Here is a 55,762-nt window from a genome sequence, read left to right on the forward strand (position 1 = left end):
TGCCAGGCCACATCCGGTAACGCGTGCTGAAGCACCTCGGCAAAATCGCTAAGGGCAGCCGCAGCAGGGGAGGTGGGGCCAATATGGGTGATGCCTGCTGCAACATGCACGATAACCGTGCCATCACGTTTGGCGGCATGGGTGGTGATGCCCCTGAGAAAAGGTTGAGGAAGCGATTTTAGCTCATCCAGGGTGCCCATTCCGTTGTGCAGCAGCAGGACCGGACACTCATCGCGCATCATACCCTGCAAGTTTCTGACGGCTTCTGACACCTGCCAGGCTTTCAGCGTCACAAGCAGCAGATCGCTTTCGGCGAGAAATTTCGGATCGTTGGCAATGCAGGTCTTATTAATAACGGTGCCACTCAGGTCGATGACGTTTACCGAGCAATAGGGCTGGGGGACACGCAACCACCCCTGGACCTCGTGTCCCTGAGCCTCGAGAGCGGCTAACCAGATTTGCCCTAATGCTCCGCATCCCAATACGGTAATTTTCATTCATCCTCCCCGCTTACGGGTTGCGTGAGTTCAACCAGGCTGCCGACTTTTATTGGAAACCCGCAGTCCAATATTCTTATTATAGCTTTCATCAACGATGGTTTTTTTACCGGGCCTAAGTGGGTATTATGCATGTCACTTTACGATCAGGAGAATACATCATGCCATCTTTCGATATCGTTTCAGAAATTGACATGCAGGAAGTTCGAAATGCGGTAGAAAATGCCAACCGTGAACTGGCCACGCGCTTCGATTTCCGTAACGTAACGGCCAGCTACGAGCTGATTGAAAACAATGAGTCGATCAAAGTGCTCAGCGAATCTGATTTTCAGGTCAAGCAGCTGGTAGATATTCTGCGTGAAAAACTGCTTAAGCGTGGCATTGAAGGCGCAGCGCTGGAGATCCCGGAAGAGATTGAGCACAGCGGCAAGACCTGGAGCGTGGAAGCCAAAATGAAAAAAGGCATTCCCGCTGACGTAGCGAAGAAGCTGATTAAGCTTATCAAAGAGAGCAAAATGAAAGTGCAGACGCAGATCCAGGGCGATGAGATCCGGGTAACGGGTAAATCACGCGATGATTTGCAGGGCGCAATGGCGCTGGTGCGCGGCGGTGATTTGGGCCAGCCTTTCCAGTTTAAAAACTTCCGCGACTGACTGAAGGCTGGGGTTGACTGCGGGCTGGTTGTGCGATCAGCAGCAGCGCATCTTGCCTGAGGAGTTGATGCCGGGGAGAGCAAGCAGAAGGGGAGAGTGCTTGCAGATTCGCTGCCCAATTCACGCATCAGGAAGGGCGCATCGTTTGCAGAATTATTTATCTGGTCTGGAAGAAGGGCTGAACAGAAAAATGCCGTGAACTCTTCCCTGAGGGCTGCAAAGCGGCTTCCATGCCGCTTAGCTTTTGCTTATCAGCCCTCTCTCCCCCTTAAATTTAGTTTTGCCCGTGTGGAGAGGAAAACCGCCAAATCTAAAACCATTGCCAAAGCCAACACGCTATTTGCTTCTGAACTCCGCCGGCACCGGCATGGGTTTTGGCGTGATCAAATCGGATACAGCTCAGCATGCGGTGAGCATTGGAAATTTAATTACAACATCCTCTGTCGGGGACTTCATGATGCCTTTTCTGGCTGAGTCCTGCGATATCAGGTTTTTCGTTATTGCGCAGAAACTGGCTTTTATTAAATTCCGCAGGCTTTTATTTTAATGAGATGGCAACGGCAGAAACTGGCCTGACGAAGCTCCCTGATGGGGTCAGAGCATCAGTGTTCGATCGGCTGGCAAGGATAATCAACAATCATCATGCATGCGAATAAAACGAAATATTTCATTTTCCTGACGGTATTTCTCGCAGAATTCTCCTTCTTTTTTGCTCTCCCATTGCTGGGGAAAACGCCAGCCCTCAGTGCCTCCAGTGTTTCGGCCTGCCTGGCCGGTGCTGTTATCCTGGAAAGCCTGCTGATGCTGACCTCCACCGGCTATCTTGAACGTTTTTCCAGAAGAACGCTTATTTGCGCTTCCCTTCTGCTGCGAAGCGCCGCGTTTATGACAGTTTTCCTGACTTTGTCATTACCTGCCTGGTTATTCTTCTTCTTCCTTATTGCTGTATCAAAGTCGATTTCCAAACCTTTTTTACGAGAGGTACTGGCCGAAACCCTGAGTGGGCCTGAACTGAAAAAAGCACTCTATACGTTCTCGTTGTGCCAGAACTCAGCCGTATTCGTGGCCCCGATGCTGGCTGTTGCAGCGATGAGGTTTTTGTTTATTGAGACAGTGCTTCTTACGCTGGTCCTCTTGGGGGTAGCGATGGCCGTGGCTGCGGTGCCGCTCATCTACGCCTTCCCATCCAATAAAGCTTCAGCCGGCTCGCCGCTGGCAGGTATGCGCGCGGCATTTCGGGGCGTTATGGCCAGTACCAGCATTCAACGGATCCTGCTTTCGTCGTTCTTCTGCTTTCTCATTATGGGGGTGTTCATCACGGCAACGATGCTCCTGGATAAAATCAATCCCGACATGGGCACGTACTCCGGCTTATTTTTCTCTGTTGTCGGCGTTACCATTTGTCTTTGGCAAGGTGTCGTGGCGAAATTAACCTTCCTGAGCGACAGATACAGCTCACAGATTATTATGATCGGCGGGACGCTATCGTCAGCCTATTTGCTGGGTTCAGTGTCTGTAGCTATCGCGGCGCTGGTTGCCTACAGCATTTATGAATCCGTAATTATTCCTGAGCTTTACTTTAAAGCCACGCTTATACCTTCCGGCATCCCGGCCAGTGTGCTGTTCAGCTACATTCTGATTGTCTCGAATGCTGGTGAGGCATTTGGTTCCTGGATCACTGGATTTGCGATTACGCATATGGCTGACCATATTCCGTTGTTTATATTCATCACGGTGTTTTGCTCCGCGATGATTTCATCCTTATGCCTGATAACAGCCTACAGAAAGGAGGTACCGAGTCTGTGATAGTCTTTGCAACTGGTGGAACGACCAGTAATGCCAGAACAATCGAGCATCCTTAAGGAAATGATTAGTTTGTGACCTCAACAGCGGCGGAAACACTGGCCCCTGTTCAGAAACAGGGCAAAGTTAACATTCGCATTATAGCTTCCCGGATAAGGCTCCTGGGCATGAAGCCTTACTTCCGCTCCGACTTTCCCCTTTAAAGAGAGCACCAGAGATGACACTTATCACCTCATAAATCATCAGACAGCGTCCGCCACCAGCTTCTCGATCTCCGCCCGGTTAGTCACCTTGCTGTCGATCTTCACATAGGCACTTTTCTCTTCCGGTACGATAAACACTGCGGCCACGCCCGGCTGCGCTTTAATGCGCTGCTCAAGCTCCGCTTTTTCCAGCGGACTGTTATTCAGCATGATTCGCAGGCTGCTGACATAAGGCGGCTCTTTCATCGTACAGCTAACAATCAGCCAGAGCGCCGCGACCAGGGTGCCCACCAGGAACACACTCTGGGCGTCAAAATGACCAAAGACCCAACCGCCCATGCTGCCGCCGATGGCCACACCAATAAACTGGCTGGTGGAATAAAGCCCCATCGCCGTGCCTTTATAACCCGGAGGAGATTCCTTACTCACCAGGGAAGGCAGAATAGCTTCCATCAGGTTGAAACCAATAAAGAAGAGCTGCACGCCAACCACCAGCGTCCAGAAGTGGTTACCTGCGCCCCACAGGACAATCTCCGCAACCAGCATCAGCGCCACGCAGCAGACAAATACCCGCTTCATACGACGCTTCACTTCGGCATAAATAATAAACGGGATAACGCCGCAGAAGGCGACAAGCATGGTGACCAGATAAACTTTCCAGTGCTGCTCTGCCGGGAAGCCAGCCCGCTCGAATTCACCCGGCAGGGCAACAAAGCTCGACATCAATAAAATATGCAGGCACATAATGCCAAAGTTGAGTTTTACCAGACGGCTGTTTGCCAGCACATCTTTGATAGAACCTTTAACCATGCCCGATTCACGGTTCAGAATATGCGTCGGCGCAGCAGGTACCACCAGAAGCGTTATAACAATCCCGCAGCTTGCCAGAATAGCAATCATCCAGAACAGCGCATGCAGGCCTAAAGCATGGGTGATGATCGGCCCCAGCACCATGGCGATGGCGAAGGTCACGCCGAAGCTGATGCCAATAAAGGCCATCGCTTTTGTGCGGTTCTGCTCTCTGGTCAGATCGGAGAGCAAAGCCATTACCGCCGCAGCGATAGCGCCCGATCCCTGCAAGGCTCTGCCCAGAATAACGCCCCAGATGGAGGTGGTGCAGGCGGCAATCACGCTGCCGAGAACGAAAATAAGTAATCCACCAACGATAAGCGGCTTACGGCCAATACGGTCCGATAACAGCCCAAAGGGGATCTGGAATACGGCCTGCGTTAAACCGTAGATGCCAATAGCGAGTCCAATTAATGCCTCTGTTGCTCCCTGTAATGCCATGCCATAAGTCGTCAGGACCGGCAGCACCATAAACATGCCCAGCATGCGCAGGGAAAAGACCGTCCCCAAACCCCATGTCGCACGCAGCTCGACTGGAGTCATTTTATTATCGTTCATTACTACCTCAGTTTATCTGGTCGACGTATTTTAGGCGGCGGGGCAGGGCGGGTAAAATAATACTTATCGCGAAGTGGTAACAAAAAGAAAGGGCGCGATAATCGCGCCCTTTGTGATGAGGTCTGTGCTACCTGACCATCGTCAGCAGGTCTTTCGAGGCCGGAGCCATAAAGTCTACTGACATCATGACGCTGAGCGCCGTGATGGCCACAATGGAGAAGACAAACAGCTTACGGGCCCAAACGCGGTCATTCTGCGTTTTATAGCCTGAAAGCGCCATGCCCAACCACCACACGCTAACCGCTGCTGCAACAATCAGATATTTGTAGCCGGCATATCCCCCCAGCGTCAGCATCAGGGTGGCAATCATAAACGCCAGGATATAGAGCGTAATATGATTTTTTGCTACCGAAATGCCTTTTACCACCGGCAGAACCGGGATATTCGCGGCCTGGTAATCTTTAAAGCGGAAGATAGCAATCGCATAGGAATGCGGCATCTGCCACAGGCTAAAGATAGCCAGCAGGATTAACGCGCCAGCATCAAACTGGTTGGTGACAGCACAGTAGCCAATCACCGGCGGCGCAGCGCCGGAAAGGCTACCAATCAGCGTGCCATACACAGACTTGCGCTTCATATAGAGGCTGTAAACGCCCACATAAACCACAAAGCCCATCACCGCCAGCCACATGGCCAGCGGATTTGCTCCGAAATACAGCAACGCGAATCCAGCAATACCCAGAACGGTTGCATAAACCAGAGAGACTGTCGGAGAAATGAGGCCTTTTACCAGCACTCGATTTCTGGTCCTCTCCATTTTTACGTCGATGTCACGGTCGATAAAGTTGTTATAGACACAACCTGATGCGACCACCAACGAGACACCAACCAAGGTGGAGAGAAACAGGGCATAGTCGATGCTGCCTTTAGAGGCCAGCAGGAATCCCCCGATTACAGAAATTAAATTTCCGAAAATAATTCCTGGTTTCGTTACTTGCAGGTATTGCTTTATCATCACGGGCAGCTCTTTAGTGGACCATCATGTTGTAATTGAGGTTCCACATAATCCATATAGAGCCCACTACAACGATCAGAATAATGACGGCAGAGAAGATAATTGCCACCAGATTCCAACGCTGGTCGGTAGAGGTGCTGAGGTGCAGGAAGTAATAAAGATGCACCAGCACCTGAATGACTGCGGTCACGATGACAACGGCCAGGATAGTTCCCTTAGACGCGCCGCCGCTCATAACCATCCAGAAAGGAATAGCAGTCAGAATGATCGACAGAATAAAACCGATCATGTAGGTCTTCACGCTACCGTGCGAGGTACCATGATCGCTTAATGTCTTGCTCATTACATGGCCCCCAGCAGATATACGATGGTGAATACACAAATCCAGACAACGTCCAGGAAGTGCCAGAACATGCTCAGACACATCACACGCGTATGGTTGGTAGAGGTCAGACCTTTAGTGGCAACCTGATACATCAGTACCAGCATCCAGATTAAACCGCAGGTCACGTGCAGACCGTGCGTACCTACCAGCGTAAAGAATCCTGAAAGGAAGCCGCTACGCTGTGGGCCGAAGCCTTCGGCAATCAGATGATGGAACTCATAGATTTCCATTGAGATAAAGCCTGCACCCAGCAGGAACGTCACCGCCAGCCAACCCAGTACGGTTGATTTGGTGCCTTTTTCCATGCTGATCACGGCAAACCCGTAGGTGATGGAGCTGAACAGCAGCAGCGCTGTTTCGCCCAAAACAAACGGTAACTCAAAGATATCTTTACCTGCAGGGCCGCCAGCTGTGCTGTTGACCATTACTGCATAGGTCGCAAACAGCGTTGCGAAGATAATGCAGTCACTCATCAGGTAGATCCAGAAGCCAAAGAGTTTATTGGCTCCTGCATCGTGATGCCCATGCTCCGCATGGGCGTCGTGGTGTTTAGTCAGAGTTTCAGTCGACATTTTTCAGACCTGCTTTGCTAATTTCATCAAAGTGCTGATTCTCGATTTTTTCGATCTCGGCAACGGGAACGTAGTAGTCAACGTCTTCGTCAAAGCTCTTGATGATCCAGGTTAAGATCATACCGAGGAACGTCAGACCTACCAGCCACCAGATGTGCCAGATAGCCGCGAAACCAAACACCAGGCTGAAGGCTCCGATAACCACACCAGCGCCGCTGTTTTTCGGCATGTGGATCTCTTCGTAATGCTCAGGCTGTTTGTATGCTTCGCCTTTCTCTTTCATTTCCCAGAACGCATCGCGCTCGTGAATGACAGGAACTTTAGCAAAGTTATAGAACGGTGGTGGTGAAGAGGTTGCCCACTCCAGCGTACGACCGCCCCATGGGTCACCGGTCACATCACGCAGCTGCTCACGGTCACGTACAGAGACCCAGAACTGCGTAACCTGGCACAGCACACCACATGCAATCAGCGCGGCACCGCCCGCAGCAACCACCAGCAGAGCGTGGAACTGTGGATCGATATCCTGGCTCAGACGACGGGTCATCCCCATGAAGCCCAGTGCGTACAGCGGCATAAAGGCAACGAAGAAACCAATAATCCAGAACCAGAAGGCACGGATACCCCATTTTTCGTTCAGGCAGAAGCCGAACGCTTTCGGGAACCAGTAAGTCACACCAGCGAAGCAACCAAACACCACACCACCGATAATCACGTTATGGAAGTGTGCAATCAGGAACAGACTGTTGTGCAGCACGAAGTCCGCACCCGGCACCGCCAGCAGAACACCGGTCATACCACCTACAGAGAAGGTGACCAGGAAGCCTACGGTCCACAACATAGCAGAGTGCATCTGAATGCGGCCCTGGTACATGGTGAACAGCCAGTTGAAGATTTTAACACCGGTCGGAATGGCGATAATCATCGTCATGATACCGAAGAAGGCGTTAACGTTCGCACCGGCGCCCATGGTGAAGAAGTGGTGCAGCCAGACCACAAAGGAGAGAACGGTAATAACAACCGTCGCCCAGACCAATGAGGTATAACCAAACAGACGCTTTTTAGAGAAGGTCGCCACCACTTCGGAGAAGACACCGAAGACAGGCAGAACCAGGATGTACACTTCCGGATGTCCCCAAACCCAAATCAGGTTTACGTACATCATCATGTTGCCGCCCATTTCATTGGTGAAGAAATGGAAGCCCAGATAACGATCCAGAGTCAACAGTGCCAGCGTCACGGTCAGAACCGGGAAGGAGACAATGATCAGCACGTTAGTACAAAGTGAAGCCCAGGTGAACACCGGCATTTTGAACATGGTCATGCCAGGCGCACGCATTCTCAGGATAGTAACGAAGAAGTTAATACCTGTTAATGTCGTACCGATACCCGAAAGTTGCAGGCTCCATATCCAGTAGTCAACGCCGACCCCCGGACTGTATTCCGCGCCGGAAAGTGGCGGATAGGCCAGCCAGCCGGTCTGAGCAAATTCGCCCACGCCCAGTGACAGGTTAACCAGCACCACACCCACAGCCGTGAACCAGAAGCTCAGGTTGTTCAGGAACGGGAAGGCCACATCGCGTGCACCGATCTGTAGAGGAACAGCAATGTTCATCAGACCAATAACAAACGGCATCGCCACGAAGAAGATCATGATCACGCCGTGGGCGGTGAAGATCTGGTCGTAGTGATGGGGCGGTAAGAATCCGGCCTCGCCAGCCGAAGCCAGCACCTGCTGGCTACGCATCATCACCGCATCGGCAAAGCCGCGCAGCAACATGACGAAAGCCACAATGATATACATGATACCGAGTTTTTTGTGGTCAACAGACGTCAGCCATTCTGACCACAGATATTGCCACTTACCGAAGTAAGTTATTGCTCCGGCAACAGCCAGACCACCAAGAATGATGGCGGCAACCGTAACCACGATAATCGGTTCGTGATACGGTACTGCATCAAGGGTTAATTTTCCCAACATCGTATTATTCCTCGGCTCCCGCTTTAGCGGCTTCGCTCATGTCCATGCCTTCGTGCTCCGACATGTCCATTTTCCCGTGGTTCATCTTGAATTTACCAATCACCTGGGTGAACAATTCAGGATTCGCCGTGGAGAAGAACTGCACCGGATGGTTTTCGCTTGGCGCTGCCAGTTTCTCGAAATCATCCATAGTCGTCAGCGTGTTAGGTGATTGTTTCGCTTTTGCTACCCACTGCTCAAAAGCGGCATTGTCAGGGGTGGCAATCGCTTTGAACTTCATACCAGAGAAGCCGCGACCACTGAAGTTGGAGGAAATGCCGTCAAACGTACCTGGTTCATTCGCAATCAGGTGCAGTTTAGTCTGCATCCCCGCCATAGCGTAAATCTGGCTACCCAGGGTTGGAATGAAGAAGGAGTTCATTACGGAGTTAGACGTGATCTTGAAGCTCACCGGCGTATTGGCCGGGAAAGCGATCTGGTTCACGGTTGCAATACCCTGTTCCGGGTAAATGAACAACCACTTCCAGTCCAGTGCAACCACATCTATCTCAATTGGCTTCACATCAGAGGCCAGAGGCTTACCCGGTTCCAGCGCGTGGGTAGATTTCCACGTCAGGATAGCCAGGAAAAGAATAATTAAGATGGGAACAGTCCAGACAACGGCTTCCACTTTATTCGAGTGTGACCAGTTAGGGCTGTATTTTGCATTGGTATTGGATGCCCGATATTTCCAGGCGAACACCACGGCCATTAAGACTGCGGGAATAACGACGATCATCATCAAGCCGAAGGCTGTCAGGATCAGCGAACGTTGCTCCAGTGCAATCTGTCCTTTGGGATTCAATAACGCACTATCACAGCCACTTAACAATAAAGTGCCTGCAATTAATGACAAAATCCCCAAACTTTTATTGTATTTCATGAGTCTCATTTAACGACCTCAATGACAAGGGCTCTATTGTCGTTTAAGTGTGGCGGCATTTTACGGGAACGTTTCAGTACTGTAAACCAGCAACATCTTGTGTCAGCGCCGTGTTGACACCTTTTGCAAACACTGTCACAGATGTTGCTGGAGGTGACAAATTATCATTTATAGCAAGGGTTTGCTGCCAATATAACAAAAAACAATGGTAACCCCGTATTTGGCATGACCTCTGCTATAAACAGCGAATCTGTCATTCAAATATTTAACATCTCTGTATCATTTGTGAGATTTACTTTAAACAATACTAATAACGCACCGGTTTTTAATATAGACAGAGATTGTAATGTAAAGATGAAAAGGTGCAGGGAAATAATGAAAAAGGTGAAAATGTGCATCCACTGATTGTTAAAAAACGGCGGTATACTGTGCGCGACCGCCGTTTTTTCCGCGCTGATAACGGGTTGGATTGTTAAAAAATTGTATTCACGCAGCGGGATAATTTTAATGGGTGACAAAAAATAACGTTAATTTCCTGGCTCCCCGTTACGCTGCGCTAAAAAGTCCAGCAGGCTGCCGGTCACAATCCCTGTCAGTGCCAAAAAAGTACCTGATTCAAGCAGAACGCTAATGAGTGTACCAGCATCCAGCACATTTGTTGCACGTAAAGCCAGCAGAAGTAACCCGGCGATAAGCAGAACGGCCCCGGTTTTTAACGCCCTTAATGCCCAGCGATACCCTGCCTGGAAACGGGTGCGCGGCAGGAAGGATTGATGCGTTTGCGCATGTTCCAGCGTTCTGCGGCAGCCCGCCAGGAGAAGTAGCCCAGGCAACGCTGCCACGACGGAAAATGCGTAAAAAGTTGGCCATCCCCATCCCTCAACAAACCAGCCAGCAACCGGTCCGACATAGACGCGGCCAACGGCTGAAAGTGCGGAGAGCAGGGCAAACTGAGTGGCGGAGAAAGATTTATTGCAGAGCGTCATCAGCAGCGCCACAAACGCTGCGGTTCCCATGCCGCCGCAAAGATTCTCCACAAATACGGCTGCCGCCATGCTGTACAGATGTTTATCCGTTACGGCCAGTATCCAGTAGCCGAGGTTGGAAATCGCCTGCAAAATACCAAACAGCATTAACGCTCTGAACAGACTCAGGCGCTGCATCAAAATACCGCCGTAGAGGGCACCGATGATCGTAGCGATTAACCCCAGCGTTTTGTTGACCAGGCCCACATCGCCGGCATCAAACCCTACTCCCCGAATCAGGAAGATCGTGGTCAGGCTGGCGGCAAAAGCGTCACCAAGCTTATAAAGAACGATCAGAGAGAGGATAAGCCACGCGTTATTGCGGTTGAAAAAGTCGTGAAGCGGGGCGATGACCGCCTCCTCCAGAGTGTGTGGCCGGTTGACCGCATCAGAAGGCTCTTTCGCTAACAGCGTCGCTATCACGGCTGGGATCATCATGGCGGCCATCAGCCACCAGATCGCCTGCCAGCCCAGATAACGGTCGGCCAGCCAGAGTGCCAGCCCACCTGAGACCAGCATTGCCAGACGGTAACCAAGTACGCTCACCGCCGCGCCGCTTCCCCGCTCTTCCGGGGGCAGCACATCCGTTTTCCAGGCATCAAAAACGATATCCTGCGAGGCAGAGCAGAATGCAACAAGCACCGCCAGGGCAGCCAGAAGCGTGAGATCTTCAGAGGGCTGCATAAAACCCATCAGAGCGATGCCAACGATCAGCAGAATCTGGGTGATCAGCAGCCAGCCGCGACGACGTCCCAAAAATGGAGGGGTGTAGCGGTCCATCAGCGGAGACCAGAGGAATTTGAAGACGTAAGCCTGGCCCACCAGCGAGAAGAAACCTATCGTTTTGATATCAACATTTTCAACGGCCATCCAGGCCTGTAACGTGCCGGAGGTGAGCGCCAGCGGCAAACCGGAAGCGAAGCCAAGGATAAGAAGAAGGGCGGCATTACGTTGGGTGAAGATCTGGAGGTAGTGGCTGGGCATACAAACCTTAAAACATAGCCCGCCGGGATCCCGACGGGCACAGGCCAATTAACGGGCGTTTTGCTTGATAAACTCGTGAATACTGGTGTCCTGAGCCATATCGGCAATCACGTCGCTAACGGTTGAATTAACCGCGTTGGTGATTTTCGCGTTGGTCGCTGAAAAAGCGCCTTCAACACTGTAGGTCTGACGGTAGTTCTTCACCTGCTTGTTGCCGTTTTTAGCCGTAGCGACGATAGAGATATCCGCTTTGGTCGTAATGCTGTAACGCACGCTACCCTGCGTCACGTCGGCATAGAGGTTATTAACGATGATCTGGAGATCAACTGCGCCATTCGGCCCAATCATATAACCGCGAGCGCCCATCTGCTTCTCCAGCACTTCCTGTAGCAGGAAGCGCAGGTCGCGAGAAGGCGTCAGGGTAACTAACTGTCCGTCACGGTTAACTTTTGCCAGTGCCTGATCGCTGCGCTGATCGGCACCGTTGATGCTGACGGTGATGCCTGCCAGGCTCGGATCCTGCTGTGGAAGCTGGATTTTAGGGGAAACGGTGATTGTATTGCTGTTGCTTGCACAGCCAGCCAGAACAAACAGGGCCAGCAGAGGGAAAATTATTTTTTTTAACATGCTTGTTTTCTCGATGACAAAAGGTGTGATGCTGACAAAACTGCGGCCATCATATCATCGCCTGTATCAAGAGGAAGCCCTGATAGCGCGTAAATTCATCGCCTTGCACTTTTTTTACGCCAGTCCGGCAAAAAATGTTAGCGCCGGGCGACATCCGCCGTTGCTATTAAGCGAGTGAAAATGCAGGGTAGCGGAGATCCGGTGCGGGTTATTTTTATCAAAATGTGTCGGAAAAGGTAATAAACCAGCTAATATTTAGTGGGATGGGGCAATGCTCATGGTTGCAAAGGAGTCCAGATATGATCCGCGAAGAAATAGAAGAAAAGTTAAGAATGGCGTTTACGCCTGTTCATCTGGAAGTGCATGACGAAAGCTATCGTCATAACGTCCCAGCGGGCGCAGAAAGCCACTTTAAAGTGATTATTGTCAGCGATAGCTTTATCAACCAGCGGTTTCTTATGCGTCATCGTACTATTTATAGTGCGCTGGCGGATGAGCTGGCTGGAAGCGTGCACGCGCTGGCTTTACATACCTACACCGTTAAGGAGTGGGAAGGATTGCAGGATACCGTTCCTTCATCGCCAAACTGTCGTGGAGCAGGAATGCTGGCCTGAAGCACATTTCCTACCTGAAGCGGCCTGCGGGCCGCTTTGTCATTTCTGAGGCAAATCGCCCAACGCACCCACTTTTCTGCCATTAATCCGCTAAAAGGTGTGAACCAGACGAAATGTCGGAGGTAAGCAGCCTCGACTAGCCCTGATGATGCCGCTATAATGCTGCGTCTATTTTTCCGGAATGTCTTCGGGACGCTTTTGGTAACAGGGAATGCGGTTCTGGCATCAGAAGCCGTCCCGGTTCTTAGTCTCTACCCTGTTTCTTGCGGAGCAGGGAGGGTCTGAAGTTGACCGAGCACGTGATTTTTTGAGGTAATAAGATGCAAGCTTCAGTAGAAACAACTCAGGGCCTGGGCCGTCGCGTTACGATTACCGTTGATAAAGACGTGATTGAAAATGCGGTGAAAAGTGAGCTGGTCAACGTATCTAAAAAGGTACGTATCGACGGTTTCCGCAAAGGGAAAGTGCCGATGACTGTCGTAGCTCAGCGCTACGGTGCCTCTGTTCGCCAGGACGTTCTGGGCGACCTGATGCAGCGCAACTTCGTTGACGCCATCATCAAAGAGAAAATTAATCCGGCTGGCGCACCAAGCTACATGCCAGGCGAATACAAAGTGGGTGAAGACTTTACCTTTACGGTTGAGTTTGAAGTGTACCCGGAAGTTGAGCTGAAAGGTCTGGACGCAATCGAAGTTGAAAAACCGGTTGTAGAAGTGACTGACGCCGACGTTGACACCATGCTGGATACCCTGCGCAAGCAGCAGGCCACCTGGAAAGAGACCGACCGCGCAGCAGAAGCCGAAGACCGTATCACTATTGATTTCAACGGTTCTGTAGACGGTGAAGAGTTCGAAGGCGGCAAAGCGTCTGACTTCGTACTGGCTATGGGCCAGGGTCGTATGATCCCAGGCTTCGAAGAGGGTGTTGTTGGCCACAAAGCGGGCGAAACCTTCACTATCGACGTTAACTTCCCGGACGATTACCACGCTGAAAACCTGAAAGGGAAAGCGGCGAAGTTTGAAATCGTTCTGAAGAAAGTGGAAGAGCGTGAGCTGCCAGAATTCACCGAAGAGTTTATCAAGCGTTTCGGCGTGGAAGATGGTTCGGTTGCGGGTCTGCGTACCGAAGTGCGTAAAAACATGGAGCGCGAGCTGAAAGGCGCCGTGCGTAACCGTGTGAAGACTCAGGCTATTGACGGCCTGGTCAGCGCTAACGACATCGAAGTGCCAGCGGCACTGATCGACGGCGAAATCGACGTGCTGCGTCGTCAGGCTGCACAGCGCTTTGGCGGCAACGAGAAGCAGGCTTTAGAGCTGCCTCGCGAGCTGTTCGAAGAGCAGGCTAAGCGTCGTGTTGTGGTTGGCCTTCTGCTGGGCGAAGTAATTCGTACCCACGAACTGAAAGCTGATGAAGATCGCGTAAAAGAGCTGATCGAAGAGATGGCTTCCGCTTACGAAGATCCGTCAGAAGTGGTTGAGTTCTACAGCAAGAACAATGAGCTGATGAACAACATGCGTAACGTTGCGCTGGAAGAGCAGGCTGTTGAAGCCGTGCTGGAGAAAGCCAAAGTGACCGAAAAGGCCACTAACTTCCAGGAACTAATGAACCAGGCGCAACCAGCCTGATTTACTGAGCCTGAAAGTTAATTGCAAGCCCGCGGTCATCATGACCGCGGGCTTTTTTTGTTTTATTCGTTGCCCGGATGTGCCATTTGACCTCTGTTCGCTCATTAAACCGGCAAAATATCGACTAAGCTATTTTTCCTGGTTAGCAGTTGCTTAAAACGTTGTTATGCTTGAATCAGCGGGGCAGCATCCCCAAATAGAACATTATGGCGTATCACCCTCTGTCTTGTTGCCCTCCAGAAAAGTGGGGGAGTGTAATGGAAACATAGTGTTCCGGATCGCACTCAAGTAGAATTGGTACGGAGTGTTGCCTAATAAAACCCAGGAGAAGGTAATGTCCTACAGTGGCGAACGTGAACAAACTGCACCTCATATGGCTTTAGTGCCGATGGTAGTCGAACAAACCTCTCGCGGAGAGCGTTCTTACGACATTTTTTCTCGCCTGCTTAAAGAGCGTATTATTTTCCTGACCGGTCAGGTCGAGGATCATATGGCGAACCTGATCGTCGCTCAGATGCTGTTTCTGGAAGCTGAGAACCCGGAAAAAGATATTCACCTTTATATCAACTCTCCTGGTGGCGTGATCACTGCTGGGATGTCGATTTACGACACCATGAAGTTTATCAAGCCAGACGTCAGCACCATCTGTATGGGCCAGGCTTGCTCAATGGGCGCGTTCCTGCTGACGGCAGGGGCCAAAGGCAAGCGTTACTGTCTGCCTAACTCCCGCGTGATGATTCACCAGCCGCTGGGCGGCTATCAGGGCCAGGCGACGGATATTGAAATCCACGCGCGTGAAATTCTTAAAGTGAAGCAGCGTATGAACGAGCTGATGGCTGAACATACGGGCAAAACTCTTGAAGAAATAGAGAGAGACACAGAACGCGATCGTTTCCTGTCTGCGAGCGAAGCTGTAGAGTATGGGCTGGTAGATTCCATCCTGACGCATCGCACGTAAGCCCGATGCCCATCCGTCGTCTATAGTAAAAGATGGGATTGAGCTACGAATGAGGGTGCCGCAAGGCGGCATCATCGCCGCAACAGAGTGCGGACGAAGATAATAGAAGAGGTTAACTGATGACAGATAAGCGCAAAGACGGTTCAGGAAAGCTGCTGTACTGCTCTTTCTGCGGCAAAAGCCAGCATGAAGTGCGCAAGCTGATCGCCGGCCCGTCAGTGTATATCTGCGATGAGTGTGTCGATTTATGCAATGACATCATTCGCGAAGAGATTAAAGAAGTCGCACCGCATCGTGAGCGTAGTGCACTGCCGACGCCGCATGAAATCCGCCATCACCTCGACGATTATGTGATCGGCCAGGAGAGGGCGAAAAAAGTGCTCGCCGTGGCGGTTTATAACCACTACAAGCGCCTGCGCAATGGCGATACCAGCAACGGTATTGAACTGGGCAAAAGTAACATCTTGCTGATCGGTCCAACCGGTAGCGGTAAAACACTGCTGGCGGAAACGCTGGCTCGCCTGCTGGATGTGCCGTTTACAATGGCAGATGCCACCACGCTGACCGAAGCGGGTTATGTGGGTGAAGATGTTGAAAACATCATTCAGAAGCTGCTGCAAAAATGCGATTATGATGTGCAGAAAGCGCAGCGCGGCATCGTCTACATCGATGAAATTGATAAGATTTCTCGTAAGTCCGATAACCCATCCATCACCCGTGATGTCTCGGGCGAAGGCGTTCAGCAGGCACTGCTGAAGCTGATTGAAGGGACCGTGGCGGCCGTGCCTCCGCAGGGTGGACGTAAGCATCCGCAGCAGGAATTCCTGCAAGTGGATACCTCCAAGATCCTGTTTATCTGTGGGGGCGCGTTTGCCGGACTGGACAAGGTAATTTCTCAGCGTGTTGAAACCGGATCGGGTATCGGTTTTGGTGCCACGGTGAAGGGCAAAGCAGAGAAGGCTACCGAAGGTCAGCTGCTGGAGCAGGTTGAGCCAGAAGATCTGATCAAGTTTGGCCTGATCCCTGAGTTCATCGGCCGTCTGCCCGTTGTGGCAACGCTGAACGAGCTGAGTGAAGAAGCGCTGATCCAGATCTTACGCGAGCCGAAAAACGCCCTGACCAAACAGTATCAGGCGTTGTTCAATCTGGAAGGGGTAGACCTGGAGTTCCGTGACGAAGCGTTGACGGCGATTGCCAAAAAAGCGATGTCACGTAAAACCGGCGCCCGTGGCCTGCGTTCTATCGTTGAAGGCGCGCTGCTGAATACCATGTACGACCTGCCTTCAATGGATGATGTGGAAAAAGTGGTGATTGACGATTCAGTGATCGAGGGTCAAACCGAACCGATGCTGATCTACGGAAAACAGGAAGCGCAACAGGCTTCTGGTGAATAAATAACCACATCTTTCCAGTCAGTTATCATTAAAAGGGGGAATTTATTCCCCCTTTTGTTTTTCTCTCGCAGATAACATTGAATCTCTTACATTCATCCCCATATACTCAACTACCTGTGGGTAAAACTGCTACTCGCCTGTTGCGGTTCCCATCACCCTGGCGGAAATTAAACTAAGAGAGAGCTCTATGAATCCTGAGCGTTCTGAACGCATTGAAATCCCTGTGTTGCCGTTGCGTGACGTAGTGGTTTATCCGCACATGGTAATTCCGTTGTTCGTCGGTCGTGAGAAATCGATTCGCTGCCTTGAAGCCGCCATGGATCATGATAAAAAAATCATGCTGGTCGCTCAGAAAGAAGCTTCAACGGATGAGCCAGGCATTAACGATCTTTTCTCTGTAGGCACTGTGGCCTCTATTCTGCAAATGCTGAAGCTGCCGGACGGCACGGTAAAAGTGCTGGTAGAAGGCTTGCAGCGTGCGCATATCACGACGCTTGCGGACAATGGCGATCATTTTACTGCCCAGGCGGAATACCTGGCTTCACCTGATATCGATGAGCGCGAGCAGGAAGTACTGGTGCGTACCGCGATCAATCAGTTTGAAGGCTATATCAAGCTGAACAAAAAGATCCCGCCTGAAGTACTGACCTCGCTGAACAGCATTGAAGATGCTGCGCGTCTGGCAGATACCGTTGCGGCGCATATGCCACTGAAGCTGGCGGACAAGCAGTCTGTGCTGGAGATGTCAGACGTTAACGAACGTCTGGAGTATCTGATGGCGATGATGGAGTCAGAGATTGATCTGCTCCAGGTGGAAAAACGTATCCGCAATCGCGTTAAAAAACAGATGGAAAAAAGCCAGCGCGAATACTATCTGAACGAGCAAATGAAGGCGATTCAGAAAGAGCTGGGCGAAATGGACGATGCGCCTGACGAAAACGAAGCGCTGAAACGCAAAATTGATGCGGCGAAAATGCCGAAAGAAGCGCGCGACAAAACTGAAGCTGAGCTACAGAAGCTGAAGATGATGTCCCCGATGTCGGCAGAAGCAACCGTGGTGCGTGGCTATATCGACTGGATGGTTCAGGTTCCGTGGAACGCGCGTAGCAAGGTCAAGAAAGACCTGGTGAAAGCGCAGGAAACGCTGGATACCGACCACTTTGGCCTGGAACGCGTCAAAGACCGCATTCTGGAATATTTGGCAGTTCAGAGCCGCGTAAGCAAAATCAAAGGCCCTATCCTGTGTCTGGTAGGACCGCCAGGCGTGGGTAAAACCTCGCTGGGACAGTCCATTGCCAGAGCGACCGGACGCAAATATGTCCGTATGGCGCTGGGCGGCGTGCGTGATGAAGCGGAAATCCGTGGTCACCGCCGTACCTACATCGGCTCTATGCCGGGCAAATTGATCCAGAAAATGGCAAAAGTCGGCGTAAAAAACCCGCTGTTCCTGCTGGATGAAATTGACAAAATGTCTTCGGACATGCGTGGCGATCCCGCTTCAGCGCTGCTGGAAGTGCTGGACCCGGAACAGAACATCGCTTTTAACGACCATTACCTGGAAGTGGATTACGATCTCTCCGACGTAATGTTTGTGGCGACCTCTAACTCCATGAACATCCCTGCGCCGCTGCTGGATCGTATGGAAGTGATTCGTCTTTCTGGTTACACCGAAGATGAAAAACTTAACATTGCCAGGCAGCACCTGCTCTCCAAGCAGATTGAGCGTAACGCACTGAAAGACAATGAAATCACTGTTGAAGACAGCGCCATTGTCAGTATCATTCGTTACTATACGCGTGAAGCGGGTGTGCGTAGCCTTGAGCGCGAGCTTTCCAAGCTGTGCCGTAAAGCGGTTAAAACGCTGCTGATGGATAAAACCGTCAAGCATATCGTGATCAACGCCGATAACCTGAAAGATTATCTCGGCGTGCAGCGTTATGACTACGGTCGCGCTGATAACGAAAACCGCGTAGGGCAGGTAACGGGGCTGGCGTGGACGGAAGTGGGCGGCGATCTGCTGACCATTGAAACCGCCTGCGTGCCGGGTAAAGGCAAGCTCACTTATACCGGTTCGCTGGGTGAAGTGATGCAGGAATCTATCCAGGCGGCACTGACCGTTGTGCGCGCTCGTGCAGAGAAGCTGGGCATCAATGGTGACTTCTACGAAAAACGTGATATTCACGTTCACGTTCCGGAAGGCGCTACACCAAAAGATGGCCCAAGTGCGGGTATCGCTATGTGTACCGCTCTGGTCTCCTGTCTGACCGGTAACCCGGTGCGTGCAGACGTGGCGATGACGGGTGAGATCACCCTGCGTGGCCAGGTTCTGCCCATCGGCGGCCTTAAAGAGAAGCTGCTGGCTGCACACCGTGGTGGTATTAAAACGGTGCTGATCCCTGATGAAAACAAGCGCGATCTGGAAGAGATCCCGGATAACGTGATTGCCGATCTGGATATACATCCGGTGAAGCGCATCGAGGAAGTGCTGATGCTTGCGCTGCAAAACGCCCCTTACGGCATGCAGGTAGCCACCGCAAAATAGTGATATAAGACAAAAAGACGCCAAAACCAGAGCTGGCAGGTAAATTGGGACTTGCCAGCTTTTTTTTGTGCCGTTAATTTAGAGTGCTGTTAAGCCAGTGACGGCTCTGCCGTGTCAGGCGTGACAAAGCTGAATCCAGATAATTGATGCGCGTTCGTATCGGGTGGGAAGCCCGGCTACGAAGTGAATAATAAAATAGGGGATTATTGAGTGAATAAGTCACAGTTGATCGACAAAATTGCTGCAAACGCCGACATTTCTAAAGCAGCAGCGGGACGTGTACTTGATGCTTTCATGGGCTCGGTGTCAGATTCACTGAAAGAAGGCGATGAAGTGGCACTGGTTGGCTTTGGCACGTTCTCTGTGCGCGAGCGTTCTGAGCGTACCGGTCGCAACCCACAAACCGGTAAAGAGATCACTATCCCAGCGGGTAAAGTACCAGGCTTCCGTGCCGGTAAAGCGCTGAAAGACGCCGTAAACTAAGGGCGGTATGCATCCACCGCGGCAATTTCTTCGGTGGAGTGAGGATTGTCTGAGCGTTCTCATGTACCATACGGGGCACATCACTACAGATGTGCCTTTTTTTATGTTTCAATGGCATTTGCGAGTTGCGGTTAACGGCGTGCGGTTTGCAACGCAGGCGTATAATGTTCCCGGGAAAAGGGGACGAAAGCGCAAAGGTTTACATTCATACTACAGCGGAGTGTTGTCACACCATGATGGACAATTTACGCGCGGCGTCGAACCATGTCGTGCTCAAAATTATATTGGCTTTGATCATTCTGTCTTTCGTGTTAACCGGGGTGGGCAACTACCTGATTGGGGGAAACGGAGATTATGCCGCCAAGGTTAACGGACAGGAAATCAGCCGGGCACAGCTTGAGAACGCCTTCTCTAACGAACGGTCACGTCAACAGCAGCAGTTAGGTGAGCAGTTCTCACAGCTCGCTGGCAACCCAGCCTGGATGCAGCAGATCCGCCAGCAGGCGCTCTCTCAGCTGGTTGATGAAGCGCTGCTGACGGGCTATGCCAAAGATCTGAAACTGGCTATCAGTGACGACCAAATCAAACAGGCCATCTTCAGCCAGCCTGCTTTCCAGACCAACGGTAAATTTGATAATGCTAAATACCTTGGCCTGATTAATCAGATGGGCTTTTCTGCCGATCAGTATGCTGAAGCGCTGCGTAAGCAGTTGACGACCCAGCAGCTGATTGCAGCAGTAACAGGCACTGACTTTATGCTCAGCGGTGAAACGGATTCGCTGGCTGCGCTGGTTTCTCAGGAACGTCTGGTTCGTCAGGCTACGATCAACGTCGCTGCACTGGCTGCTAAGCAGAGCGTTACCCCGGAAGAGATCAAAAACTACTACGAGCAAAACAAAAACAGTTTTATGTCGCCTGAGCAGTTCCGCGTGAGCTACATCAAACTGGATGCAGCGTCCATGCAGGAACCGGTGAGCGAAGGGGAGATCCAGAGCTGGTACGATCAGCATCAGGGCGATTACACCCAACCTCAGCGCAGCCGTTACAGCATCATTCAGACCAAAACAGAAGCGGATGCGCAGGCTGTTCTGGATGCGCTGAAAAAAGGCGGTGACTTTACCGCACTGGCCAAAGAGAAGTCTGTCGATCCTATCTCTGCCCGTCATGGCGGCGACATGGGCTGGCTGGAGCCGGACACCACGCCGGACGAGTTGAAAAATGCCGGGCTGAAGGAGAAAGGTCAGCTCTCTGGCGTAATCAAATCTTCCGTTGGTTTCCTGGTTGCTCGTCTGGATGATGTTCAGCCGCAGCAGATAAAACCGCTGGCTACCGTGCATGATGATATTGCTGCGAAAGTGAAGCAGGAAAAAGCCGTCGATGCTTACTACAAACTCCAGCAGAAAGTCAGCGATGCAGCAAGCAACGACAACGAATCACTGGTCGGTGCTGAACAGGCTGCTGGCGTGAAAGCGGTAGAGACGGGCTGGTTCAGCCATGATAACCCGCCAGCCGAGCTTAATTTTAAGCAGGTTGAGCAGGCTATTTTCAACGGCGGTTTAGTGGGTGAGAACGGCGCGCCGGGCAATAACTCTGACATCATTACCGTTGATGGCGATCGGGCCTTTGTACTGCGCGTCAGCGCTCACAAACCTGAAGCCGTGAAGCCGCTGGCTGAAGTGACGGCACAGATTACCGATACGCTGAAAATGCAGAAGGCGCAGCAGCAAGCCAAAGCACAGGCTGAAAAACTGCTGGCCGATCTGAAAGCGGGCAAAGATGAGGCGATGAAAGCCGCTAATCTGAGCTTCGGTAGCCAGAAGACGCTGACGCGTAACGGCCAGGATGCCGCAACACAGGCGGCCTTTACCCTGAGCCAGCCTGCGAAGGGCAAACCTTCTTATGGCATCAGTGAAGATGGTGAAGGTAACGTGCTGCTGCTGGCGCTTGATGAAGTTCGCAGTGGTACCCTGCCGGATGCGCAGAAAAAAGCGATGGTTCAGGGCGTGACGCAGAATAACGCGCAAATTGCCTTTGAAGCGCTGCTGAGCAACCTGCGTAAAGAAGCTAAAATCAAATATGGTGCAGCTGCACAGGCCCAGTAAGCCTCGCAAAAATCCTGCAACGATTTGAATCCCGAAAGGCCGCTTATGCGGCCTTTTCCAGTTTTGTACTCCTCCCTTTGTCTGCTTTTTCTCTTTGCAGTAGGGTAGCCATGCTGTCAAACACATGGAGGATTACAGCATGCAAAATAAACTTAAAGCCTTATGTTTCACGATGATAATGAGTGCAGGCGCCCTGGCTGCCCTGCCGGTGAAGTCAGCCGAACCTGCCCCCGCTTCGGCACAGGTTGCCATCGCTACGGATAAAGAAGCCGCTGCGCAAGTCAGCCTTAATCAGGCCAGTGCAGAAGAGCTGGCCGCGGCACTTAATGGTGTTGGCATAAAAAAAGCGGAAGCGATTGTCAGCTACCGGGAACAATATGGCGATTTTACGGAGATAGAGCAGCTAAAGGAGGTACCCGGCATTGGCAATGCGCTGGTGGAGCGGAATCTTTCACGGCTTAAATTGTGACTGCCTTCGCGAGTTTGAGTTGTCGATCGCCGCAGGGCAATAACCGCTGCTAACCTGTAGAGGTCATACCAGTTGGTGTGACCTCTCACTTAAAGGGGCAATGCCGTTATGTTCACCACTATCAAAGTCCGTGGCTACCATCTGGATGTTTATCAGCACGTGAATAATGCCCGCTATCTGGAGTTTCTGGAGGAGGCACGGTGGGAATGGCTAGAGCGGCTGCCGTCGTTCGACTGGATGAAAGAGAATCATCTGGCGTTTGTGGTGGTTAACATCAATATTAATTACCGACGGCCAGCGGTAATGGGCGATGTGCTGAATGTTCACAGCAGTCTGGTGCAGTTGGGCGGTAAAAGTGGCGTAATAGGTCAGACGGTGACGCTGGCTCCCGGGGGAGAAGCCATTGCTGATGCCACGCTGACCTTTGTCTGTATCGATCTGCGCACGCAAAAGGCGCAGCCGATGGAAGGAGAGCTTAAAAGCCGGATGGAGGAGATGCTGTCCGTCTGACCCGTACTTTTAAGCAGAAGAGGGGATAATTGTCAGCCTGACCCGCTCTTTTAAGCAGAAGAGTCGCTTCTCAGCGTAATCCGGTCTTGCGCTGCATTTCAGCCATCACGCGGGCAGTGTCAGCCTGATAGTCGTTAAGGCCATTGGCCCGAAGATGGCAGGCAGCGCATTCGCCACAGCCGTCCCCTTTGATGCCGTTATAGCAGGTCAGCGTCTCATTGCGTACCAGCGGCAGCTGCTGCCAGTAGTCAGCCAGTGCCCAGGTTTCCGCTTTATTCAGCCACATCAGCGGCGTTTCGAAACGGACTTCCCGCGCCATTCCAAGCTTCACTGCATGATTCAGAGCCTTAACAAACTCATCGCGGCAGTCGGGGTAGCCAGAGAAATCGGTTTCACATACGCCGGTGATCACCGCTTCCGCTTCAACCTGATAAGCGTAAACGGAGGCCAGCGTCAGGAACAGGATATTGCGTCCCGGCACAAAAGTGCTGGGCAGGCCGCTGGCTTCGGGATCGTACGCCGGAACCGGAATGCTGTCTCTGGTCAGACTGCTGACGGCCAGCTCATTGAGCATCGTCACGTCCAGCACTTTATGCGCGCGGGCGCCAAGAGAAAGAGCGAGCTGCCGGGCAATATCGATTTCTGCACGATGGCGTTGACCATAATCGAAGGTGACGCAATGCACCTCATCATACTGTTGCAAAGCCTGAATCAGACAGGTTGTTGAATCCTGTCCACCGCTGAAAACCACCACTGCACGTTTCATTTTTTCACCTTATTGATCTGTTACACCCTATGGTACTGCCTGCGTTGGCAGAAAGGTAGTTCTGCTCAGGCAAGCGGCAGGGGAGGAGGGATCCACGCACGGGAAAAGTCGAACCAACCCCAGGCATTCAGCGTGATGCCTTCCACATCCGGCGGTGCGCTCACCTGATAGCGATAATTAAACAGCGGCGTGATGGCAGGCTGCGCCATAAGTTGATGAAACGTCTCCTGAAGCCCTGCGGAACGTTTGCTCTCTTCGCTGTAACGCTGGATGCGGTCAAGCTCATTCAGCAGCAGCGACCAGGCCTCTTTCCCTAATACCGTGGGCCACAAAGGGTCCAGCCTTATCCAGCTTTCCAGCGTGAACTCAGGCGCTTCGCCAATCAGACGATCGCCCATAATAATGTCAGCCTTATCAAGCGCCGTGTAGCCCAGCCAGTTTTTAGCCGGGTGAAAATGCAGAGTGAGCTGGCAGCCTTCTGAGGCCAGCATCTCCCGCAATTTCTCTGCCATGGCATGCAGTTCAACCGGCAGGTGATAATGAAGATTTAACGTGGCGGGTAGGGTGACATCCTGCCGCTCGTCAGCCTCTGGTACGGGCCATTCCGGCAGCATCCCCTGGCTTGGCGTGATCAGCCCTTCATCCAGGGGGAGTTCCTCAATAAGCTTTTTACTGCGGATTAATGCCACTATTTTTTCTGCCTGATGAGAGGAGAGGGCGTCATGCTTCAGGGCCAGATAACAAAAACCCAGGCTAATCCTCCGGCTTACCGGGCGCAGCAGGGCAAACTCATGCTGTTCGCCAATGGCTATCTGTACCGGATGCCGGCAGCTGGTTCCCAGGGTTTTGTCAAAAAGCTGCGGGGTTATCCAGTACTCAATCATCTGCATCAAAGGCTGCACGCCATGATAACGCTCATGATTTTCCAGCCTGACCAGCTCTGCTGACCAGTGGCTCAGGCGCCACGGCCCTGTGCCGGAGTGGGGATCGTCCGGGTGGGTTAACAGACACGGAACGGTAGCGAGGCGCCAGCTTAGCCAGTAGTCAGGCTGATGCAGATCGATACGCAGACAGAGAGCCTGTGGCAGCGACACCGACTTCACGCTGGCAAGCAGTCTCTCTCCTGTTGGGCTTGCCACAATGCGTTGCAGACTTTTCATTAACTGTAACGAAGAGACGCGTTCGCCGTCATGCCAGAAAAGCTGTGGACGCAGAAAGAAGAACCAGCTCAGGCCGTCGGCACTGCACTGCCAGTGGTGAGCAAGATCGGGTAACACGCGGTCATCTTTGAAGCGGGTGAGGCCGGAAAATATCTGGCTTGCAAGATGCTGCTCCGCTCTTCCGGGCAGCTCAAGCGGGTTCAGGCCTTCAAGCGGGCGATAATAAGGAATACGCAGCGTGGGGCGGTCATCCAGCCACTTTCCGCCCATATAGGGCTTCAGCAGATGGTTGAGCTGCTCCGGGGCGAGTTGGACCAGCTCCAGCGCCTGATGGGAAAGCCCCTGCTCCAGCTGATGCTGAAGCAACGCCGCCCTGAGCTGGGCCGGCGACTGTAAAAAGATAAGTTCTCCCCTTTTCCCCCGGCCCGACTCTGCCTGCCAGCTCAGCCAGCCCAACTGCTGCCACTGATTCATTAACGTCCGCACATGACGTTCACTGCAAATACAGCGTAAAGCAATTTCTGCCACGTTGGTCAGCTGCTTCTCACCCATGCTGGCCTGCCAGAGTCGTTGATACTGATTGAGTCGGTTAAGCTGGCGCATCTCTAAACCCGGAATAGTTTTCCAAAAGTATTCACTATTAGTTCCGCAAATACCAGGTGATACTCTGACCTGACGAAAAAACAGGCACTGGAGAGATCATGGCACGTCTGGCGGCATTTGATATGGATGGCACCTTGCTGATGCCCAATCATCAGCTTGGTGAGAAAACGGTTACCGCTTTGCGGGCGCTAAACGAGAGGGGCGTACTGCTGACCTTTGCCACCGGCCGCCACTGGCTGGAGATGCAGCCGCTGATTGCTGATTTCCAGCTGAGTGCCTGGCTTATCTCCGGTAACGGCACCCGTGTGCATGACCAGCAGGGGAAGCTGCTTGCGGCGAGCGATCTCTCTCCCCAGGTGGCTGAAGAGGTGATCCATACCCGTTGGAATACGACGGCAAGCCTGCACGTTTTTAACGATCAGGGCTGGCTGACGGAGCAGGACGTACCCTATATTCTTCAGGCACACCAGATGAGTGGATTTCGCTATACGCTGACCGATCTCAAGCGTATTCCTGCCCATCAGGTGACCAAGATCTGTTTTATAGCGGAACACAATGAGCTGTGCCGGCTTCAGGGCGAACTCAGGGATGCGCTGGGCGACCGTGCTCATCTCTGTTTTTCTGCACGGGATTGTCTGGAAGTGCTGCCGCCGGGCTGTAACAAAGGCACGGCTCTTGATTCATTAGCCACTTCACTGGGCTTTACGCTGGCGGAGTGCATGGCGTTTGGTGATGCGATGAATGACCGCGAAATGCTTGAAACCGTAGGACGGGGCTTCATCATGGGAAATGCGATGAACCAGCTGAAGTCGTTGTTGCCTCATTTACCTGTTATCGGGCATTGCGAGACGCAGGGCGTTTCGCACTATCTGAATCACTGGCTTACCACCCCCCACCTCGACTATTCCCCCGAATATTGAGGCCTTAATGCCAGGCAGGAAGCCCGGCGTTTGGATACTGCTGCTTTTTTGCAGTCTGCCGGACAGGATAGTCCGGCATTTTATTCCAGCATCTGCTGCCAGGGCGTGATATCGCCAATCTGTTCCGCGACCCATTGCGGATTGTAGTAACTCTCCAGATAGCGTTCTCCACTGTCGCAGAGCAACGTCACAATCGCGCCTGAACGTTTCTCTTCCGCCATTCTTTTGGCAACCTGCAAAGCCCCCCAGACGTTGGTTCCTGTGGATGCGCCAGGCTTACGGCCAAGCTGTTTTTCCAGCCAGAGCATGGTGGCGATGCTTGCCGCATCCGGTACCTGAATGATTTCATCTACCACATCGGCAATAAACGAAGGCTCTACGCGGGGACGACCAATGCCTTCAATTTTCCCGCCGCGCGTGTTGCGCAGCGACTTATCCCGCTGATGCCAGTAGTCATAGAAGACGGAGTTTTCCGGATCGACCACCGTAAGCTTTGTGGCATAGCCCTGATAGCGCAGGTAGCGCCCAATAGTTGCTGATGTACCGCCGGTTCCGGCACTCATGACAATGCTTTCAGGCACCGGGAAGGGTTCATTTTTCATCTGCTGAAAAATACTGTCCGCAATATTATTGTTGCCACGCCAGTCTGTCGCCCGCTCAGCAAAAGTAAACTGATCCATAAAATGGCCGTTCAGCTCACGGGCCAGCCGTTCGGACTCTGCATACATCTGACAGGGATCGGCGACAAAATGGCAGCGTCCGCCATAGAGAGCGATCTGCTCGACTTTACGTTTTGCCGTGGTGGCTGGCATCACCGCAATAAAAGGCAACCCCAGTAAACGGGCAAAGTAGGCTTCTGAAACGGCGGTACTGCCGGAAGACGCTTCAATAATTGGCGTTCCCTCTTTAATCCAGCCATTGCATAAGCCGTAAAGGAACAGCGATCTTGCCAGTCGATGCTTAAGGCTGCCGCTGGGATGCGTGCTCTCATCTTTCAGGTAGAGCCAGATCCCCGGAAACGCTTTCAGCGGCAGGCGAATAAGATGCGTGTCTGCCGATCGCTGTATATCGGCGTTAATCTCTGAAATGGCGTGTGATACCCATGGATCTGACATAGTGTTGCCCCTGCAAAATTTGGTTAAGAGTACGGCATTAATCGGAAAAAAGGCTTACTCTCTTTCCTGTAAAATGGCTGAATAAGAGAATAATTTTCTCCGGGAGCGAGTAATGACAGATAAAACAGACCTGAAACTGCTGGCTTTGCTTCAGAAGGATTGCACCCTGTCACTTCAGGCGCTGGCAGATGCGGTGCACCTCACCACCACCCCCTGCTGGAAACGGTTGAAAAGGCTGGAGGATGAGGGCTATATTCGCGCCCGTGTTGCGCTGCTGGACGCCGATAAACTTGATCTGTCACTGACGGCGTTTATGCTGATCAAAACTCAACAGCACAGCAGCAGCTGGTATCAACAGTTTGTTGAGGTGGTACAGGCAATGCCGGAAGTGATGGGCTGCTACCGCATGGCGGGAGAATATGATTACCTTTTACGCCTTCAGGTCGCAGACATGAAAACCTATGACGCTTTCTATAAACGTTTAGTGAACGGGGTTCCAGGTTTACTGGATGTCACTTCGAGCTTTGCGATGGAAGAGATAAAGTACACTACTGCGCTGCCGTTGAAATGAGGTGGACGCCTGCTTTGACCTTGCTCAATCATAACCGGGACGTTTTCAGTGCGACTTTTTAGCCAACTAAGCTGGTATTTTATTCGCGAGTGGCGTCGCTACCTTGGGGCGGTTTTTCTGTTAATCGTCATTGCTGTTTTACAGCTGGTGCCGCCAAAAGTGGTCGGCACGATCGTGGACGGCTTTTCCCGGCAGCAAATGAGCACCTCACAGCTGATGATATGGGTTGGCGTAATGCTGCTGACGGCCGTGGTGGTTTATCTGCTGCGCTATGTCTGGCGCGTACTGCTGTTCGGCGCCTCCTACCAGCTTGCGGTGGAGCTGCGGCAGGATTTCTATCGTCAGCTCAGCCGCCAGCACCCTGAGTTTTACCTTCGTCACCGTACCGGCGACCTGATAGCGCGCGCAACCAACGATGTTGACCGAGTGGTTTTTGCCGCCGGCGAGGGCGTGCTGACACTGGTAGACTCGCTGGTGATGGGGCTGGTTGTGCTGTTTGTGATGAGCACGCAGATCAGCTGGCAGTTAACCCTGCTGGCGCTGCTACCAATGCCCATTATGGCGCTGGTTATCAAACGTTATGGCGACCAGTTGCATAGCCGCTTCAAGGTTGCCCAGGCGGCTTTCTCCTCCCTGAACGATCAGGCTCAGGAAAGCCTGACCAGCATCCGCATGATTAAAGCCTTTGGCCTGGAAGATCATCAGTCAGGTCAGTTCGCCAACATTGCCCGCGATACCGGCAAGAAAAATCTGCGGGTGGCGAGAGTGGATGCCCGTTTCGATCCCACTATCTATATCGCCATTGGCATGTCAAACCTGCTGGCAATTGGCGGCGGCAGCTGGCTGGTCTGGCACGATCAGATGACGCTGGGGCAGCTGACCAGCTTTGTGATGTACCTTGGCCTGATGATCTGGCCAATGCTGGCGCTTGCGTGGATGTTTAATATTGTCGAGCGCGGCAGCGCAGCCTGGAGCCGGATCCGCTCCCTGCTCTCTGAAGCGCCTGCCGTTGAGGATGGCGCGAAAGTGCTGCCTGAAGCGCGCGGCCCGCTGCAAATCGCTATCCGGGAATTCTGTTATCCTGGCGCTCAGCATCCTTCCCTTCGTTACGTTAACGTCAGCCTGAAACCGGGCCAGATGCTCGGTCTGTGCGGCCCAACGGGTTCCGGAAAGAGCACGCTGCTGAGCCTGATCCAGCGCCACTTCGACATTGCACAGGGGGATATCCGCTATCACGGCATTCCGCTGACGCAGCTTCGCCTGGATAGCTGGCGCAGTCGGCTGGCGGTAGTGAGCCAGACACCGTTTCTCTTCTCAGATACGATTGCCAATAATATCGCCCTGGGGCGTCCCACCGCTAAACAGAGTGATATTGAAGAGGCGGCCAGGCTGGCAAACGTCCATGACGATATTCTCCGCCTGCCTGAAGGCTATGAAACGGAAGTGGGCGAGCGGGGCGTCATGCTCTCTGGCGGACAGAAGCAGCGTATCTCCATTGCGCGGGCGCTGTTACTGGATGCCGAAATCCTGATTCTGGACGATGCGCTATCCGCTGTGGACGGGCGTACAGAGCACCTGATCCTGCATAATCTCCGGCGCTGGGGAGAGGGAAGAACAGTGATCATCAGCGCGCACCGTTTATCTGCCCTGACCGAAGCCAGCGAAATTCTGGTGATGCAAAAAGGGAGTGTGGCCCAGCGAGGGCAGCATGAGCAGCTGGTAACTGAGCCAGGATGGTATCAGGAGATGTACCGCTATCAGCAGCTTGAAGCTGCGCTGGATGATGAAGAGAGCGAAAAGGGGGTTCCCCATGGCTAAGATGACCCAACTCTGGCCCACCCTGAAGCGCCTTTTGAGCTATGGTTCGCCCTGGCGAAAATCTCTGGGCCTGGCTGTGCTACTGCTGTGGATTGCGGCGGCGGCAGAGGTGCTTGGCCCGATTCTGGTCAGCTACTTTATCGATAATATGGTGGCGAAGCATCGGATGCCGCTGGGGCTGGCAGCGGGACTGGCGGTCAGCTTTATCCTGTTGCAAATTCTGGCGGCTTCGCTGCACTACTGGCAGGCGTTACTGTTTAACCAGGCGGCGGTTGGCGTGGTTCAGCAGCTGCGAATGGACGTGATGGATGCTGCGCTGCGCCAGCCATTAAGCGCTTTTGATACTCAGCCAGTAGGGCAGATTATCTCTCGCGTTACCAATGATACGGAAGTTGTCCGCGATCTCTATGTCACCGTGGTGGCCACCGTTTTACGCAGTGCCGCGTTGATTGGCGCCATGCTGGTGGCGATGTTCAGCCTCGACTGGCGTATGGCGCTGGTTGCGATTGCCATTTTCCCCGCCGTAGTGACGGTGATGCTGATCTATCAGCGTTACAGCACGCCAATAGTGCGTCGGGTACGCAGTTATCTGGCTGATATTAATAATGGCTTCAATGAAGTGATTAACGGCATGAGCGTGATCCAGCAGTTTCGCCAGCAGGCCCGTTTTGGTGAGCGGATGGGAGAGGCCAGTCGTTCACACTATCTGGCGAGGATGGAAACGCTGAAGCTGGATGGCTTTTTACTGCGTCCTCTTCTGAGTTTGTTCTCGGCCATGATCCTTTGCGGGCTGATGATGCTGTTTGGTTTCTCGGCGGCCGGTAGCATAAAAGTTGGCGTGCTCTATGCCTTTATCAATTACCTGGGGCGGCTTAATGAACCGCTGATCGAGCTGACCACGCAGCAGTCTATGCTGCAACAGGCTGTGGTTGCCGGAGAGCGAATTTTTGAACTGATCGACGCTCCCCGCCAGCATTATGGTGCGGACACCCGGCCTCTGGCCTCTGGCGAGATAGAAATCAAAGGGTTGACCTTTGCCTATCGCGATGATCGCAACGTATTAAGCGATATCTCGCTCCATGTACCCTCACGAAATTTTGTGGCGCTGGTGGGGCACACGGGCAGCGGTAAAAGCACGCTGGCCAACCTGATGATGGGCTACTACCCGATACGTCATGGCGAGATCTCTCTGGATGGCAGACCACTCAGCCAGCTTAGCCATAGCGTGTTACGTCAGGGCGTGGCGATGGTCCAGCAGGACCCGGTGGTACTGGCGGATACCTTTTTCGCCAACATCACGCTGGGCCGTGATATCAGCGAAGAAGCGGTGTGGCAGGCGCTTGAAACGGTGCAGCTAGCCGAACTCGCCCGCAGCCTTGCCAATGGCATCCATACCCGGCTGGGCGAGCAGGGGAATAATCTCTCCGTCGGGCAGAAGCAGCTGCTGGCGATGGCGAGAGTGCTGGTGGCTGCGCCGCAGATCCTGATCCTGGATGAAGCTACGGCAAATATCGATTCTGGTACTGAACAGGCGATCCAGAAAGCGCTGAAAGCCGTGCGGGAACAGACCACCCTGGTGGTGATCGCTCACCGGCTCTCCACGATTATCGAGGCTGATACCATTCTTGTTTTGCACCGTGGATGTGCTGTCGAGCAGGGCAGCCACCAGGCACTGCTGGAAAAACAGGGCCGTTACTGGCAGATGTACCAGTTGCAGCAGGTTGGCGAAGAGCTGGAAGTGAGCGAAGAAGCGTAATTTTTTACCGCTTCGCTGCACCACAATCAGGCGAGAAATTGCCTTAAACGACCGCTCTGCACAAATTTAAAGCGCAACGCACCTTTATGGTGCGTTTTTTCTGCGCGGATTTCGGCGGGCTGTGGCGGAACAAGAGATAACGCTGACAAGAAACTCAGAGCGGGACTGACTAATCTTCTGAAAAATGCCAATTTATAATTTATGGCACAGCCTTTGCTTTAATCCTTCCGTGTTGGGCGCATCAACCATTTTCCATACCTGGAGGGGATCGTATGAAGCTGGTTACCGTGGTAATCAAACCGTTTAAGCTGGAAGACGTGCGTGAAGCATTGTCCTCTATCGGTATTCAAGGGCTTACCGTTACCGAAGTAAAAGGTTTTGGTCGCCAGAAGGGGCATGCAGAACTTTATCGCGGTGCTGAGTACAGCGTGAACTTCCTGCCAAAAGTAAAAATAGATATTGCCATTGCAGATGACCAGCTTGATGAAGTGGTTGATATGATCAGCAAGGCGGCTTACACCGGCAAAATCGGTGACGGTAAGATTTTTGTTGCGGAACTGCAGCGTGTCATCCGTATTCGCACTGGCGAAACGGATGAAGCTGCGCTGTAGGGGCTTAGAATAGTGAAGGATGGAATAAAATGAATAAAAAAATTGCTACATTCGGCCTCGCCACCCTGGCTTTATTACCCTCGCTTGCGATGGCTGCGGCACCCGCAGTGGCTGATAAAGCCGATAACGCCTTTATGATGATCTGCACCGCTCTGGTGCTGTTTATGACTTTACCAGGTATTGCCCTGTTTTACGGCGGTTTAATCCGCGCCAAAAACGTTCTCTCCATGATGACTCAGGTTGCCGTGACCTTCGCTATGGTCTGCGTTTTGTGGATGGTTTATGGCTACTCGCTGGCTTTCAGTGAAGGGAACGCCTTCTTTGGCGGCTTCAGCATGGCTATGTTGAAAAACATTCAGCTGACGTCGCTGGTTGGCTCCTTCTACCAGTATATCCACGTCTCATTCCAGGCCTCATTCGCCTGTATCACCGTGGGGCTGATTGTAGGGGCTATCGCTGAACGCGTTCGCTTCTCCGCCGTACTGATCTTTGTGGCTATCTGGCTGACCTTCTCTTATCTGCCTATTGCGCACATGGTCTGGTCTGGTGGTCTACTGGCTCAGGACGGCGCGCTGGACTTCGCTGGCGGCACCGTTGTACACATCAACGCTGCTGTGGCTGGACTGGTGGGCGCTTACCTGGTAGGCAAACGCGCTGGCTTCGGTAAAGAAGCCTTCAAGCCCCATAATCTGCCGATGGTCTTTACCGGCACCGCTATTCTGTACGTGGGCTGGTTTGGCTTCAACGCTGGCTCTGCCAGTGCGGCCAACGAAATTGCTGGGCTGGCCTTTATTAACACCGTAATGGCCACCGCAGGCGCAATGCTGAGCTGGACCTTCGGTGAGTGGGCGCTTCGCGGCAAGCCTTCACTACTGGGCGTCTGCTCTGGCGTGATTGCCGGTCTGGTCGCTATCACCCCAGCCTGTGGCTATGTTGGCGTGGGCGGTGCGCTGATAATTGGTATCGTTGGTGGACTTGCAGGTATCTGGGGTGTGACCACTCTGAAGAAATGGCTGCGTGTTGATGACCCTTGCGATGTATTCGGCGTGCACGGCGTGTGCGGCATCGTTGGCTGTATTCTCACTGGCGTCTTCGCTTCCTCTTCACTGGGCGGCGTGGGCTACGCAGAAGGCGTGACGATGGGCCATCAGGTCTGGATCCAGCTGTTCAGCGTAGGCGTGACCGTCGTCTGGACCGGCGTGGTTGCCTTTGTCGCCTTCAAAGTGGCAGATATGATTGTTGGCCTGCGTGTTCCGGAAGAGCAGGAACGTGAAGGTCTGGACGTAAACAGCCACGGCGAGAATGCTTACAACCAGTAATGGAATGGCTAAAAGAAGAGAAAGAAGAACGGCTCCCTCGGGAGCCGTTTTTTATTGCTGCTGCGTCTGCCGGAGGCGCATCACGCCCTCCTGCACGGTAGAAGCAACCAGCGTGCCATCCTGAGTATAAAACTCCCCGCGAACAAACCCTCTGGCGCCGGAAGCAGAGGTACTCTCCACGCTGTAGAGTAGCCACTGATTCAGGTCGAAAGGGCGATGGAACCACATGGAGTGATCGATGGTGGCAACCTGCATGCCTGGCTCCAGAAACCCTTTGCCATGCGGCTGCAACGCGACCGGCAGAAAATTAAAGTCTGAGGCATAGCCCAGCAGATATTGGTGGATCCGCTTATCTTCCGGCATAGTGCCGTTGGCACGGATCCAGACGTGCCGGGTCGGCTCATCCACATGTCCCTTTAAGGGGTTATGAAACTTAACGGGGCGGATCTCAAAAGGCTTTTCAGAGAGAAATTTCTCGCGCGCTTTTTCAGGAATAAAGTGGGCTAACTGCCTGGCCATCTCACTTTCGCTGGTCAAATTATCTGGTCCGGGCACCTCTGGCATCCGTTTTTGATGCTCATATCCGCTCTCTGGCGCCTGAAATGAAGCAGTCATGTAAAAGATGGGATGTCCATTCTGTACCGCACTCACTCTTCTGGCGCTGAAACTTTGCCCGTCGCGCAGCGTTTCCACATCATAGATAATCGCTTTTTGGCTGTCGCCGGGACGTAAAAAATAGCTGTGAAAAGAGTGAATGATCCGGTCCGCCGGCACGCTCTGTTTTGCCGCATACAGCGCCTGACCTACCACCTGGCCACCAAACACCTGGCGCAATCCCAGGTCTTCGCTCTGACCGCGGAACAGACCCTCTTCCAGCTTTTCCAGATTCAACAAATTTAACAGGTTTTGCAAAGCGTGACTCATGGCGGCCATCCTCATTGATCGTCTTACCTTCAGTGTGCGAGATCCGACCAGTTAAGGTCAACGGGTCAGCAAAAATTATCTTTGCTGAAGGGAGGATAAAAAGGCTGCCAGGCAAAATCAGTAACTTGTGCCAGAATTAAAGCTAACAGAACAGCAAACCGCTGCTCTTCAGGCTAACAGAAACATCAACCTCTACATTGATAGCAAGGAGATTAAATCAATGAAAGTCTGGCCAATATTAACAGGTGCCGCACTGGCGGTTGCACTCTCAGGATGCGCTGATAAAGGGAAGGACGTACCTACTGCCACGCTGGCCTCTCAGGTAGCGGGTGAGCAGGCTACGCTACGGCAGCCTAACGTCAGTGGTACGGTGTATATCCGTCAGCGCGTGTCGCTGCCACCGGATGCGGTACTAACCGTCACGCTCTCTGATGCTTCTATTGCCGATCAGCCTTCAAAAGTCCTGTCACAACGCGCGGTAAGAACAGAAGGCAAGCAGGCGCCTTTCAACTTTATTCTGCCTTTCAATCCGGCTGATGTTCAGCCAAACGCCCGAATTCTTTTGAGCGCGGCGATCACGGTGGACGGTAAAATGATGTTTATCACCGATAACGTCAAACCGGTGATTAATAATGGTGGTAATAAGCAGGAGTTGTTACTGGTTCCGGTCCCTTCAATGGCTATGCCGACGCAAAGCGGGGCGGCGACCACAGTACCTTCTACTTCGCCAACGCAGATCACGCCTTCTTCATCGGTGCCTGCTCCGAACTCCCTGTAAGCTATTCCGCCCCCCAGGGGGCGGTTATCCCTGCCAGCGATAGAGGCTGAGCATCACTTTTCCTTCCGGGCTGACATCCACCCCTTCCTGAAGCAGAGCATGGCGCTGCCGATCCAGATCGTCACCTGTTAAAGAGATTTCGCCTGACCTGTTTATAACCCGATGCCAGGGAAGTTTACTGCCTTCCGGCAGGCGCCTGAGTACGCCACCAACCTGTCGGGCCGCTCGCGGAGAGCCTGCCAGACGGGCGATATCACCATAGGTGGTGACTTTACCGCAGGGGATGGCGGCCAGAATTTGGTAGATGCGCTGCTGAAAAGTATCGAAGTGATCCATAATTGCTCCCTGGTTCGATCTCAACAATAATCGAAACGGCAGAACATCTGAAGCAATTTCATGAAGTTATCGGGCCGTTATCAGCCCGCGCTGCGTCGGCTTTGAAAACAAGCAGATAGCAGTAAGAAAGGATTTGCACAAGAAAGCAACGGTCATCCGGCACAGGCTTGCAATTGCCTGAGCCTTCATTGATAATGCCCTCGCTCCATCTGATGGAGCACTCAATGGGGGCCCGGTTGGTTCTCCCGCAATGCTAACTTGTGAACTCGGTCAGATCCGGAAGGAAGCAGCCGCAGCAGGTGACGCGTGTGCCGGGATGTAGCTGGCAGGGCCCCCACCCAATTCTGCTTTACCCTGCCAGCCTTCTCTTTCTTATCAAAAAAACTTATCGAACAAATTTCCAGACAGATACCGGAATTTTATCGTAAAGCTTATTCATCGTCAGTTCAGCCAGACGGTGATCCGCAGCAGAATAAAATACGGCCAGTTCATTATCGGATAATTCGTATTTGTTTTTTTCAATCACACGTTCCAGCGTGTCGATAGAACGACAACGTCTTAAACGCATCAGATAATCAGTTTTAGTCAGGAGTTTATCTGTCATTGTTAAACCGTAGAAAAAATAAAGGGTTGCTAAAATGAATGGCTCGTCTGTATCGGCACGAGAGCGCATTCCTCTGCGAAAATGTTGAACAATCGTTTCGCTGATTTTTGCCAGCGCTGCAAATCCTGAACATTAATGCCGTAATTACTGAAGAGCATAAATGTATCATCAAGATATTCATCTATCTGACTAATCAAGTCACTATCTTCGATATGTTTGATTTTGTAATTCATGGTGAAAGCAGCAATATGCTCAATCAAATCGTTGAGCTGTAAATTGACCGCAGATGTAGGATCGTTAACCCAGCCATGATGACTGTCACCTAATGTTGCCAGGCTTTCGTCATACAAATTTTCACACACGAATTTCAGTTGGGCGATATCATGCCTTTTTGGTGAGTATTCGTCCATCTTTTTCCCCTCCATAGCGAGTGAAAGATGCCGTTAGCGCGGGCTTTCAGCGTTGAGTATGGCAGGAAGTGATAATTAAGCTTAACCTAAAAATATTAATAAATATAACGTCAGCAATTTTATTTGCACGCTATTAGGTGCTATTACAATTCATCCGCTGAGGTTGACTGCTCAGTTTGAATGAAATCAAAAATCAGTTGTCCCGGCTGGTACTCGAAATGCACAGTTTCAAAAGTGGTTTCATCTTCATCAATATCAAGACAGGCATTGAAAACGTTCCAGCGGAAGCTGTATCTCATCTTATAACGCGATTCCCCAGAATGTTCTATAGAAATAATTTTTATGCTTTCGGGAACATATTGCGCATTTTGTGAATACCATAACAGCGAACCGGTTAGCGACGTTTCTATTTTGGGAATAATCCGCTGAACGTTTTCTGAAAGCAGATTCAGATCCGGTTCAATACCTTTGTCAGGAATGGGAATAGATTTGCGCATTTTTTCCCCACAGAGTTAATTAACGCTTATAGAGATAATTAGTCGGCTTGATGGATTTATCAAGGCTGTTTAGCACACTTCAGACTATCTTAATGATTTGTTTCTTATTTATCTTAGTAGATAATGCGCTTTTTCGCGACATCAGTTTGCGGGAAGTTGAAAAAAGTTTATATAACATCAAGTCCCTGAACGTTATTAGCAGGTAATACTTAGATACACTTTCGTGAGTGCCTTCATACTCAGGCAACGTATGATAATTGTTATATTATAACATAACAATGGTCACCCTTATGCCGTCCCCTCACTCTCTGGTTCACTTCGGTACCTTGTTTACCTACTCTGTCCTGGTGCGCCTGGCGATATCTTCATCAGTCATTCTGCTGCTGGCAGGCCTGACATATTGGGCGGCCGTGTGATGATTACCTTAAATCAGCTCAGAGCAGGCTATCAGGGCAGGGCAGTAACGCCTCTTTTGCAAGGAGAATTCCAGAGAGGATCTCTGACCGCCCTGATTGGCGCTAACGGTTCCGGGAAGTCTACCTTGTTGAAAACGATGGCTGGTTTACTGCCTCCTGTTAGCGGTTCAGTCACTATAGCGCAAGCACCCGCTTCTCTTGCCTGGCTGCCCCAGCAGGCAGAAATAGAGAAGAGCTTTCCCATCACCGTTTTTGATTTGGTCGCGATGGGATGCTGGCAACAATGTGGCTGGTTTGGTTCGGTAAACCAGCAGCTTCGTCAGAATGTCATGGCGGCGCTGAGCAAAGTTGGCATGCTGGATTTTGCTACTGCATCACCGGGTACTTTATCGGGTGGTGAGTTGCAACGGGTGCTCTTTGCTCGTTTGTTAATCCAGAACGCCGGGCTGTTATTGCTTGATGAACCTTTTGCCGCCATAGACAGCCAGACCAGTGAATTATTGATGAAGCTGTTGCAGGAGCGTCATCAGGCAGGCTGCACGGTAATCGTTGTCCTGCATGATATGGCTACCGTTGATAAATTTTTTCCTCAGAAGCTTCGTCTTACCAACAGCCATGCTGAATGGTCTGGTATGAGTAGACCGGTAACACGGCTGCGCAGCCAGGGGGCATGCTGATGCTGACGCTGCTTCATCCCTTTATCGAATTCGGCTTTATGCGTCGGGCGCTGGTCGCCTGCATCGCTCTTTCACTCAGCGCGACACCGTTAGGCGTATTTCTGTTGCTGCGCAGAATGAGTCTGGTTGGGGATGCGCTGTCTCATGCCGTGCTGCCCGGTGCCGCTATAGGTTATTTGATTTCAGGCCTGTCGCTGGTAGCGATGGGAATTGGAGGGATTATTGCCGGTCTGTCCGTGGCGCTGTTGTCCGGTGCGGTCAGCCGCTACACGCCGTTAAAGGAAGATGCCAGCTTTGCTGGCTTCTATCTCGGCTCGCTGGCCACAGGCGTCACGCTAGTTTCTCTCCGCGGTTCCAGTATTGACCTGCTGCACGTACTGTTTGGCTCCCTGCTGGCTGTGGACAATCCTTCCATTCTGCTGGTCAGCACCATTTCTGCCCTGACAATGGCGGTGCTGGCCCTGATTTACCGCCCCCTGGTGATTGATGCGTTTGATCCTGGTTTTTTACGCGCGCAGAACCGCTGGGTCGCTACTTTAGTACACGGCATCTTTCTGGTTCTGGTGGTCACCAATCTGGTAGCGGGTTTCCAGGTGCTGGGAACGCTAATGTGCGTGGGGCTGATGATGCTGCCAGCTGCTGCTGCTCGCTTCTGGGGCCGGGAACTTCCGGCCATGATTGCCGCCGCGATGATTCTGGCATTGCTTGCCAGCTTTAGCGGACTTATTGCCTCCTTCTTTCTCTCACTGCCTGCCGGACCGGCGGTGGTATTAAGCGCCGCAGTTCTGTTTTTTATCTCGATTTTAGTGGGGCCATGCGGTGGGATCCTGCGTCCGCGCCCCTTTTCAACTGGTAAGGAGAAAGTATGAAGAAGTTACCTGTAGCCCTGGCACTGGCGGGAATGGTGCTCACCCCAATGGCGATGGCAAAAGCTGTGAATAGCGTTGCCAGCTTTTCCGTGCTGGCGGACATTGTAAAAGAAGTTGGAGGTGAGCACGTTAAGGTGAAGAGTCTGGTTGGGCCGGATGGTGACCCGCACAGCTTTGAACCCACGCCGCAGGACAGCCAGGCGCTGGCGCAGGCGCAGGTGGTGTTTGTCAGTGGGCTGGGGCTGGAAGGGTGGATGGATCGCCTTATCACCGCCTCCGGCTATAAGGGCAAAGTGATTGTCTCTTCCCAGGGGGTCGCCACCCGCTCTATGGAAGAGGAGGGCAAAACCATTACCGACCCGCATGCATGGAACAGCATGAAGAATGGCGCGGTGTATGCCAGCAATGTCATGAATGCCCTGATCGCCGCCGATCCTGAAGATGCAGACTATTTCCGTCAGCGTGGCTCTGCCTATATTAGTCAGTTAAATAAGCTGGATAGCTGGGCCGCTGAACGCTTTGCGGCCATTCCTCAGGCGAAGCGCAAAGTGCTGACCAGCCACGATGCTTTTGGCTATTTCGGCCAGCGTTACGGCGTGAGCTTTATGTCACCGGTAGGGTTTTCCACCGAGTCAGAAGCCAGCGCTTCTGATGTGGCCAGACTGATCACGCAGCTCAAAACTGAGCATATTCACCGTTACTTCATTGAAAACCAGACCGATCCGCGGCTGGTTAAGCAGATTGCTTCTGCCTCTGGCGCAAAACCGGGTGGCGAACTCTTTCCGGAAGCCCTGACGAAAAAAGGCGGCGAGGCTGATACTTACGTGGCAGCATTTCAGCACAACGTTAATGTCATGATTAGCAGCATGAAATAATCAGCATCACGGCCACACAGGGTGGCCGTCTTTCAGCTGATAAAGCGGCGATGATGCCTTCTGGCTATAGCGAATAAGGTAGCGGCAACAGAGAGCTATCCACAGCAAGTCTTTTGAGCCACCGTGGCCAAAAAAAAGGGCCGCATCTCGCGGCCCGCTTTTGCTGATAAAGAGTAAGTTAACGTTTTTTCTTGCCACCCTGAACCGCTTTAAAGCGTGGATTGCTTTTGCAAATTACAAAGACGCGGCCATGACGACGTACAACTTTGCAATCTTTGTGGCGTTTTTTGGCCGAGGCCAGAGAGCTTAATACCTGCATGACGTTTCCTTATTTTGCCGCAGTAAAGAAACGACCGAAGCGCTGATTAAAGCGATGCGCGCTGCCTTCTTTAGCAAACTCTTTCTGCTTGCCGGTGTAGTAAGCGTGTGACGCTGAAGAAACGTCCAGCGGCACATAGGGCAGCATTTTGCCGTCAAGCTCAATAGTGCGGTCTGTTTTGATTGTCGAACCCACGGTGAACCAGGTGTCTGCACTGGTATCGTGAAAGGCGACGGTGCGGTAAGCAGGATGGATACCCTTTTTCATAAAGCCTCGCTAAATAAGTTATGTTATAACATAACAATAATTATGCGCGCACAGTCGCAAGAATGCAACGGGTAAACAGGCAGGGGAGGGCTAAAAAAAAAGAGGCCGCATAAGCGGCCTCTTGATCAGATACTCAATCAGGTTTAGTGCTGTTGATGATCAACAGGATGTCCCTGTTCCAGCTCTTCCTTGTCCTTACCGAAGCGGCGGCGAACCACCACAAAGAAGACCGGTACGAAGAAGATAGCCAGAATAGTCGCGGTAACCATACCGCCCATTACCCCGGTACCAACCGCATTCTGCGCACCGGAGCCTGCACCGGTACTGATAGTCAGCGGCAGCACGCCCAGGATAAAGGCCAGCGAGGTCATCAGAATCGGACGCAGACGCATACGAACCGCCTGGAGCGTTGATTCAATCAGCCCTTTGCCCTCTTTCTCCATCAGATCTTTGGCGAATTCTACGATCAATATCGCATTCTTCGCCGAGAGACCAATGGTTGTCAGCAGGCCCACCACAAAGTAAACGTCATTACTCAGTCCACGAAGCGTGGTGAAGAGCAGTGCACCGATAACCCCGAGCGGCACCACCAGCATTACTGAGAACGGGATTGACCAGCTCTCATACAGCGCTGCCAGACAGAGGAAAACAACAATCAGCGAGATAGCGTACAGCGCCGGTGCCTGGTTACCAGAGAGACGTTCCTGATAGGACATGCCCGTCCAGTCGTAACCGATCCCTTCCGGAAGCTGAGAAGCCAGCTGTTCCATCAGCCCCATTGCCTCACCCGAGCTTTTGCCAGGTGCGGCCTGACCGAGGATCTCCATGGATGGCAAGCCGTTGTAACGCTCCAGACGCGGCGAACCATACTGCCATTTAGCAGAGGAGAAGGCAGAGAAGGGCACCATCTCACCGGATGCGTTGCGCACGTACCACTTATTGATATCGCCCGGCAACATACGGGACTCGGCCTCGCCCATCACGTACACTTTCTTCACACGACCGCGGTCGATAAAGTCGTTAACGTATGAGCCGCCCCATGCAGCACCCAGCGTAGTATTGATATCGGAAATAGAGACGCCCAGGGCTTCTGCTTTCTCCTGATCAATCATCAGCTTGTACTGAGGTGTATCTTCCAGACCGTTAGGACGAACCCCTACCAGCGTATCCGGATGTTTGGCGACATTGCCAAGCAGCTGGTTACGGGCCTGCGTCAGCGCTTCATGACCGAGGTTAGCCTGGTCAATCAGTTCGAAGTCAAAGCCGGTGGCGTTACCCAGTTCGATAATCGCTGGCAGGTTGAACGGGATAACCATTGCATCTTTGATAGCACCAAAGGCCTGCATGGCGCGCCCGGCAATGCCGTCGACCTTGTTTTCAGAACCGGAACGTTCGTCCCACGGCTTCAGGCTGACAAAGGCGATACCGGTGTTCTGTCCGCGACCCGCAAAACCAAAGCCGTTTACGGTAAAGACGGAGCGAACATTATCTTTCTCTTTGGTGAGGAAGTAGTCGGTAACCTCATCAAGCACCTTCTGCGTACGGCCCTGGGTCGCACCGGCAGGCAACTGCGCCTGAGCCAGCAGCAAACCCTGATCCTCTTCCGGCAGGAAGGCGGAAGGGAGCTTAACAAACATGTAAGCCATACCCACTACAATCACCAGGTAGATAATCAGATAACGACCGGTGCTGCGGATGATATGGCCAACGCTGTTGGTATAGTGCTCCGTACTCTTGTCGAACATGCGGTTAAACCAGCCGAAGAAACCGGTGGTTTTGCCGTGATCGCCTTTTTTGATTGGCTTCAGCATGGTGGCGCAGAGCGCTGGCGTCAGGATCAACGCCACAATTACCGACAGCACCATCGCCGAAACGATAGTTATGGAGAACTGACGATAGATAACCCCGGTAGAGCCGCCGAAGAAGGCCATCGGGATAAATACCGCAGACAGCACCATGGCAATCCCCACCAGGGCGCCCTGAATCTGCTCCATCGACTTGCGGGTTGCTTCTTTTGGCGGCAGACCTTCTTCCGCCATCACGCGCTCGACGTTCTCCACCACCACGATGGCATCATCCACCAGCAGGCCTATCGCCAGCACCATCCCGAACATCGTCAGGGTGTTTATCGAATAGCCAAAGGCATTGATAATGGCAAAGGTACCTAACAGCACCACCGGCACCGCTATGGTTGGGATCAGGGTTGCACGGAAGTTTTGCAGGAACAGATACATCACGATAAACACCAGCACAATCGCCTCAATCAGGGTTTTCACCACTTCATTGATGGAGATTTTAACAAACGGCGTTGTATCGTAAGGGTAAACGGTCTTCATCCCATTCGGGAAGAAAGGTTCCAGTTTAGCCAGTTCCGCTTTTACCGCAGCTGCCGTATCCAGAGCGTTAGCACCGGTTGCCAGCTTGATACCAATACCGGAAGCGGGCTTACCATTGTAACGAGCGACAATCTCGTAGTTTTCACCGCCGAGTTCAATTTTCGCTACGTCTTTTAGCAGTACCCGTGAACCGTCTGCGTTAACTTTCAGCAGAATTTTGCCGAATTCATCCGTAGAGGTCAGGCGCGTTTGCGCAATGATAGAGGCATTAAGCTGCTGCCCCGGCACCGGCGGTGAGCCGCCTAACTGACCGGCTGCTACCTGGGAGTTTTGTGAATTAATCGCGCTAATCACATCTACCGGCGTCAGGTTAAAGTTATTCAGCTTGTGCGGATCCATCCAGATTCGCATCGCATACTGCGCACCAAATATCTGGGTATCCCCTACGCCGAGGGTTCGGCTGATAGGATCTTTGATATTCGACGCCACATAGTCGGCGATGTCATTCTGCGTCATGTTGTCATTATCACTGACAAAACCGGCTACCATCAGGAAGCTGCTGGAGGATTTTTGAACCTGAATCCCCTGCTGCTGCACTTCCTGCGGCAGTAATGGCGTGGCCAGTTGCAGTTTGTTCTGCACCTGAACCTGCGCGATATCCGGATCGGTACCTGACTGGAAGGTCAGAGTAAGCTGCAACGTACCGGAGGAATCGCTGTTCGATGACATATACATCAGGCCATCGATACCATTCATGTTTTGTTCAATGACCTGCGTGACGGAGTCTTGCAGTGTTTTCGCATCGGCACCCGGATAGGTTGCACGAATCTGCACGGCCGGCGGCGCAACATTGGGATATTGCTCAATCGGCAGTTTTAGAATCGACAGCACGCCCGCCAGCATGATGATGATGGCGATAACCCACGCAAAAATGGGGCGATCGATAAAGAACTTAGCCATGTATCAGCGGCTCCTGTTTAAGACTTCGGTTGTTCAGAACCAGCCTTTTTGGCCTCGTCTGCACTCACTTCCTGCGGGGTAACCTGCGCACCCGGCTTAGCTCGCTGAACACCAACAGTAATGACTTTGTCGCCTTCTTTCAGACCGCTGGTCACCAGCCATTTGTCACCAACCGCCTGATCTGCCGTCAGCGTGCGGGCTTCAACTTTGTTATCCGCGCCTACGACCATGGCTGAAGCCTGGCCAGTTGGCGTACGGGTCACCGCTTGCTGTGGCACTAACAGCGCGTTTGGATTAGTTCCCTCTTCCAGACGGGCACGTACAAACATACCTGGCAACAGCGTGTGATCCGGATTAGGGAAGACTGCACGCAGCGTGATGGAACCGGTGGTTTCATCCACGGTGACATCAGAGAATTCTAATGTTCCGCCCTGCTCGTATTCGCTACCATCCTGCAATAACAGTTTGACCTGAGCTTTGCCGTCAACCTGCTGCAATTTGCCGGCGTTCAGTTCGCTACGCAGACGTAAAAAGTCTTCGCTGGACTGGGTGACGTCAACATAGATAGGGTCCAGCTGCTGCACGGTAGCCAGAGCGGTAGTCTGACCGCTTTGAACCAACGCCCCTTCCGTTACGGAAGATTTACCAATGCGTCCGCTGATAGGCGAGGTCACTTTGGTATAGGCAAGGTTAATGCGGGCCGTTTCGACATTCGCTTTCGCGCCCTGCGCGGCAGCGGCCGTCTGGCTCTGCGTGGCGATAGCCTGATCGTAATCCTGCTGGCTGATATATTTGGTGCCTAATAACGGTTTGTAACGTTTAACGGTTACTGCCGCAATTTGTGCATTTGCCACAGCCTGAGCTAAATCGCCCTTAGCGCTGTCATAAGCCGCCTGATAGGTTGCAGGATCAATCTGATAGAGTGATTCTCCCGCCTTGATATCGCTCCCTTCAACGAAGTTACGTTTCAAAATAATGCCCGAAACCTGTGGGCGAACTTCTGCAATACGAAACGAAGAGGTACGTCCCGGAAGATCGGTAGTGATTTTCAGCGGGGCGCTTTTCAGCGTTACCACACCCACTTCGGGTGGCTGTTGTTGCCCGGCCTGTTGCGCTTCTTTGTTATCACATCCGGCCAGCGCTAAGCTGCCAGAAAGCATCAGAACGGCCGCCAGAGGCGTTATCCCTCTGTTTTTGTTCATAAATAAACCTCGAGTGTCCGATATCGATTGTTCAATGGATCACATACCCATAAACCCATTGCTGCGTTTAAATTATGGTCGTGCTATGGTACATACATTCGCAAATGTATGTAAGTCCACCTTTTTGTAAAAACCACCTTATGGCACGAAAAACCAAACAACAGGCGTTAGAAACGCGAAATCACATTATTGACGCGGCAATTGAACGATTTTCCGGGCATGGCGTATCCAAAACGTCACTGGCTGATATCGCGGCTGCGGCAGGGGTGACGCGTGGTGCAATTTACTGGCATTTCAAAAACAAAACCGACTTGCTCAATGAAATCTGGGCACAGTCCGAATCTGGACTGGAAAACTTAGAGCTTGAGTATCAATTAAAATACCCTTCTGATCCACTCTCTGTTATGCGCGCAATGATCACCTATGTCCTTGTAGCCACAGTAAGGGACCAGCGCAGACGTTCGCTTCTGGAAATCATTTTCCATAAATGTGAATTTGTGGGTGAAATGACAACTCTGCAACTGATGCAACAAACTCTCTATCTTGAATGTTACGAAAAGATTGAAGATATCCTGCGCCAGTGTGTGGAAGCGGGGCAATTACCGCCAGGCCTCGAAACGCGCCGTACCGCAGTGGTGATGCGCGCCTATGTCACGGGAATAATGGAAAACTGGCTGTTTATGCCGGAAAGCTTTGATCTTGAAGCGGATGCGCCGCAGCTGGTGGAGGTGCTTATTGATATGCTTCAGCACAGCCCGGCCCTGCGTAAGGCGTAATGGTTTAATCCTGACGCGCCACTTTTTTTTCAAAATCCTTTTGTACGATGGCCAGCGCGGCCAGCACCGTATGGGGATCCAGATTGTTCTCTTCCAGCAGCATAATTAAATCTACCGCCAGTTTAACCTCTTCAGGTGCGCTTTCGAGCGACATACGCTGTTCCTCTCCCGGTCCAGACTCAGATCCGCAGTTTTTTGACCAGTAAAACCATCACCAGCGCACCAGCAAGGGCGATCAGCATGGCCCTGGGTTCAAGGTCAGCCAGCGTCCCGTAATTAAAGAACACGCTAACGTAACCGCCAATCAGTGCGCCAATCGTCGCCAGAATCAGCGTTGGGATAAGCCCTCCAGGCCGCCCCGGAAAAAAGCGACGGGTGAGGAAACCTGTCAGTAATCCAATGATTATCCACGAAAGCAGGCCCATCATTTTCTCCACTTCACAATTTTCCCAAGTATAACCGCTTCTAGTGTTCGCGCTTTTCAATCGCCCGCTCAATACGTCGGGTGGCATGCAGGCATCGCTGAAGACGGCCCTCCAGCGCGGCGATCTCTCGCTGCATGTTTTGCTGTTGGATCAGCGTTTCGCAGAGGCCGAGCTGGCTCTCTCTGTCTGCGATCATCGTCTGCAATCGCCGCTCGTAATCCTGATGCTTAGCCAGTTTCTCGTACAGATTCTCGCTAACCGGCACGGCAACGGCCTCATTTTTCCGTAACGATTGTGTAGCCAGCTCACGTTGTAACGCACTCATTTGCAGCAACACGCGCTCTGCCATCCAGGCGACACGATCGGTTCGCTGGCAGGCAACGCTCTGCTTGAGCATCACCATGCTCTCTTTGACTTCCAACAGATAGTCGCCAAGCCGGGTGCTGTGCGAATGAAACAGCTGTGCATCGAATCGGGCGCGTGGCGTTCGGTTGTTACTGTGAGGGGCTACGGCTTCAGCCAGTTGCTCCAGCTTCTCTTCAAGCTGCTGAAGCAGCAGAGCACTTTTCATTTCGTTTCTCCAGAGATTGCACAGTGTGCTAGCCTCACCTCGTTAAAAAGAGGATTCAGGCAATGCAGCGTATCATTTTACTGATTATTGGCTGGTTAGCGATGGGATTAGCCACACTGGGCGTCATTTTACCGCTGCTACCTACCACGCCTTTTCTGCTTTTGGCGGCCTGGTGTTTTGCACGCTCTTCTCCGCGTTTTCATCACTGGCTGCTGCACCGCTCCCTTTTCGGCCCCTGGTTGCGTCACTGGCAGCAATATCGTGCGCTGCCGCCTAAAGCCAAAGGCAGAATGATTGCGTTTACGCTGATCACCTTTGCCATTTCTTTGTGGCTGGTCAACATCCTTTGGGTACGGCTGATGTTACTCTGTCTGCTCTCGGTTCTGATCGTCTTTATGCTGCGGTTACCTGTAGTGAAAGAGGGGCAAGAAAAGCGGTGATTTTATGGAGTATGGTTGCAATTGCCCGTAGGTTTGCATAGATTTGGTCGTTTTCGTGCGTGGTTTCCCCCTGACCGACCCGTTTTGCTCTGCGATTTCCGATCGTCAGCGCTCAGGAAGCCGCGCGAGTCAGATTTGTATTTACCAGGCATAACACTATGACCGCGACTGCTCAGCAGCTTGAATTTCTTAAAAACAGTATCAAAAGCATCCCGGATTACCCCAAGCCGGGCATTCTGTTTCGTGACGTGACCAGCCTGCTGGAAGATCCTAAAGCGTTTGCGCTCAGTATCGAGCTGTTGGTAGAGCGTTTCCGTGATAAAGGCATCACCAAAGTTGTCGGCACCGAAGCCCGTGGTTTCCTGTTTGGCGCTCCGGTGGCTTTAGCGTTGGGCGTTGGGTTTGTGCCCGTGCGTAAACCAGGCAAACTGCCGCGCAAAACCTTTTCTCAAAGCTATGAGCTGGAGTACGGCACGGATCAGTTGGAACTGCATTGCGATGCGATAGGCGCCGGTGACGTTGTGCTGGTGGTAGACGATCTGTTAGCAACAGGCGGCACCATTGAAGCCACCGCTAAGCTAATCCGCCGCGCTGGTGGTGAAGTGAGTCACGCCGCTTTCATCATCAATCTTTTCGACTTAAGCGGCGAAGCGCGCCTGAAGGCGCAAGGCATCGAGTCTTACAGCCTGGTTAACTTCCCGGGTCACTGAGACCAGACGTTCAGCCTCGCCGTAAAGGTGGGGCTGTGTTAGCATTACCCTCCGGTTCACAACACATTCCGCGAATTAATGAGCTATCAGGTACTGGCCCGCAAGTGGCGTCCCCAAGCGTTTACTGATGTAGTCGGTCAGGAGCATGTCCTGACCGCGTTGGCTAATGGCCTGTCGCTCGGCCGCATCCATCACGCTTATCTTTTTTCCGGCACCCGAGGTGTGGGAAAGACCACCATTGCCCGCCTGTTGGCGAAAGGCCTGAACTGCGAAACGGGCATTACGGCTACGCCATGCGGTCAGTGTGATAACTGCCGCGAGATAGAGCAGGGCCGTTTTGTCGATCTGATTGAGATCGACGCCGCTTCCCGAACAAAAGTTGAAGACACGCGCGATCTGCTGGACAACGTGCAGTACGCTCCAGCCCGTGGACGCTTCAAAGTCTATCTGATTGATGAAGTGCATATGCTCTCGCGTCACAGCTTTAATGCGCTGTTAAAGACGCTGGAAGAGCCGCCCGAGCATGTCAAATTCCTGCTGGCAACCACGGACCCGCAAAAACTGCCGGTAACGATCCTCTCGCGCTGTTTGCAATTCCATCTGAAAGCGCTGGATGTCGCGCAGATCCGGGGGCAGCTGGAGCATGTGCTGCACCAGGAGAAGATAGAGGCCGAAGCTCGTGCGTTGCAGCTGCTGGCGCGTGCCGCTGATGGCAGTATGCGCGATGCGCTGAGTCTTACCGATCAGGCCATTGCCATGGGGCAGGGGCAGGTAACCACCGACACCGTGAATGCCATGCTCGGCACGCTGGATGATGAACAGCCGCTGGCGCTGATTGAAGCGCTGGTGAATGCTGAAGGCGAGCAGGTGATGTCGCTGTTGAATCAGGCGGCCTCGCGCGGCGTGGAGTGGGAAGCGTTGTTGGTTGAAATGCTGACTCTGCTGCATCGCGTGGCGATGATCCAGCTGCTTCCTTCCGCACTGGGTGACGATTACGCCGCCGTAGAGCAGCGCCTGCGCGAACTCGCGCGCGTATTGCCGCCAACGGATGTGCAGCTTTACTATCAGACGCTGTTGGTAGGCCGTAAAGAGCTGCCGCTGGCGCCGGATCGCCGCATGGGCGTGGAAATGGCGCTGCTTCGCGCGCTGGCTTTTCATCCCAAACAGGTGATTGCCGAACCGGTTGCCCGGCCGGCAATGACGCCGCAGGCTCAGCCCGTGGCACCGTCAGCGCCGCCGGTGGCCGCCACGCCCCCGCATACCGGGCAGGAGGCCGAGCCTCCCGGCACTTTACCTGATACCACCAGTCAGCTGCTACAGGCGCGAACGCAGTTAATGCGCCAGCAGGGAGCGACCAAACCAAAAAAGGGTGAGCCGGCAGCGCAAAGTGCGCGGCCGGCAAGTTCGGCACTGGAGCGGTTGGCTTCAGTTACCGAGCGCAGCCAGAAGCGGCAGGCAGCCGCTGAACCTGCTGCGCCGGTAAAAAAAGAGGCCTATCGCTGGAAGGCGACAATCCAGAGCGAAGTTAAGCCGGAGCCGGTTGCCACACCAAAGGCCTTGCGTACGGCGCTGGAGCATGAGAAAACCCCAGAGCTGATGGCGAAACTGGCTGCCGAATCTCTGTTACGCGATCCCTGGGCCGCAGAAATCGCCACGCTGACATTACCGAAACTGGTGCAGCAGATGGCGCTGAATGCATGGAAAGAGAAGACGGAAAGCGGCGTATGCCTGCACCTCCGTTCCAGCCAGCGCCACCTTAATTCACCGTCGGCGCTGAAAGTGCTGGCAGAAGCAATGAGTGAGGCTGCGGGTCAGCCGGTTGAACTCACAGTGACAGAAGATGATAATCCAGCAGTGTTAACGCCGCTGGAATGGCGTCAGGCAATTTACGAAGAGAAACTGGCGCAGGCGCGTCAGTCGATTATCGCGGATAATCATATTCAGACGCTGCGTCGGTTCTTTGATGCAGACGTGGATGAAGAGAGTATTCGCCCCCTTTGAAACGCTGCATGCTCGCGCCAGTGAGATGCGGCCCGATCTGAGAGAGAAAACTATGTTTGGAAAAGGCGGACTGGGTAACCTGATGAAACAGGCCCAGCAAATGCAGGACAAAATGGCTCAGGTGCAGGAAGAGATTGCTGCCATGGAAGTGACCGGTGAATCAGGCGCAGGCCTGGTGAAAGTCACCATCAATGGCGCACACAACTGCCGTCGCGTGGAGGTTGATCCCAGCCTGCTGGAAGATGACAAAGATATGCTGGAAGACCTGGTCGCTGCGGCATTCAACGATGCGGCACGCCGCGTTGCGGAAGCACAGAAAGAGAAAATGGCCGGCGTTTCTAACGGTATGCAGCTGCCACCTGGCTTCAAGATGCCGTTCTGATGCAAACCAGCCCGCTCCTTGAAAGCCTGATGGAGTCGCTGCGCTGTTTGCCGGGCGTGGGGCCGAAGTCGGCCCAACGTATGGCTTTCCAGCTGTTGCAGCGCGATCGTAGCGGCGGCATGCGCCTGGCGCAGGCTTTGACGCGTGCCATGTCAGAGATTGGTCACTGTTCCGACTGCCGGACCTTTACCGAGCAGGAGATCTGCACCATCTGCGCCAATCCGCGTCGTCAGCAAAACGGGCTGATCTGCATTGTGGAAAGCCCGGCCGATATTCACGCCATTGAGCAGACCGGTCAGTTTGCCGGACGCTACTTTGTGCTGATGGGACACCTGTCGCCGCTGGATGGCATTGGCCCCAACGATATCGGGCTGGACAGGCTGGAACAGCGGCTGGAAAAAGAGACGATTCAGGAAGTGATCCTCGCCACCAATCCCACGGTGGAAGGGGAAGCCACCGCCAACTACATTGCGGAAATGTGCGGGCAATATGGTGTGGAAGCCAGCCGCATTGCTCACGGTGTGCCGGTTGGCGGCGAGCTGGAAATGGTCGATGGCACCACGCTGTCGCACTCCCTTGCCGGGCGTCACAAGATTAGATTCTAGCCATTCAACGGCACGATCCGTCGTGCCTGCTTGAAATCCTCGCTTTTGCCCCCACTCTACTTCTCAACCTATATCCATCCGTACATTCGTATTAGTTGAGGTAGCAATGACCATGAAAGGACAAGAGACGCGTGGCTTCCAGTCAGAGGTAAAACAGCTTCTGCACCTGATGATCCATTCCCTCTATTCAAACAAAGAAATCTTTCTGCGTGAACTGATCTCCAACGCCTCTGATGCCGCCGACAAGCTGCGCTTCCGCGCACTCTCTACGCCGGATCTCTATCAGGGCGATGGCGACCTGCGCGTGCGGGTTTCCGTGGATAAGGATAACCGCACGCTGACGCTGAGCGATAACGGCATCGGCATGACGCGTGACGAAGTCATTGAAAACCTGGGTACCATTGCCAAATCCGGGACTAAATCTTTCCTGGAATCGATGGGATCTGACCAGGCGAAAGACAGCCAGCTGATCGGTCAGTTCGGCGTGGGCTTCTACTCCGCCTTTATCGTGGCAGATAAAGTAACCGTGCGCACCCGTGCGGCCGGTGCTACAGCTGACGAGGGTGTGTTCTGGGAATCCGCAGGTGAAGGCGAATATACTCTGGCGGATATCACCAAAGAGGATCGCGGGACCGAGATCACGCTGCATCTGCGTGAAGGTGAAGATGAGTTCCTGGATGCCTGGCGCGTTCGTAGCATCATCAGCAAATACTCCGACCATATCGCGCTGCCCGTCGAAATTGAAAACCATAACGAAGAAGATGGCACCAGCAGCTGGGAAAAGATCAATAAAGCGCAGGCGCTGTGGACGCGCAATAAGTCTGAAATCAGCGACGAAGAGTACAAAGAGTTCTACAAGCACGTTTCTCACGACTTTGCGGATCCGCTCACCTGGAGCCACAACCGCGTTGAAGGGAAGCAGGAATATACCAGCCTGCTCTATATCCCGTCTCAGGCACCGTTTGATATGTGGAACCGCGACCACAAGCACGGTCTGAAACTCTACGTGCAGCGCGTGTTTATCATGGACGACGCTGAACAGTTTATGCCGAACTACCTGCGCTTTGTGAAAGGGCTGATCGACTCCAGCGACCTGCCGCTGAACGTTTCCCGCGAAATTCTGCAAGACAGCCGCATCACTCAGACGCTGCGTAATGCGCTGAGCAAGCGTGCTCTGCAAATGCTGGAAAGAGTGGCGAAGGATGACGAAGAGCAGTATCAGAAATTCTGGCAGCAGTTTGGTATGGTCCTGAAAGAGGGGCCTGCGGAAGACAGCAGCAACAGCGAGACCATTGCTAAGCTGCTGCGTTTCGCCAGCACCAGCAGCGAAGGGCCAGCTCAGACCGTGTCGCTGGAAGATTATGTCAGCCGCATGGTTGAAGGTCAGGATAAGATCTATTACATCACTGCGGACAGCTATGCCGCAGCGAAAAGCAGCCCGCATCTGGAGCTGTTCCGCAAAAAAGGCATTGAGGTGCTGCTGCTCTCCGATCGTATCGACGAGTGGATGATGAGCTATCTCACTGAGTTCGACGGCAAATCGTTCCAGTCTGTCAGCAAAGCAGATGATGCGCTGAGCAAACTGGCCGATGAAGAGAGCGAAGAGCAGAAAGAGGCGGAGAAAGCGCTGGAGCCGTTCGTGGAGCGGGTGAAAACGCTGCTGGGCGACCGCGTGAAGGAAGTCCGTCTCACGCATCGTCTGACCGATACGCCAGCCATTGTCACCACCGAAGCCAACGACATGAGTACGCAGATGGCGAAGCTGTTTGCTGCTGCTGGCCAGGCTGTGCCGGAAGTGAAGTACCTGTTCGAGCTGAACCCGGATCACGCGCTGGTGAAGCGTGCTGCCGATACGCAGGATGAAGCGCAGTTTGCCGAGTGGGTAGAGCTGCTGCTGGATCAGGCGATGTTTGCTGAACGCGGTACGCTGGAAGATCCTAACCAGTTTATCCGCCGCATGAACCAGCTGCTGCTGGGCTAAGCGGAGAGAATGAGGGAGCGCAGAGATGCGCTCCTTTTTTTTCTGCTGTCAGCCTGGAAACAGGCCTCCTGTTTTTCGCCAGAAACAGAGCCGGGAGCACTCTCTGGTTATGCAGTCATTCCCGCTTCTTCCAGCAGCCAGCGGCGAAACAGCTCAATTTCCCTCTCTTCCTTGCGTGACGCCTTGACCATCATCCAGGTCGCTCTGTCTACTTCCGCAAAGCCTAATGGTGCAATCAGCGTGCCTTCACGAACCTCTTTTTTAACCAGGATTTGCGGCGTCATAATGATCCCCAACCCATTTCTTGCCGCCTGAATGGCCAGCGTCAGATTGTCGAAATGCTTGCCCGCCCAGAAATCCCCGCGAGCGCCGGTTTTCCTCGCCCATTCAGCCCAGGCATGCAGCTTGGTATCCGCATGCAGCAACGGCAGGGTGGAGAAGTCTGTTTCATAGGTGAAACGGTTGCTGAAGGAGGGCGCGCAAACCGGACCAATGTAATCTACGGTGATAAGCGTCGCGGCGATATCATCCTGCACCGGCTGTTCATGGCTCAGGATCAGCACATCAGAATGCTCATTTCTTACCCGCCCGATATCCACATGTGTCTGAAACGTCAGCGCTATATCTTTATGCCGCTCCGTAAAGCGACTGATCCTGGGGATCAGCCACTGTGCAAGAAAGCTGGGCGCACAGGACACGGTCAGGCTGTTAAGGTTTCTTGCCCGGATCTTCTCACAAGTTTTTTCAATCTCCCGAAACGTTTGCATGCAGCAGACCTTCAGCCGCTCGCCGTCTGAGGTGAGCTGCACGCGTCCGTTTGCCCTTAAGAACAACGGCTTTTCCAGCCACTCCTCCAGCAGCTTGATCTGATGGCTGACGGCACTGTGCGTCACGTTAAGCGACTGCGCAGCCAGACTGAAGCTCTGGTGCAGCGCGGCCTGATGAAAATAGCGCAGGGCGCGCAGGGAAGGAAGCCCGGACATAAGCATTCTCTGTTAGATAAACTAACAGAGAGTGTCTGTTTATATCATTTTAAAGTCCAGCCTGTTTTCCCTAATCTGATTCTGGAGACGGGAAAGCCTGCGCCACAGCGAAGCGACAAGAACTCCCTGTTAATCCCTTTTTGTCCCCAATTTAGCCCACGATTACATTCAACAGCGACGTGAAGGAAAGGAAAATGACAAACCAGCATTCCGTAAAAACACAGCTTGTAATGTTTACCGGTGGTCGGGATAGCACCCTGGCGGCATGTTATCTGATGTTACAGGGTATCCCTGTACACCTCTGGTCAGGAAACAGTGGATGTTCACTGCATCGTGGCATTTTATCGCACCGGGTGGATGAGTTGAAAAACCGGTTTGGCGATCTGGTCGTGGACCATACCGTGACCGATATCAGCGGGGCGTTCCGCTCCATTGCTATCGAGCATCTGGAAGAAGATATCCTTAAATACCGCAAAAACCTGGTGCTGCTGGGGGAAAAACTGGCTATCCATGCGCATCTGGTAGATTTCTGCCGTCGCAACGACATCAACACCATTAATGACGGCATCACCCATTATCAAATGGAGTTCCCGGAACAGCGACAGGTTGCGAAGTCGTTTCTGATGGAGATGATGGCGCAGTTTGACATCAACTATCAGTCGCCAATCTATGAATTCGCTCAGTCTGCGGATGATGTGAAATATCGCCTGTTGCAGCTTGGTATCTCTACCAAATCTTTGGAAGGGATCAGCATTTTTGCCGACAGCTTCTCCACGCCAGGTGATGAAGTGATCCTCTCTTACCTGAAAGATAAGGCGCCACTGGCTCTTAACATTGTCCGTTTCCTGGCGGGTGAAACACTCTCCACGCCAGTGATGAGTAAAACCACCAGTGCCGCAGCCTGAAGCCACGTTAACCCAGGACATAACCTTTGGGTTACGTCCTTTTTGGGAGCCTGATATGAAAGTCATCGTGAAGTGCGCGGCCATCATTATCTGGCAGCGTTCACTGCTGCTGACGCGTAAGCGTGGCACCTCTGTTTTTATCTCTCCCGGCGGTAAGCCGCAGGTGGGAGAAGATCATCTGGCCTGCCTGAAAAGGGAATTGCAGGAAGAGCTGGGGGTGCAGGTGAAAGCCTTCCGGCCTTTTGGTCTTTTTCATGGACTGGCGGAGTTTGAAGCCACCGCCATTGAAAATCACGTCTATCACGTTGAGATAACCGGGCAACCGCGCGCCGGATCGGAAATTGAAGAAATTGCCTGGGTCAATTATCGCAAACCCCCTTGTGAAATCGCGGTGGGATCGATTTTCCGCGATAACGTTTTGCCACTGCTTTATCAACAAGAGTTGATCAATTAATGGACGCTTCCTCATTATCACCTCAGCTACAAAAAATTCACGGCGAGCAGTTTTATAAGCAAGCGCGTATACAAAGAGATGAATTACGTGAAGAGCTATCCCGACTCTACAAGCTACAGGATTACGATATTTTCTTCGTGCAGTCAGTGCGGGTAGGGTTGGTGATCCTTTCGCATCTTTTTCACAAGCAGGAAACGACCCTTTGCCTGGCAAAACATGCCCATTATCAGCCGATCAGCGAGCTGTTTCATCATCCTGCGTCGCAGTTCACCGGGCCAGGCAATGTCCCGATTATCACCCACGTTAATCCCTACACCGGTGCCGTGAATTCACTGACCGATTGCAAAGGAAAAGGGGTAGTGGATGGCTCCCACAGCTTCGCCACCAACCTGCACAGAGAGCTGATTGATCACAGTTCGATCTTTGTGGCCCCGATGCATAAACACGCTTCATTAACCGTGGGGCTGGCAATTATTGCCCTGCGTCCGGAGCACTTCAGCACCCTGATGCGTAGCGAACTCCGGCTTTTTGAAGAGTCGACCGCCTCATCAAAACCGCTGGAAGAGGCGCTGGGCAATCTCGCTGGCCAGAGCTGGCAGCCTTTCAATGTGGCGCAGGTAATGAAAGTGCAGATGGAGGATATTGGCGG

57 protein-coding genes, 1 other RNA gene and 1 other annotated feature (2 of these 59 only partly in view) are annotated in these 55,762 nt (G+C 52.7%); of the genes, 33 read left to right on the forward strand and 25 right to left on the reverse strand.

The genetic code is table 11. The features are described 5' to 3' along the window. Positions 1 to 497 carry the 5' portion of a 2-dehydropantoate 2-reductase gene (gene panE / locus AAH450_RS08235; protein WP_342909802.1) on the reverse strand. 424 nt of this gene lie to the left of the window's left edge, so the window shows 497 of its 921 coding nt (coding positions 1-497); the start codon lies at positions 495 to 497; its stop codon lies off the left edge, out of view. Positions 498 to 658: 161 nt separating this feature from the next. On the opposite strand from panE, the gene AAH450_RS08240 reads away from it, so the two are divergent. From AAH450_RS08240 to AAH450_RS08250, 3 genes are all read left to right on the forward strand, one after another. Then, complete coding sequence (locus AAH450_RS08240) at positions 659 to 1,150, forward strand: YajQ family cyclic di-GMP-binding protein (protein ID WP_318789910.1); 492 nt, start codon at positions 659 to 661, stop codon at positions 1,148 to 1,150. Positions 1,151 to 1,246: 96 nt separating this feature from the next. After that, positions 1,247 to 1,624, forward strand: coding sequence for a hypothetical protein (locus AAH450_RS08245; protein ID WP_342909803.1), 378 nt, complete (start codon positions 1,247 to 1,249; stop codon positions 1,622 to 1,624). Positions 1,625 to 1,792: 168 nt separating this feature from the next. Continuing rightward, positions 1,793 to 2,956: an MFS transporter gene (locus AAH450_RS08250; protein WP_342909804.1), complete on the forward strand. Its 1,164-nt coding sequence runs from the start codon at positions 1,793 to 1,795 to the stop codon at positions 2,954 to 2,956. A gap of 239 nt (positions 2,957 to 3,195) precedes the next feature. Here AAH450_RS08250 and AAH450_RS08255 read toward each other — a convergent pair whose 3' ends face one another. From AAH450_RS08255 to AAH450_RS08290, 8 genes are all read right to left on the reverse strand, one after another. Next, positions 3,196 to 4,563 (reverse strand): MFS transporter, encoded by a 1,368-nt coding sequence (locus tag AAH450_RS08255; RefSeq protein WP_342909805.1) that lies wholly within the window; start codon positions 4,561 to 4,563, stop codon positions 3,196 to 3,198. A gap of 127 nt (positions 4,564 to 4,690) precedes the next feature. Beyond that, on the reverse strand, positions 4,691 to 5,578 hold the full coding sequence (gene cyoE / locus AAH450_RS08260; protein ID WP_342909806.1) for a heme o synthase: 888 nt from the start codon (positions 5,576 to 5,578) through the stop codon (positions 4,691 to 4,693). A 13-nt stretch (positions 5,579 to 5,591) separates the two neighbouring features. Beyond that, entirely contained in the window at positions 5,592 to 5,921 is a 330-nt protein-coding gene (locus AAH450_RS08265; RefSeq protein WP_306207449.1) for a cytochrome o ubiquinol oxidase subunit IV, read from the reverse strand. Then, on the reverse strand, positions 5,921 to 6,535 hold the full coding sequence (locus AAH450_RS08270) for a cytochrome o ubiquinol oxidase subunit III (RefSeq protein ID WP_342909807.1): 615 nt from the start codon (positions 6,533 to 6,535) through the stop codon (positions 5,921 to 5,923). The genes AAH450_RS08265 and AAH450_RS08270 overlap by 1 nt, the downstream gene beginning before the upstream one ends. After that, positions 6,525 to 8,516, reverse strand: coding sequence for a cytochrome o ubiquinol oxidase subunit I (gene cyoB / locus AAH450_RS08275; protein WP_342909808.1), 1,992 nt, complete (start codon positions 8,514 to 8,516; stop codon positions 6,525 to 6,527). Before cyoB ends, AAH450_RS08270 begins: the two co-directional genes overlap by 11 nt. Before the next feature lie 4 nt (positions 8,517 to 8,520). After that, positions 8,521 to 9,447, reverse strand: coding sequence for a cytochrome o ubiquinol oxidase subunit II (cyoA, locus tag AAH450_RS08280; RefSeq protein WP_342909809.1), 927 nt, complete (start codon positions 9,445 to 9,447; stop codon positions 8,521 to 8,523). A 518-nt stretch (positions 9,448 to 9,965) separates the two neighbouring features. Further along, positions 9,966 to 11,447 (reverse strand): muropeptide MFS transporter AmpG, encoded by a 1,482-nt coding sequence (gene ampG, locus AAH450_RS08285; RefSeq protein ID WP_342909810.1) that lies wholly within the window; start codon positions 11,445 to 11,447, stop codon positions 9,966 to 9,968. Between the two features lie 48 nt (positions 11,448 to 11,495). Then, the gene (locus AAH450_RS08290; protein ID WP_342909811.1) at positions 11,496 to 12,074 is read right to left on the reverse strand and encodes a lipoprotein; all 579 of its coding nucleotides are present in this window, start codon (positions 12,072 to 12,074) and stop codon (positions 11,496 to 11,498) included. Between the two features lie 299 nt (positions 12,075 to 12,373). On the opposite strand from AAH450_RS08290, the gene bolA reads away from it, so the two are divergent. From bolA to AAH450_RS08335, 9 genes are all read left to right on the forward strand, one after another. After that, on the forward strand, positions 12,374 to 12,688 hold the full coding sequence (gene bolA / locus AAH450_RS08295) for a transcriptional regulator BolA (RefSeq protein WP_318789918.1): 315 nt from the start codon (positions 12,374 to 12,376) through the stop codon (positions 12,686 to 12,688). Between the two features lie 320 nt (positions 12,689 to 13,008). Continuing rightward, positions 13,009 to 14,313 (forward strand): trigger factor, encoded by a 1,305-nt coding sequence (gene tig / locus AAH450_RS08300; protein WP_342909812.1) that lies wholly within the window; start codon positions 13,009 to 13,011, stop codon positions 14,311 to 14,313. A gap of 334 nt (positions 14,314 to 14,647) precedes the next feature. Further along, positions 14,648 to 15,271, forward strand: a complete 624-nt coding sequence (clpP, locus tag AAH450_RS08305; protein ID WP_024967267.1) for an ATP-dependent Clp endopeptidase proteolytic subunit ClpP — start codon at positions 14,648 to 14,650, stop codon at positions 15,269 to 15,271. 119 nt (positions 15,272 to 15,390) lie between these two features. Beyond that, the gene (clpX, locus tag AAH450_RS08310) at positions 15,391 to 16,665 is read left to right on the forward strand and encodes an ATP-dependent protease ATP-binding subunit ClpX (RefSeq protein WP_034889769.1); all 1,275 of its coding nucleotides are present in this window, start codon (positions 15,391 to 15,393) and stop codon (positions 16,663 to 16,665) included. Between the two features lie 187 nt (positions 16,666 to 16,852). Next, positions 16,853 to 19,207: an endopeptidase La gene (gene lon, locus AAH450_RS08315; RefSeq protein WP_342909813.1), complete on the forward strand. Its 2,355-nt coding sequence runs from the start codon at positions 16,853 to 16,855 to the stop codon at positions 19,205 to 19,207. A gap of 210 nt (positions 19,208 to 19,417) precedes the next feature. Beyond that, positions 19,418 to 19,690, forward strand: coding sequence for a nucleoid-associated protein HU-beta (gene hupB, locus AAH450_RS08320; protein WP_306207427.1), 273 nt, complete (start codon positions 19,418 to 19,420; stop codon positions 19,688 to 19,690). Positions 19,691 to 19,923: 233 nt separating this feature from the next. Continuing rightward, a complete protein-coding gene (ppiD, locus tag AAH450_RS08325) occupies positions 19,924 to 21,792 on the forward strand; it encodes a peptidylprolyl isomerase (RefSeq protein ID WP_342909814.1) in 1,869 nt (622 codons plus the stop codon). A gap of 139 nt (positions 21,793 to 21,931) precedes the next feature. After that, positions 21,932 to 22,261, forward strand: coding sequence for a helix-hairpin-helix domain-containing protein (locus AAH450_RS08330; protein WP_342909815.1), 330 nt, complete (start codon positions 21,932 to 21,934; stop codon positions 22,259 to 22,261). Positions 22,262 to 22,369: 108 nt separating this feature from the next. Next, positions 22,370 to 22,771, forward strand: a complete 402-nt coding sequence (locus tag AAH450_RS08335) for an acyl-CoA thioesterase (protein ID WP_342909816.1) — start codon at positions 22,370 to 22,372, stop codon at positions 22,769 to 22,771. A gap of 70 nt (positions 22,772 to 22,841) precedes the next feature. Here the strand turns inward: AAH450_RS08335 and queC are convergent, their stop codons facing one another. Beyond that, complete coding sequence (gene queC / locus AAH450_RS08340) at positions 22,842 to 23,537, reverse strand: 7-cyano-7-deazaguanine synthase QueC (protein WP_342909817.1); 696 nt, start codon at positions 23,535 to 23,537, stop codon at positions 22,842 to 22,844. 65 nt (positions 23,538 to 23,602) lie between these two features. After that, positions 23,603 to 25,300 carry an SgrR family transcriptional regulator gene (locus AAH450_RS08345; RefSeq protein ID WP_342909818.1) on the reverse strand — a complete coding sequence of 566 codons (1,698 nt, stop codon included), beginning with the start codon at positions 25,298 to 25,300 and terminating at the stop codon, positions 23,603 to 23,605. Positions 25,301 to 25,398: 98 nt separating this feature from the next. On the opposite strand from AAH450_RS08345, the gene cof reads away from it, so the two are divergent. Continuing rightward, positions 25,399 to 26,220, forward strand: coding sequence for an HMP-PP phosphatase (gene cof / locus AAH450_RS08350; RefSeq protein WP_342909819.1), 822 nt, complete (start codon positions 25,399 to 25,401; stop codon positions 26,218 to 26,220). Between the two features lie 80 nt (positions 26,221 to 26,300). Here cof and AAH450_RS08355 read toward each other — a convergent pair whose 3' ends face one another. Then, entirely contained in the window at positions 26,301 to 27,335 is a 1,035-nt protein-coding gene (locus AAH450_RS08355) for a PLP-dependent cysteine synthase family protein (RefSeq protein ID WP_342909820.1), read from the reverse strand. A 112-nt stretch (positions 27,336 to 27,447) separates the two neighbouring features. Here AAH450_RS08355 and AAH450_RS08360 point away from each other — a divergent pair, with 112 nt between their 5' ends. From AAH450_RS08360 to amtB, 5 genes are all read left to right on the forward strand, one after another. Beyond that, on the forward strand, positions 27,448 to 27,906 hold the full coding sequence (locus AAH450_RS08360) for an Lrp/AsnC family transcriptional regulator (protein ID WP_342909821.1): 459 nt from the start codon (positions 27,448 to 27,450) through the stop codon (positions 27,904 to 27,906). Between the two features lie 48 nt (positions 27,907 to 27,954). Further along, positions 27,955 to 29,724 (forward strand): SmdA family multidrug ABC transporter permease/ATP-binding protein, encoded by a 1,770-nt coding sequence (locus tag AAH450_RS08365; RefSeq protein WP_342909822.1) that lies wholly within the window; start codon positions 27,955 to 27,957, stop codon positions 29,722 to 29,724. Then, the gene (locus AAH450_RS08370; protein ID WP_342909823.1) at positions 29,717 to 31,480 is read left to right on the forward strand and encodes a SmdB family multidrug efflux ABC transporter permease/ATP-binding protein; all 1,764 of its coding nucleotides are present in this window, start codon (positions 29,717 to 29,719) and stop codon (positions 31,478 to 31,480) included. Before AAH450_RS08365 ends, AAH450_RS08370 begins: the two co-directional genes overlap by 8 nt. A gap of 272 nt (positions 31,481 to 31,752) precedes the next feature. Beyond that, positions 31,753 to 32,091, forward strand: coding sequence for a P-II family nitrogen regulator (gene glnK, locus AAH450_RS08375; protein ID WP_342909824.1), 339 nt, complete (start codon positions 31,753 to 31,755; stop codon positions 32,089 to 32,091). Positions 32,092 to 32,120: 29 nt separating this feature from the next. After that, the gene (gene amtB / locus AAH450_RS08380) at positions 32,121 to 33,410 is read left to right on the forward strand and encodes an ammonium transporter AmtB (protein WP_342909825.1); all 1,290 of its coding nucleotides are present in this window, start codon (positions 32,121 to 32,123) and stop codon (positions 33,408 to 33,410) included. Between the two features lie 51 nt (positions 33,411 to 33,461). On the opposite strand, the gene tesB is transcribed toward amtB, so the two are convergent. Next, a complete protein-coding gene (gene tesB, locus AAH450_RS08385; RefSeq protein WP_342909826.1) occupies positions 33,462 to 34,334 on the reverse strand; it encodes an acyl-CoA thioesterase II in 873 nt (290 codons plus the stop codon). A gap of 220 nt (positions 34,335 to 34,554) precedes the next feature. On the opposite strand from tesB, the gene AAH450_RS08390 reads away from it, so the two are divergent. Beyond that, complete coding sequence (locus AAH450_RS08390; RefSeq protein ID WP_342909827.1) at positions 34,555 to 35,112, forward strand: YbaY family lipoprotein; 558 nt, start codon at positions 34,555 to 34,557, stop codon at positions 35,110 to 35,112. A gap of 24 nt (positions 35,113 to 35,136) precedes the next feature. Here the strand turns inward: AAH450_RS08390 and AAH450_RS08395 are convergent, their stop codons facing one another. Continuing rightward, positions 35,137 to 35,448 carry an MGMT family protein gene (locus tag AAH450_RS08395; RefSeq protein ID WP_342909828.1) on the reverse strand — a complete coding sequence of 104 codons (312 nt, stop codon included), beginning with the start codon at positions 35,446 to 35,448 and terminating at the stop codon, positions 35,137 to 35,139. A gap of 234 nt (positions 35,449 to 35,682) precedes the next feature. Here AAH450_RS08395 and ffs point away from each other — a divergent pair. Next, positions 35,683 to 35,779: signal recognition particle sRNA small type (gene ffs, locus AAH450_RS08400), an RNA gene on the forward strand. Positions 35,780 to 35,833: 54 nt separating this feature from the next. Here the strand turns inward: ffs and AAH450_RS08405 are convergent. The 3 genes from AAH450_RS08405 to AAH450_RS08415 all read right to left on the reverse strand — a co-directional run bounded on the left by AAH450_RS08405 (position 35,834) and on the right by AAH450_RS08415 (position 36,959). Next, positions 35,834 to 36,052 (reverse strand): HHA domain-containing protein, encoded by a 219-nt coding sequence (locus AAH450_RS08405; protein WP_034889649.1) that lies wholly within the window; start codon positions 36,050 to 36,052, stop codon positions 35,834 to 35,836. Positions 36,053 to 36,081: 29 nt separating this feature from the next. Then, positions 36,082 to 36,462, reverse strand: coding sequence for an Hha toxicity modulator TomB (gene tomB, locus AAH450_RS08410; RefSeq protein WP_306207395.1), 381 nt, complete (start codon positions 36,460 to 36,462; stop codon positions 36,082 to 36,084). Between the two features lie 143 nt (positions 36,463 to 36,605). Further along, entirely contained in the window at positions 36,606 to 36,959 is a 354-nt protein-coding gene (locus AAH450_RS08415; protein WP_342909829.1) for a hypothetical protein, read from the reverse strand. Between the two features lie 415 nt (positions 36,960 to 37,374). Here AAH450_RS08415 and AAH450_RS08420 point away from each other — a divergent pair, with 415 nt between their 5' ends. Genes AAH450_RS08420 through AAH450_RS08430 form a run of 3 tightly spaced genes read left to right on the forward strand, consistent with a single transcriptional unit; the run spans position 37,375 to position 39,796 of the window. Continuing rightward, entirely contained in the window at positions 37,375 to 38,052 is a 678-nt protein-coding gene (locus tag AAH450_RS08420) for a metal ABC transporter ATP-binding protein (protein ID WP_342909830.1), read from the forward strand. Between the two features lie 2 nt (positions 38,053 to 38,054). After that, positions 38,055 to 38,921 (forward strand): metal ABC transporter permease, encoded by an 867-nt coding sequence (locus AAH450_RS08425; RefSeq protein WP_342910368.1) that lies wholly within the window; start codon positions 38,055 to 38,057, stop codon positions 38,919 to 38,921. After that, positions 38,918 to 39,796, forward strand: coding sequence for a metal ABC transporter substrate-binding protein (locus AAH450_RS08430; protein ID WP_342909831.1), 879 nt, complete (start codon positions 38,918 to 38,920; stop codon positions 39,794 to 39,796). The genes AAH450_RS08425 and AAH450_RS08430 overlap by 4 nt, the downstream gene beginning before the upstream one ends. 178 nt (positions 39,797 to 39,974) lie before the next feature. On the opposite strand, the gene ykgO is transcribed toward AAH450_RS08430, so the two are convergent. From ykgO to AAH450_RS08450, 4 genes are all read right to left on the reverse strand, one after another. Next, positions 39,975 to 40,115: a type B 50S ribosomal protein L36 gene (gene ykgO, locus AAH450_RS08435; RefSeq protein WP_318789938.1), complete on the reverse strand. Its 141-nt coding sequence runs from the start codon at positions 40,113 to 40,115 to the stop codon at positions 39,975 to 39,977. Between the two features lie 9 nt (positions 40,116 to 40,124). Beyond that, on the reverse strand, positions 40,125 to 40,382 hold the full coding sequence (locus AAH450_RS08440) for a type B 50S ribosomal protein L31 (protein WP_342909832.1): 258 nt from the start codon (positions 40,380 to 40,382) through the stop codon (positions 40,125 to 40,127). Between the two features lie 143 nt (positions 40,383 to 40,525). Beyond that, on the reverse strand, positions 40,526 to 43,678 hold the full coding sequence (locus AAH450_RS08445; RefSeq protein ID WP_342909833.1) for an efflux RND transporter permease subunit: 3,153 nt from the start codon (positions 43,676 to 43,678) through the stop codon (positions 40,526 to 40,528). A gap of 17 nt (positions 43,679 to 43,695) precedes the next feature. Next, on the reverse strand, positions 43,696 to 44,880 hold the full coding sequence (locus AAH450_RS08450; protein WP_342909834.1) for an efflux RND transporter periplasmic adaptor subunit: 1,185 nt from the start codon (positions 44,878 to 44,880) through the stop codon (positions 43,696 to 43,698). A 140-nt stretch (positions 44,881 to 45,020) separates the two neighbouring features. Here AAH450_RS08450 and acrR point away from each other — a divergent pair, with 140 nt between their 5' ends. After that, positions 45,021 to 45,656 (forward strand): multidrug efflux transporter transcriptional repressor AcrR, encoded by a 636-nt coding sequence (gene acrR / locus AAH450_RS08455; RefSeq protein ID WP_342909835.1) that lies wholly within the window; start codon positions 45,021 to 45,023, stop codon positions 45,654 to 45,656. A gap of 4 nt (positions 45,657 to 45,660) precedes the next feature. Here acrR and rsmS read toward each other — a convergent pair whose 3' ends face one another. From rsmS to priC, 3 genes are read right to left on the reverse strand one after another with little or no spacing between them, the layout of a single operon-like run. Then, entirely contained in the window at positions 45,661 to 45,810 is a 150-nt protein-coding gene (gene rsmS, locus AAH450_RS08460; RefSeq protein WP_306207377.1) for a pleiotropic regulatory protein RsmS, read from the reverse strand. 25 nt (positions 45,811 to 45,835) lie between these two features. Continuing rightward, positions 45,836 to 46,081 carry a GlsB/YeaQ/YmgE family stress response membrane protein gene (locus AAH450_RS08465; RefSeq protein ID WP_342910369.1) on the reverse strand — a complete coding sequence of 82 codons (246 nt, stop codon included), beginning with the start codon at positions 46,079 to 46,081 and terminating at the stop codon, positions 45,836 to 45,838. A gap of 40 nt (positions 46,082 to 46,121) precedes the next feature. After that, the gene (priC, locus tag AAH450_RS08470) at positions 46,122 to 46,652 is read right to left on the reverse strand and encodes a primosomal replication protein (protein WP_342909836.1); all 531 of its coding nucleotides are present in this window, start codon (positions 46,650 to 46,652) and stop codon (positions 46,122 to 46,124) included. 62 nt (positions 46,653 to 46,714) lie between these two features. On the opposite strand from priC, the gene AAH450_RS08475 reads away from it, so the two are divergent. From AAH450_RS08475 to htpG, 6 genes are all read left to right on the forward strand, one after another. Continuing rightward, positions 46,715 to 47,092: a DUF454 family protein gene (locus AAH450_RS08475; protein WP_342909837.1), complete on the forward strand. Its 378-nt coding sequence runs from the start codon at positions 46,715 to 46,717 to the stop codon at positions 47,090 to 47,092. Positions 47,093 to 47,250: 158 nt separating this feature from the next. After that, a complete protein-coding gene (gene apt / locus AAH450_RS08480; RefSeq protein ID WP_342909838.1) occupies positions 47,251 to 47,802 on the forward strand; it encodes an adenine phosphoribosyltransferase in 552 nt (183 codons plus the stop codon). 78 nt (positions 47,803 to 47,880) lie between these two features. Further along, complete coding sequence (gene dnaX, locus AAH450_RS08485; protein WP_342909839.1) at positions 47,881 to 49,803, forward strand: DNA polymerase III subunit gamma/tau; 1,923 nt, start codon at positions 47,881 to 47,883, stop codon at positions 49,801 to 49,803. Then, positions 49,145 to 49,206: a sequence feature (DnaX frameshifting element), on the forward strand. It overlaps the preceding gene by 62 nt. Positions 49,804 to 49,855: 52 nt before the next feature. Next, entirely contained in the window at positions 49,856 to 50,185 is a 330-nt protein-coding gene (locus AAH450_RS08490) for a YbaB/EbfC family nucleoid-associated protein (protein ID WP_147195861.1), read from the forward strand. Continuing rightward, entirely contained in the window at positions 50,185 to 50,790 is a 606-nt protein-coding gene (recR, locus tag AAH450_RS08495; protein ID WP_342909840.1) for a recombination mediator RecR, read from the forward strand. The genes AAH450_RS08490 and recR overlap by 1 nt, the downstream gene beginning before the upstream one ends. A 112-nt stretch (positions 50,791 to 50,902) precedes the next feature. Next, the gene (gene htpG / locus AAH450_RS08500; protein ID WP_342909841.1) at positions 50,903 to 52,771 is read left to right on the forward strand and encodes a molecular chaperone HtpG; all 1,869 of its coding nucleotides are present in this window, start codon (positions 50,903 to 50,905) and stop codon (positions 52,769 to 52,771) included. Between the two features lie 107 nt (positions 52,772 to 52,878). On the opposite strand, the gene AAH450_RS08505 is transcribed toward htpG, so the two are convergent. Then, entirely contained in the window at positions 52,879 to 53,754 is an 876-nt protein-coding gene (locus tag AAH450_RS08505; protein WP_342909842.1) for a LysR substrate-binding domain-containing protein, read from the reverse strand. A gap of 194 nt (positions 53,755 to 53,948) precedes the next feature. Between AAH450_RS08505 and AAH450_RS08510 the strand changes: the two genes are divergently transcribed. The 3 genes in view from AAH450_RS08510 to AAH450_RS08520 are tightly spaced (at most 55 nt apart) and all read left to right on the forward strand, a layout consistent with a single transcriptional unit that may run on beyond the window. Continuing rightward, entirely contained in the window at positions 53,949 to 54,659 is a 711-nt protein-coding gene (locus tag AAH450_RS08510; protein WP_342909843.1) for a hypothetical protein, read from the forward strand. A 55-nt stretch (positions 54,660 to 54,714) separates the two neighbouring features. Then, positions 54,715 to 55,113, forward strand: a complete 399-nt coding sequence (locus AAH450_RS08515) for an NUDIX hydrolase (RefSeq protein WP_342909844.1) — start codon at positions 54,715 to 54,717, stop codon at positions 55,111 to 55,113. Next, positions 55,113 to 55,762 carry the 5' portion of a DUF6024 family protein gene (locus AAH450_RS08520; RefSeq protein WP_342909845.1) on the forward strand. The gene runs 226 nt beyond the window's last position, so the window shows 650 of its 876 coding nt (coding positions 1-650); the start codon lies at positions 55,113 to 55,115; the stop codon falls past the right edge of the window. Before AAH450_RS08515 ends, AAH450_RS08520 begins: the two co-directional genes overlap by 1 nt.

This window comes from Erwinia magellanica (genome assembly GCF_039023495.1).
Taxonomy (GTDB): Bacteria; Pseudomonadota; Gammaproteobacteria; order Enterobacterales; family Enterobacteriaceae; genus Erwinia.

Coding starts and splice junctions, on each gene's coding strand:
- AAH450_RS08240 (WP_318789910.1), top strand. CDS start 659: ATGCCATCTTTCGATATCGTTTCAGAAATTGACATGCAGGAAGTTCGA.
- AAH450_RS08250 (WP_342909804.1), top strand. CDS start 1,793: ATGCATGCGAATAAAACGAAATATTTCATTTTCCTGACGGTATTTCTC.
- AAH450_RS08255 (WP_342909805.1), bottom strand. CDS start 4,563: ATGAACGATAATAAAATGACTCCAGTCGAGCTGCGTGCGACATGGGGT.
- cyoE (WP_342909806.1), bottom strand. CDS start 5,578: ATGATAAAGCAATACCTGCAAGTAACGAAACCAGGAATTATTTTCGGA.
- AAH450_RS08265 (WP_306207449.1), bottom strand. CDS start 5,921: ATGAGCAAGACATTAAGCGATCATGGTACCTCGCACGGTAGCGTGAAG.
- AAH450_RS08270 (WP_342909807.1), bottom strand. CDS start 6,535: ATGTCGACTGAAACTCTGACTAAACACCACGACGCCCATGCGGAGCAT.
- cyoB (WP_342909808.1), bottom strand. CDS start 8,516: ATGTTGGGAAAATTAACCCTTGATGCAGTACCGTATCACGAACCGATT.
- cyoA (WP_342909809.1), bottom strand. CDS start 9,447: ATGAGACTCATGAAATACAATAAAAGTTTGGGGATTTTGTCATTAATT.
- ampG (WP_342909810.1), bottom strand. CDS start 11,447: ATGCCCAGCCACTACCTCCAGATCTTCACCCAACGTAATGCCGCCCTT.
- AAH450_RS08290 (WP_342909811.1), bottom strand. CDS start 12,074: ATGTTAAAAAAAATAATTTTCCCTCTGCTGGCCCTGTTTGTTCTGGCT.
- bolA (WP_318789918.1), top strand. CDS start 12,374: ATGATCCGCGAAGAAATAGAAGAAAAGTTAAGAATGGCGTTTACGCCT.
- tig (WP_342909812.1), top strand. CDS start 13,009: ATGCAAGCTTCAGTAGAAACAACTCAGGGCCTGGGCCGTCGCGTTACG.
- clpP (WP_024967267.1), top strand. CDS start 14,648: ATGTCCTACAGTGGCGAACGTGAACAAACTGCACCTCATATGGCTTTA.
- clpX (WP_034889769.1), top strand. CDS start 15,391: ATGACAGATAAGCGCAAAGACGGTTCAGGAAAGCTGCTGTACTGCTCT.
- lon (WP_342909813.1), top strand. CDS start 16,853: ATGAATCCTGAGCGTTCTGAACGCATTGAAATCCCTGTGTTGCCGTTG.
- ppiD (WP_342909814.1), top strand. CDS start 19,924: ATGATGGACAATTTACGCGCGGCGTCGAACCATGTCGTGCTCAAAATT.
- AAH450_RS08330 (WP_342909815.1), top strand. CDS start 21,932: ATGCAAAATAAACTTAAAGCCTTATGTTTCACGATGATAATGAGTGCA.
- AAH450_RS08335 (WP_342909816.1), top strand. CDS start 22,370: ATGTTCACCACTATCAAAGTCCGTGGCTACCATCTGGATGTTTATCAG.
- queC (WP_342909817.1), bottom strand. CDS start 23,537: ATGAAACGTGCAGTGGTGGTTTTCAGCGGTGGACAGGATTCAACAACC.
- AAH450_RS08345 (WP_342909818.1), bottom strand. CDS start 25,300: ATGCGCCAGCTTAACCGACTCAATCAGTATCAACGACTCTGGCAGGCC.
- cof (WP_342909819.1), top strand. CDS start 25,399: ATGGCACGTCTGGCGGCATTTGATATGGATGGCACCTTGCTGATGCCC.
- AAH450_RS08355 (WP_342909820.1), bottom strand. CDS start 27,335: ATGTCAGATCCATGGGTATCACACGCCATTTCAGAGATTAACGCCGAT.
- AAH450_RS08360 (WP_342909821.1), top strand. CDS start 27,448: ATGACAGATAAAACAGACCTGAAACTGCTGGCTTTGCTTCAGAAGGAT.
- AAH450_RS08370 (WP_342909823.1), top strand. CDS start 29,717: ATGGCTAAGATGACCCAACTCTGGCCCACCCTGAAGCGCCTTTTGAGC.
- glnK (WP_342909824.1), top strand. CDS start 31,753: ATGAAGCTGGTTACCGTGGTAATCAAACCGTTTAAGCTGGAAGACGTG.
- amtB (WP_342909825.1), top strand. CDS start 32,121: ATGAATAAAAAAATTGCTACATTCGGCCTCGCCACCCTGGCTTTATTA.
- tesB (WP_342909826.1), bottom strand. CDS start 34,334: ATGAGTCACGCTTTGCAAAACCTGTTAAATTTGTTGAATCTGGAAAAG.
- AAH450_RS08390 (WP_342909827.1), top strand. CDS start 34,555: ATGAAAGTCTGGCCAATATTAACAGGTGCCGCACTGGCGGTTGCACTC.
- AAH450_RS08395 (WP_342909828.1), bottom strand. CDS start 35,448: ATGGATCACTTCGATACTTTTCAGCAGCGCATCTACCAAATTCTGGCC.
- AAH450_RS08405 (WP_034889649.1), bottom strand. CDS start 36,052: ATGACAGATAAACTCCTGACTAAAACTGATTATCTGATGCGTTTAAGA.
- tomB (WP_306207395.1), bottom strand. CDS start 36,462: ATGGACGAATACTCACCAAAAAGGCATGATATCGCCCAACTGAAATTC.
- AAH450_RS08415 (WP_342909829.1), bottom strand. CDS start 36,959: ATGCGCAAATCTATTCCCATTCCTGACAAAGGTATTGAACCGGATCTG.
- AAH450_RS08420 (WP_342909830.1), top strand. CDS start 37,375: ATGATTACCTTAAATCAGCTCAGAGCAGGCTATCAGGGCAGGGCAGTA.
- AAH450_RS08430 (WP_342909831.1), top strand. CDS start 38,918: ATGAAGAAGTTACCTGTAGCCCTGGCACTGGCGGGAATGGTGCTCACC.
- ykgO (WP_318789938.1), bottom strand. CDS start 40,115: ATGCAGGTATTAAGCTCTCTGGCCTCGGCCAAAAAACGCCACAAAGAT.
- AAH450_RS08440 (WP_342909832.1), bottom strand. CDS start 40,382: ATGAAAAAGGGTATCCATCCTGCTTACCGCACCGTCGCCTTTCACGAT.
- AAH450_RS08445 (WP_342909833.1), bottom strand. CDS start 43,678: ATGGCTAAGTTCTTTATCGATCGCCCCATTTTTGCGTGGGTTATCGCC.
- AAH450_RS08450 (WP_342909834.1), bottom strand. CDS start 44,880: ATGAACAAAAACAGAGGGATAACGCCTCTGGCGGCCGTTCTGATGCTT.
- acrR (WP_342909835.1), top strand. CDS start 45,021: ATGGCACGAAAAACCAAACAACAGGCGTTAGAAACGCGAAATCACATT.
- rsmS (WP_306207377.1), bottom strand. CDS start 45,810: ATGTCGCTCGAAAGCGCACCTGAAGAGGTTAAACTGGCGGTAGATTTA.
- AAH450_RS08465 (WP_342910369.1), bottom strand. CDS start 46,081: ATGGGCCTGCTTTCGTGGATAATCATTGGATTACTGACAGGTTTCCTC.
- priC (WP_342909836.1), bottom strand. CDS start 46,652: ATGAAAAGTGCTCTGCTGCTTCAGCAGCTTGAAGAGAAGCTGGAGCAA.
- AAH450_RS08475 (WP_342909837.1), top strand. CDS start 46,715: ATGCAGCGTATCATTTTACTGATTATTGGCTGGTTAGCGATGGGATTA.
- apt (WP_342909838.1), top strand. CDS start 47,251: ATGACCGCGACTGCTCAGCAGCTTGAATTTCTTAAAAACAGTATCAAA.
- dnaX (WP_342909839.1), top strand. CDS start 47,881: ATGAGCTATCAGGTACTGGCCCGCAAGTGGCGTCCCCAAGCGTTTACT.
- AAH450_RS08490 (WP_147195861.1), top strand. CDS start 49,856: ATGTTTGGAAAAGGCGGACTGGGTAACCTGATGAAACAGGCCCAGCAA.
- recR (WP_342909840.1), top strand. CDS start 50,185: ATGCAAACCAGCCCGCTCCTTGAAAGCCTGATGGAGTCGCTGCGCTGT.
- htpG (WP_342909841.1), top strand. CDS start 50,903: ATGAAAGGACAAGAGACGCGTGGCTTCCAGTCAGAGGTAAAACAGCTT.
- AAH450_RS08505 (WP_342909842.1), bottom strand. CDS start 53,754: ATGTCCGGGCTTCCTTCCCTGCGCGCCCTGCGCTATTTTCATCAGGCC.
- AAH450_RS08510 (WP_342909843.1), top strand. CDS start 53,949: ATGACAAACCAGCATTCCGTAAAAACACAGCTTGTAATGTTTACCGGT.
- AAH450_RS08515 (WP_342909844.1), top strand. CDS start 54,715: ATGAAAGTCATCGTGAAGTGCGCGGCCATCATTATCTGGCAGCGTTCA.